This is a genomic window from Nocardioides sp. zg-1228 (assembly GCF_017086465.1).
In the GTDB taxonomy this organism is placed as follows: domain Bacteria; phylum Actinomycetota; class Actinomycetes; order Propionibacteriales; family Nocardioidaceae; genus Nocardioides.
The window spans coordinates 3,115,811-3,170,459 of record NZ_CP070961.1 but is presented as its reverse complement, the minus strand read 5'-3'; the positions used below and the strand labels follow the sequence as shown (position 1 = coordinate 3,170,459).

General features: G+C 72.4%; 62 protein-coding genes (2 of these 62 cut by a window edge). 39 read left to right on the top strand and 23 right to left on the bottom strand.

From position 1 onward, the window contains the following. The 4 genes in view from JX575_RS15255 to JX575_RS15240 are tightly spaced (at most 29 nt apart) and all read left to right on the top strand, a layout consistent with a single transcriptional unit that may run on beyond the window. On the top strand, positions 1-773 hold the 3' portion of the coding sequence (locus tag JX575_RS15255) for an SIS domain-containing protein (protein ID WP_241005195.1). The gene continues 268 nt to the left of window position 1, outside the view; 773 of the gene's 1,041 nt are visible here — the last part of the coding sequence; its start codon lies beyond the left edge, outside the window; the stop codon is at positions 771-773. A gap of 29 nt (positions 774-802) precedes the next feature. Next, positions 803-1,036: a PTS glucose/sucrose transporter subunit IIB gene (locus tag JX575_RS15250; RefSeq protein ID WP_186340483.1), complete on the top strand. Its 234-nt coding sequence runs from the start codon at positions 803-805 to the stop codon at positions 1,034-1,036. Next, positions 1,033-1,515 carry a PTS glucose transporter subunit IIA gene (locus JX575_RS15245; RefSeq protein WP_186340484.1) on the top strand — a complete coding sequence of 161 codons (483 nt, stop codon included), beginning with the start codon at positions 1,033-1,035 and terminating at the stop codon, positions 1,513-1,515. The genes JX575_RS15250 and JX575_RS15245 overlap by 4 nt, the downstream gene beginning before the upstream one ends. Further along, positions 1,512-2,183: an HAD family phosphatase gene (locus JX575_RS15240; protein ID WP_186340485.1), complete on the top strand. Its 672-nt coding sequence runs from the start codon at positions 1,512-1,514 to the stop codon at positions 2,181-2,183. Before JX575_RS15245 ends, JX575_RS15240 begins: the two co-directional genes overlap by 4 nt. A 22-nt stretch (positions 2,184-2,205) precedes the next feature. On the opposite strand, the gene JX575_RS15235 is transcribed toward JX575_RS15240, so the two are convergent. Continuing rightward, positions 2,206-3,195 carry a YihY/virulence factor BrkB family protein gene (locus JX575_RS15235; RefSeq protein ID WP_186340486.1) on the bottom strand — a complete coding sequence of 330 codons (990 nt, stop codon included), beginning with the start codon at positions 3,193-3,195 and terminating at the stop codon, positions 2,206-2,208. A 160-nt stretch (positions 3,196-3,355) separates the two neighbouring features. Between JX575_RS15235 and JX575_RS15230 the strand changes: the two genes are divergently transcribed. The 8 genes from JX575_RS15230 to JX575_RS15195 are packed head-to-tail and all read left to right on the top strand — an operon-like array spanning position 3,356 to position 12,830. After that, positions 3,356-4,636 carry an extracellular solute-binding protein gene (locus tag JX575_RS15230; RefSeq protein WP_186340487.1) on the top strand — a complete coding sequence of 427 codons (1,281 nt, stop codon included), beginning with the start codon at positions 3,356-3,358 and terminating at the stop codon, positions 4,634-4,636. Positions 4,637-4,661: 25 nt separating this feature from the next. Continuing rightward, positions 4,662-5,654, top strand: a complete 993-nt coding sequence (locus tag JX575_RS15225; protein WP_206054415.1) for a sugar ABC transporter permease — start codon at positions 4,662-4,664, stop codon at positions 5,652-5,654. Positions 5,655-5,659: 5 nt separating this feature from the next. Continuing rightward, complete coding sequence (locus JX575_RS15220; RefSeq protein WP_241005194.1) at positions 5,660-6,544, top strand: carbohydrate ABC transporter permease; 885 nt, start codon at positions 5,660-5,662, stop codon at positions 6,542-6,544. 14 nt (positions 6,545-6,558) lie between these two features. Next, positions 6,559-7,587, top strand: a complete 1,029-nt coding sequence (locus JX575_RS15215) for a LacI family DNA-binding transcriptional regulator (protein ID WP_186340489.1) — start codon at positions 6,559-6,561, stop codon at positions 7,585-7,587. Next, entirely contained in the window at positions 7,584-9,938 is a 2,355-nt protein-coding gene (locus tag JX575_RS15210; RefSeq protein WP_241005193.1) for a glycoside hydrolase family 3 N-terminal domain-containing protein, read from the top strand. The genes JX575_RS15215 and JX575_RS15210 overlap by 4 nt, the downstream gene beginning before the upstream one ends. Beyond that, on the top strand, positions 9,935-10,606 hold the full coding sequence (locus JX575_RS15205) for a polysaccharide deacetylase family protein (protein ID WP_186340490.1): 672 nt from the start codon (positions 9,935-9,937) through the stop codon (positions 10,604-10,606). Before JX575_RS15210 ends, JX575_RS15205 begins: the two co-directional genes overlap by 4 nt. After that, positions 10,603-11,874, top strand: a complete 1,272-nt coding sequence (locus JX575_RS15200; RefSeq protein ID WP_186340491.1) for an FAD-binding protein — start codon at positions 10,603-10,605, stop codon at positions 11,872-11,874. Before JX575_RS15205 ends, JX575_RS15200 begins: the two co-directional genes overlap by 4 nt. 32 nt (positions 11,875-11,906) lie before the next feature. Next, complete coding sequence (locus JX575_RS15195) at positions 11,907-12,830, top strand: DUF1353 domain-containing protein (RefSeq protein WP_186340492.1); 924 nt, start codon at positions 11,907-11,909, stop codon at positions 12,828-12,830. Between the two features lie 30 nt (positions 12,831-12,860). On the opposite strand, the gene JX575_RS15190 is transcribed toward JX575_RS15195, so the two are convergent. Continuing rightward, entirely contained in the window at positions 12,861-13,601 is a 741-nt protein-coding gene (locus tag JX575_RS15190; protein WP_206054414.1) for a hemolysin III family protein, read from the bottom strand. An 80-nt stretch (positions 13,602-13,681) separates the two neighbouring features. Between JX575_RS15190 and JX575_RS15185 the strand changes: the two genes are divergently transcribed. The 3 genes from JX575_RS15185 to JX575_RS15175 all read left to right on the top strand — a co-directional run bounded on the left by JX575_RS15185 (position 13,682) and on the right by JX575_RS15175 (position 16,986). Beyond that, positions 13,682-14,461, top strand: coding sequence for an isoprenyl transferase (locus JX575_RS15185; protein ID WP_186340493.1), 780 nt, complete (start codon positions 13,682-13,684; stop codon positions 14,459-14,461). Between the two features lie 217 nt (positions 14,462-14,678). Beyond that, positions 14,679-16,004, top strand: a complete 1,326-nt coding sequence (locus JX575_RS15180; protein ID WP_186340494.1) for a PhoH family protein — start codon at positions 14,679-14,681, stop codon at positions 16,002-16,004. A 244-nt stretch (positions 16,005-16,248) separates the two neighbouring features. After that, positions 16,249-16,986: a lytic transglycosylase domain-containing protein gene (locus JX575_RS15175; RefSeq protein WP_186340495.1), complete on the top strand. Its 738-nt coding sequence runs from the start codon at positions 16,249-16,251 to the stop codon at positions 16,984-16,986. Positions 16,987-17,183: 197 nt separating this feature from the next. Here the strand turns inward: JX575_RS15175 and JX575_RS15170 are convergent, their stop codons facing one another. Then, positions 17,184-17,516 carry a hypothetical protein gene (locus JX575_RS15170; protein ID WP_186340496.1) on the bottom strand — a complete coding sequence of 111 codons (333 nt, stop codon included), beginning with the start codon at positions 17,514-17,516 and terminating at the stop codon, positions 17,184-17,186. A 145-nt stretch (positions 17,517-17,661) separates the two neighbouring features. Here JX575_RS15170 and JX575_RS15165 point away from each other — a divergent pair, with 145 nt between their 5' ends. The 6 genes from JX575_RS15165 (at position 17,662) to JX575_RS15140 (ending at position 20,968) form a co-directional block, all read left to right on the top strand. Further along, the gene (locus tag JX575_RS15165; protein ID WP_186340497.1) at positions 17,662-17,928 is read left to right on the top strand and encodes a hypothetical protein; all 267 of its coding nucleotides are present in this window, start codon (positions 17,662-17,664) and stop codon (positions 17,926-17,928) included. 471 nt (positions 17,929-18,399) lie between these two features. Beyond that, positions 18,400-18,582, top strand: coding sequence for a hypothetical protein (locus JX575_RS15160; RefSeq protein ID WP_186340498.1), 183 nt, complete (start codon positions 18,400-18,402; stop codon positions 18,580-18,582). Between the two features lie 74 nt (positions 18,583-18,656). After that, on the top strand, positions 18,657-18,959 hold the full coding sequence (locus JX575_RS15155) for a hypothetical protein (protein WP_186340499.1): 303 nt from the start codon (positions 18,657-18,659) through the stop codon (positions 18,957-18,959). Positions 18,960-19,243: 284 nt separating this feature from the next. Continuing rightward, positions 19,244-19,474 (top strand): hypothetical protein, encoded by a 231-nt coding sequence (locus JX575_RS15150; protein ID WP_186340500.1) that lies wholly within the window; start codon positions 19,244-19,246, stop codon positions 19,472-19,474. After that, positions 19,471-20,508, top strand: coding sequence for a serine hydrolase domain-containing protein (locus JX575_RS15145; RefSeq protein ID WP_186340501.1), 1,038 nt, complete (start codon positions 19,471-19,473; stop codon positions 20,506-20,508). Before JX575_RS15150 ends, JX575_RS15145 begins: the two co-directional genes overlap by 4 nt. 115 nt (positions 20,509-20,623) lie before the next feature. Then, complete coding sequence (locus tag JX575_RS15140; RefSeq protein WP_186340502.1) at positions 20,624-20,968, top strand: hypothetical protein; 345 nt, start codon at positions 20,624-20,626, stop codon at positions 20,966-20,968. Between the two features lie 53 nt (positions 20,969-21,021). Here JX575_RS15140 and sigJ read toward each other — a convergent pair whose 3' ends face one another. Beyond that, a complete protein-coding gene (sigJ, locus tag JX575_RS15135) occupies positions 21,022-21,960 on the bottom strand; it encodes an RNA polymerase sigma factor SigJ (protein WP_186340503.1) in 939 nt (312 codons plus the stop codon). 191 nt (positions 21,961-22,151) lie between these two features. On the opposite strand from sigJ, the gene JX575_RS15130 reads away from it, so the two are divergent. The 3 genes from JX575_RS15130 (at position 22,152) to JX575_RS15120 (ending at position 23,373) form a co-directional block, all read left to right on the top strand. Further along, positions 22,152-22,532 carry a DoxX family protein gene (locus tag JX575_RS15130; protein ID WP_186340504.1) on the top strand — a complete coding sequence of 127 codons (381 nt, stop codon included), beginning with the start codon at positions 22,152-22,154 and terminating at the stop codon, positions 22,530-22,532. Next, a complete protein-coding gene (locus JX575_RS15125; RefSeq protein ID WP_186340505.1) occupies positions 22,529-22,900 on the top strand; it encodes a hypothetical protein in 372 nt (123 codons plus the stop codon). Before JX575_RS15130 ends, JX575_RS15125 begins: the two co-directional genes overlap by 4 nt. Positions 22,901-23,043: 143 nt before the next feature. Next, entirely contained in the window at positions 23,044-23,373 is a 330-nt protein-coding gene (locus tag JX575_RS15120; RefSeq protein ID WP_186340506.1) for a hypothetical protein, read from the top strand. A gap of 7 nt (positions 23,374-23,380) precedes the next feature. Here the strand turns inward: JX575_RS15120 and JX575_RS15115 are convergent, their stop codons facing one another. Continuing rightward, positions 23,381-23,971 carry a GNAT family N-acetyltransferase gene (locus JX575_RS15115; protein ID WP_186340507.1) on the bottom strand — a complete coding sequence of 197 codons (591 nt, stop codon included), beginning with the start codon at positions 23,969-23,971 and terminating at the stop codon, positions 23,381-23,383. A gap of 20 nt (positions 23,972-23,991) precedes the next feature. Beyond that, positions 23,992-25,383: a class II fumarate hydratase gene (locus JX575_RS15110; RefSeq protein ID WP_277395299.1), complete on the bottom strand. Its 1,392-nt coding sequence runs from the start codon at positions 25,381-25,383 to the stop codon at positions 23,992-23,994. A gap of 93 nt (positions 25,384-25,476) precedes the next feature. Here JX575_RS15110 and JX575_RS15105 point away from each other — a divergent pair, with 93 nt between their 5' ends. The 3 genes from JX575_RS15105 to JX575_RS15095 all read left to right on the top strand — a co-directional run bounded on the left by JX575_RS15105 (position 25,477) and on the right by JX575_RS15095 (position 28,437). After that, positions 25,477-25,863 carry a metalloregulator ArsR/SmtB family transcription factor gene (locus JX575_RS15105; RefSeq protein ID WP_186340508.1) on the top strand — a complete coding sequence of 129 codons (387 nt, stop codon included), beginning with the start codon at positions 25,477-25,479 and terminating at the stop codon, positions 25,861-25,863. Further along, entirely contained in the window at positions 25,860-26,402 is a 543-nt protein-coding gene (locus tag JX575_RS15100; RefSeq protein WP_186340509.1) for an SRPBCC family protein, read from the top strand. The genes JX575_RS15105 and JX575_RS15100 overlap by 4 nt, the downstream gene beginning before the upstream one ends. 109 nt (positions 26,403-26,511) lie before the next feature. After that, positions 26,512-28,437 carry a penicillin-binding transpeptidase domain-containing protein gene (locus JX575_RS15095; RefSeq protein ID WP_186340510.1) on the top strand — a complete coding sequence of 642 codons (1,926 nt, stop codon included), beginning with the start codon at positions 26,512-26,514 and terminating at the stop codon, positions 28,435-28,437. Between the two features lie 26 nt (positions 28,438-28,463). On the opposite strand, the gene JX575_RS15090 is transcribed toward JX575_RS15095, so the two are convergent. Beyond that, positions 28,464-29,192, bottom strand: a complete 729-nt coding sequence (locus JX575_RS15090) for a hypothetical protein (protein WP_186340511.1) — start codon at positions 29,190-29,192, stop codon at positions 28,464-28,466. Positions 29,193-29,332: 140 nt separating this feature from the next. Here JX575_RS15090 and JX575_RS15085 point away from each other — a divergent pair, with 140 nt between their 5' ends. After that, complete coding sequence (locus JX575_RS15085) at positions 29,333-30,202, top strand: MerR family transcriptional regulator (protein ID WP_186340512.1); 870 nt, start codon at positions 29,333-29,335, stop codon at positions 30,200-30,202. A gap of 4 nt (positions 30,203-30,206) precedes the next feature. Here the strand turns inward: JX575_RS15085 and JX575_RS15080 are convergent, their stop codons facing one another. Then, positions 30,207-30,455, bottom strand: a complete 249-nt coding sequence (locus JX575_RS15080; RefSeq protein ID WP_186340513.1) for a hypothetical protein — start codon at positions 30,453-30,455, stop codon at positions 30,207-30,209. A gap of 113 nt (positions 30,456-30,568) precedes the next feature. On the opposite strand from JX575_RS15080, the gene JX575_RS15075 reads away from it, so the two are divergent. Further along, entirely contained in the window at positions 30,569-31,447 is an 879-nt protein-coding gene (locus tag JX575_RS15075) for a MerR family transcriptional regulator (RefSeq protein WP_186340514.1), read from the top strand. A gap of 21 nt (positions 31,448-31,468) precedes the next feature. Here JX575_RS15075 and JX575_RS15070 read toward each other — a convergent pair whose 3' ends face one another. Together JX575_RS15070 and JX575_RS15065 are read right to left on the bottom strand one after the other, a co-directional pair. Further along, positions 31,469-33,163: a fumarate hydratase gene (locus JX575_RS15070; RefSeq protein ID WP_186340515.1), complete on the bottom strand. Its 1,695-nt coding sequence runs from the start codon at positions 33,161-33,163 to the stop codon at positions 31,469-31,471. A gap of 11 nt (positions 33,164-33,174) precedes the next feature. Beyond that, positions 33,175-33,615 (bottom strand): PLD nuclease N-terminal domain-containing protein, encoded by a 441-nt coding sequence (locus tag JX575_RS15065; RefSeq protein ID WP_186340516.1) that lies wholly within the window; start codon positions 33,613-33,615, stop codon positions 33,175-33,177. A gap of 251 nt (positions 33,616-33,866) precedes the next feature. Here JX575_RS15065 and JX575_RS15060 point away from each other — a divergent pair, with 251 nt between their 5' ends. The 4 genes from JX575_RS15060 to JX575_RS15045 all read left to right on the top strand — a co-directional run bounded on the left by JX575_RS15060 (position 33,867) and on the right by JX575_RS15045 (position 37,703). After that, entirely contained in the window at positions 33,867-34,991 is a 1,125-nt protein-coding gene (locus JX575_RS15060) for an ABC transporter substrate-binding protein (RefSeq protein WP_186340517.1), read from the top strand. Positions 34,992-35,110: 119 nt separating this feature from the next. Then, positions 35,111-35,872 carry an ABC transporter permease subunit gene (locus JX575_RS15055; RefSeq protein WP_222129515.1) on the top strand — a complete coding sequence of 254 codons (762 nt, stop codon included), beginning with the start codon at positions 35,111-35,113 and terminating at the stop codon, positions 35,870-35,872. Then, positions 35,869-36,657, top strand: coding sequence for an ABC transporter permease subunit (locus JX575_RS15050; RefSeq protein WP_186340518.1), 789 nt, complete (start codon positions 35,869-35,871; stop codon positions 36,655-36,657). The genes JX575_RS15055 and JX575_RS15050 overlap by 4 nt, the downstream gene beginning before the upstream one ends. Then, positions 36,654-37,703 carry an ABC transporter ATP-binding protein gene (locus JX575_RS15045; RefSeq protein WP_186340519.1) on the top strand — a complete coding sequence of 350 codons (1,050 nt, stop codon included), beginning with the start codon at positions 36,654-36,656 and terminating at the stop codon, positions 37,701-37,703. Before JX575_RS15050 ends, JX575_RS15045 begins: the two co-directional genes overlap by 4 nt. A 4-nt stretch (positions 37,704-37,707) precedes the next feature. Here JX575_RS15045 and JX575_RS15040 read toward each other — a convergent pair whose 3' ends face one another. Then, positions 37,708-38,478 carry an isocitrate lyase/phosphoenolpyruvate mutase family protein gene (locus JX575_RS15040; protein WP_186340520.1) on the bottom strand — a complete coding sequence of 257 codons (771 nt, stop codon included), beginning with the start codon at positions 38,476-38,478 and terminating at the stop codon, positions 37,708-37,710. 79 nt (positions 38,479-38,557) lie between these two features. On the opposite strand from JX575_RS15040, the gene JX575_RS15035 reads away from it, so the two are divergent. The 3 genes from JX575_RS15035 to ugpC (JX575_RS15025) all read left to right on the top strand — a co-directional run bounded on the left by JX575_RS15035 (position 38,558) and on the right by ugpC (JX575_RS15025) (position 41,604). Then, on the top strand, positions 38,558-39,682 hold the full coding sequence (locus JX575_RS15035; RefSeq protein WP_186340521.1) for an NAD(P)-binding domain-containing protein: 1,125 nt from the start codon (positions 38,558-38,560) through the stop codon (positions 39,680-39,682). 45 nt (positions 39,683-39,727) lie between these two features. Further along, the gene (locus JX575_RS15030; protein WP_186340522.1) at positions 39,728-40,375 is read left to right on the top strand and encodes a DUF1707 domain-containing protein; all 648 of its coding nucleotides are present in this window, start codon (positions 39,728-39,730) and stop codon (positions 40,373-40,375) included. Between the two features lie 146 nt (positions 40,376-40,521). Continuing rightward, positions 40,522-41,604, top strand: coding sequence for a sn-glycerol-3-phosphate ABC transporter ATP-binding protein UgpC (gene ugpC, locus JX575_RS15025; RefSeq protein ID WP_186340523.1), 1,083 nt, complete (start codon positions 40,522-40,524; stop codon positions 41,602-41,604). A gap of 85 nt (positions 41,605-41,689) precedes the next feature. Here ugpC (JX575_RS15025) and ugpC (JX575_RS15020) read toward each other — a convergent pair whose 3' ends face one another. The 4 genes from ugpC (JX575_RS15020) to JX575_RS15005 are packed head-to-tail and all read right to left on the bottom strand — an operon-like array spanning position 41,690 to position 46,034. Beyond that, a complete protein-coding gene (gene ugpC, locus JX575_RS15020) occupies positions 41,690-42,952 on the bottom strand; it encodes a sn-glycerol-3-phosphate ABC transporter ATP-binding protein UgpC (RefSeq protein ID WP_186340524.1) in 1,263 nt (420 codons plus the stop codon). Between the two features lie 7 nt (positions 42,953-42,959). Further along, positions 42,960-43,799: a carbohydrate ABC transporter permease gene (locus tag JX575_RS15015; RefSeq protein ID WP_186340525.1), complete on the bottom strand. Its 840-nt coding sequence runs from the start codon at positions 43,797-43,799 to the stop codon at positions 42,960-42,962. A gap of 1 nt (position 43,800) precedes the next feature. Continuing rightward, positions 43,801-44,751 (bottom strand): sugar ABC transporter permease, encoded by a 951-nt coding sequence (locus tag JX575_RS15010; protein WP_241005192.1) that lies wholly within the window; start codon positions 44,749-44,751, stop codon positions 43,801-43,803. Continuing rightward, positions 44,748-46,034, bottom strand: coding sequence for an extracellular solute-binding protein (locus tag JX575_RS15005; protein ID WP_186340526.1), 1,287 nt, complete (start codon positions 46,032-46,034; stop codon positions 44,748-44,750). Before JX575_RS15005 ends, JX575_RS15010 begins: the two co-directional genes overlap by 4 nt. Before the next feature lie 157 nt (positions 46,035-46,191). On the opposite strand from JX575_RS15005, the gene galK reads away from it, so the two are divergent. Continuing rightward, positions 46,192-47,328: a galactokinase gene (gene galK / locus JX575_RS15000; RefSeq protein ID WP_186340527.1), complete on the top strand. Its 1,137-nt coding sequence runs from the start codon at positions 46,192-46,194 to the stop codon at positions 47,326-47,328. Positions 47,329-47,502: 174 nt separating this feature from the next. On the opposite strand, the gene JX575_RS14995 is transcribed toward galK, so the two are convergent. Further along, positions 47,503-48,432: an alpha/beta fold hydrolase gene (locus JX575_RS14995; RefSeq protein ID WP_186340528.1), complete on the bottom strand. Its 930-nt coding sequence runs from the start codon at positions 48,430-48,432 to the stop codon at positions 47,503-47,505. An 87-nt stretch (positions 48,433-48,519) separates the two neighbouring features. Here JX575_RS14995 and JX575_RS14990 point away from each other — a divergent pair, with 87 nt between their 5' ends. Further along, positions 48,520-49,356: an alpha/beta fold hydrolase gene (locus JX575_RS14990; protein WP_186340529.1), complete on the top strand. Its 837-nt coding sequence runs from the start codon at positions 48,520-48,522 to the stop codon at positions 49,354-49,356. On the opposite strand, the gene glpX is transcribed toward JX575_RS14990, so the two are convergent. From glpX to JX575_RS14965, 5 genes are read right to left on the bottom strand one after another with little or no spacing between them, the layout of a single operon-like run. After that, positions 49,321-50,325 (bottom strand): class II fructose-bisphosphatase, encoded by a 1,005-nt coding sequence (gene glpX, locus JX575_RS14985; RefSeq protein WP_186340530.1) that lies wholly within the window; start codon positions 50,323-50,325, stop codon positions 49,321-49,323. The genes JX575_RS14990 and glpX overlap by 36 nt on opposite strands. A 10-nt stretch (positions 50,326-50,335) precedes the next feature. After that, positions 50,336-51,313, bottom strand: coding sequence for an ATP-binding cassette domain-containing protein (locus JX575_RS14980; protein WP_241005190.1), 978 nt, complete (start codon positions 51,311-51,313; stop codon positions 50,336-50,338). After that, complete coding sequence (modB, locus tag JX575_RS14975) at positions 51,310-52,101, bottom strand: molybdate ABC transporter permease subunit (RefSeq protein WP_241005189.1); 792 nt, start codon at positions 52,099-52,101, stop codon at positions 51,310-51,312. Before modB ends, JX575_RS14980 begins: the two co-directional genes overlap by 4 nt. After that, entirely contained in the window at positions 52,098-52,838 is a 741-nt protein-coding gene (gene modA / locus JX575_RS14970) for a molybdate ABC transporter substrate-binding protein (RefSeq protein ID WP_206054413.1), read from the bottom strand. The genes modB and modA overlap by 4 nt, the downstream gene beginning before the upstream one ends. Continuing rightward, positions 52,835-53,242: a helix-turn-helix transcriptional regulator gene (locus tag JX575_RS14965; protein WP_206054412.1), complete on the bottom strand. Its 408-nt coding sequence runs from the start codon at positions 53,240-53,242 to the stop codon at positions 52,835-52,837. Before JX575_RS14965 ends, modA begins: the two co-directional genes overlap by 4 nt. Before the next feature lie 141 nt (positions 53,243-53,383). On the opposite strand from JX575_RS14965, the gene JX575_RS14960 reads away from it, so the two are divergent. Beyond that, complete coding sequence (locus JX575_RS14960) at positions 53,384-53,920, top strand: DUF4245 domain-containing protein (RefSeq protein WP_186340532.1); 537 nt, start codon at positions 53,384-53,386, stop codon at positions 53,918-53,920. 43 nt (positions 53,921-53,963) lie between these two features. Here the strand turns inward: JX575_RS14960 and JX575_RS14955 are convergent, their stop codons facing one another. Together JX575_RS14955 and xseA are read right to left on the bottom strand one after the other, a co-directional pair. Then, positions 53,964-54,164, bottom strand: coding sequence for an exodeoxyribonuclease VII small subunit (locus tag JX575_RS14955; protein ID WP_186340533.1), 201 nt, complete (start codon positions 54,162-54,164; stop codon positions 53,964-53,966). Beyond that, positions 54,157-54,649, bottom strand: partial view of an exodeoxyribonuclease VII large subunit gene (gene xseA / locus JX575_RS14950; protein WP_241005188.1) — the end only. It continues 761 nt past the right edge of the window; only the last 493 of its 1,254 coding nucleotides appear in the window; the start codon falls outside the window, past its right edge — the gene reads right to left on this strand; it ends in the stop codon at positions 54,157-54,159. The genes JX575_RS14955 and xseA overlap by 8 nt, the downstream gene beginning before the upstream one ends.

Genomic DNA, 54,649 nt, shown 5'->3' with positions numbered 1-54,649 from the left:
GCCTGGTCGTCTCGGTCTCGCAGTCGGGCGCCACCGCCGAGATCGTCGAGACCCAGGACTGGGCCCGGTCGTGCGGGGCCGCGACCGTCGCCATCACCAACGTCGACGGGTCACCGCTCGCCGACGCCGCCGACCTCAGCCTGGTCACCCGCGCCGGCCCCGAGACGGCGGTGCCCGCCACCAAGACCTACCTGACCCAGCTCGTGGCGCTCGCCCTGCTGGCCGACGCCCTCGCACCGGACCACGCGCTGGCCGACGGCCTGGCCCACGTCCCCGCAGCGGTGGCCCGGCTGCTCGAGTCCGACGTGGCCGCGGCCGCCGAGGCTCTCGCCGCCGCCGAGCAGGTCGTCGTCTCCGGTCGCGGGCTCCTGCTGGGCACCGCCCTGGAGACGGCGTTGAAGATGGAGGAGACCTGCCTGCGGCCGGTGCGGGGCTACTCCTACGCCGACCTGCGCCACGGTCCCATCTCGGTGGTGCGGGAGGGGCTGCTGGCCGTGCTGGTGGGCTCGGCGAGCGGCCCGCTGGCCGAGCCGATGGCCGACCTCGTCCGCGATCTCCGCGAGCGGGGCGCGCGTGTCCTGGGCATCGGCGGGACGCCGACGTTCGCCGACCTGTGCGACCTGCACCTCGCCGGGCCCGACCTGCCCGAGACGCTCGAGCCGATCGCGTCCATCGTCCCGGCGCAGATGATGGTCGAGCAGACGGCCCGCCGGCTCGGCCTCGACCCCGACAATCCCCGCGGACTCCGCAAGCTCACCCGGACCGACCGCTGACCCCGACCCACCCACCGAAGGACATCCACATGAGCAGCAAGGCAGAGAAGATCCTGGCCGGCCTCGGCGGCGCCGACAACGTCGTCGAGATCGAGGCGTGCATCACCCGGCTCCGCACCGAGGTCAAGGACGGGTCGCTCGTCGACCAGCCCGCCCTCAAGGCCGCCGGAGCCCACGGTGTGATGGCCAGCGGCACCGTCGTCCAGGTCGTCGTCGGGCCCGAGGCCGACAACCTCGCCGACGACATCGAGGACCTGATGTGAGCGGTGGGTCCGTGCAGGTGCTGGCCCCCTGTCCGGGGCGGGTGGTCGCGATCGCCGAGGTGCCCGACGCGGTGTTCGCCGAGGAGATGGTCGGCCCCGGGATCGCCATCGAGCCGGCCATCGAGCCCGACGGCGGACCCACGACGGTCGTCTCGCCGATCGCCGGGACCGCCGTGAAGGTGCTCCCGCACGCGTTCGTCGTGCTCGGCGACGGCGTCGGCGTGCTGGTGCACCTCGGCATCAACACCGTCCGTCTCGAGGGCGAGGGCTTCGACGTCCTCGCCGCGCAGGGGAGCGAGGTGGCCGCGGGCGACCCGATGATCGCCTGGGACCCCTCGTCGCTCCCCGCCAGCGCGGGAGGGCAGGACGTCTCGCCGGTCGTGCCGGTCGTCCTGATGGACGCGGCGAAGGGCTCGGTCACCAGTGAGGCGATCGGCACCTCGGTCGCGGCGGGCGACCTCCTCTTCGTGGCTCCATGACCGGCTCCACGACCGGCTCCACGACCGGCTCCGCCCTCTCGGGCTTCCTGCTCGACCTCGACGGGACCCTCGTCGACTCCGAGTCGCTGCACCGGGCGTCGTACGAGGCGTGGTTCGCCCACCGCGGCTGGGAGCTGCCCGACCTGGCCATGTTCACGGGGCGGCGCGCCGAGGACGTCTTCGCCGTCGAGCCCGGTCCCTGGTCGGGGCACGACCCCGTGGCGCTGGCCCGGGAGGTGGTGCCGTTCGTGCCGGACGAGCCGCCCACGCCGGTGCTCGGTGCCCGCGACCTGCTCCTGGGCGCCCGCGCCACCGGTGTGCCGCTGGCGATCGTCACCTCGGCCGGTCCGGACTGGGTCGAGCGCTCGCTGCGCGCGATGGCGCTGGACCTCGACAGCGTCGACGTCGTCGTCACCTCCCGCGACGTCGCCGACGGCAAGCCGCACCCGGCCGGCTACGCCCTGGCCTGCGAGCGGCTCCACATCGATCCGGCCCACGCCCTCGCAGCCGAGGACTCGCCGGCCGGGGTGCGCGCGGCGCGCGGCGCCGGCGTACGCCGCGTGGTGGGCGTCGCGACCACCCACCTCGCGGCCCGGCTCGAGGATGCGGGCGCCACCGAGGTGCACGACGACCTGCGTCCACTGCTGGGGCTCGTCGCCCGCGGCTGAGGCACCCGCGCCCGGCCGCGGTTCAGCGGTCGCCCCGGTCGCCCACGGTCCGCGCGTGCGGGCGGCCCGGGTCGTCGAGGGCGGGCGCGACCTCTCCCGCGCGCAGCGCCTCGAGCTGCGCGCAGACGGCCGTGCCGTAGAAGAACGCGACCGACGACAGCAGCGCCCACAGCAGCAGGGCGAAGACGCCGGCGAGCGGGCCGTAGACGCTGCCGAAGGACCCGCTCAGCGAGACGTACGCCGCCAGCCCGGCCGTGGCGACCGCGCTCAGCACGACCGCGATGCCCGACCCCAGCGCGAGCCAGGTGAGGCCCGGCTGCCGGCGGCGCGGCGCGTGGTCGAGGAGCACGGCGATCGCGACCACGAGCAGTGCGATGCCGACCGGCCAGCGCAGCACGTTCCACCAGTCGACCGTGCGATCGGACCAGCCGTAGCTGTCGGCCATCGCGTCGCCGAAGGCGCCACCGCCGACGAGCATCACGAAGCCGATGCCGACCGGTGCGGCGAGCACGGCCGTCAGCACCGCCGCGCGGCCGTACTTGGCGAGCGCCGGGCGGTCGCGCCGGATGCCGTAGATGCGGTTGGCGCCGCGCTCGACCTGGGCCATCGCCGTGGTCATCGACACGAGCGCGAACCCCAGGCCGAGGAACAGCGCGATCTCGCCGGCCAGCTCGGAGGCGTCCGACCCGTCCACCGCCGAGGCGAGCGCGTCGCCCTCGCCGGCGCCGGGGGAGATCGAGTCGACGACGTGGGCCACGACCGCAGCGGGCCGCTCCTCGTCGAGGTCGGCGGCCAGGCCGGTCAGGGCCAGCAGGAAGGGAACGACGGCGAGGCACGCCTGCAGCGCGAGGGCCCGGGAGTTGGTGAACCCGTCGCCGTAGCGGAACCGCACGAACGACTCCACCGCGATCCGGCGCAGCCCGTGCTCGCGCGCGAGGTGCCACGCGTCGAGGGCGTCGAGCTCGTCACCGTCCATCTCCGTGGTGACGGGCACGGTGCGCGCGGTGGTCATGCGCCGCACCCTAGGTGGCCACCCGCGGGGCGGCCCTGTCGGCCCGGAACAGGTCGAAGAAATCGTTATCGACAACGATTGACACCACGGACGCGCCTCGGGCACGCTGCTCGGGTGTGATCCACGTCATAGGCGGCGGGGTCGGAGAGGATCGATCGAGATGCGGAAGCAGACACGAGTCGCAGCGCTGGCCCTGCTGTGCGCCGGGACCACCCTGACGGCCTGCGGCGCCGACGACAGCACCGCAGACGGGGACGACAACACCATCACGTGGTGGCACAACTCCAACAACGAGCCGGGCAAGGGCTTCTACGAGAAGGTCGCGTCCGACTTCGAGGACGACAACCCGGGCGTCACCGTCGAGGTCACGGCGATGGCCCACGAGGACATGGTCGACAAGCTCGCCGCCGCCTTCCAGAGCGGCGACCTCCCCGACGTCTACATGGAGCGCGGCGGCGGGGAGCTCGCCGCCCACGTCGACGCGGGCCTGACCCGTGACCTGACCGAGGACGCCGCCGAGGAGATCGAGGCCATCGGCGGCTCGGTCGCCGGGTGGCAGGTCGACGGCCGCACCTACGCGCTTCCCTTCTCCCTCGGCGTGGTCGGCGTCTGGTACGACACCGAGCAGTTCAAGGAGGCCGGCGTCACGCCGCCCACCACCATGGCGGAGTGGGAGCAGGCCAATGACGACCTCAAGGCCGCCGGCATGACGCCCCTCTCCCTCGGCGCCGGCGACAAGTGGCCGGCCGCCCACTACTGGTACTACGCAGCCGTGCGCACCTGCAGCGAGGACGTCCTGACCCAGGCGGTCGCCGACCTCGACTTCTCCGACCCCTGCTTCGTCGAGGCCGGCGAGGTGGTCGAGGACATCGTCGCCACCGAGCCGTTCAACAAGGGCTTCCTGGCGACGCCGGCGCAGGAGGGGGCCAACTCGGCGTCCGGCCTGCTCGCCACCGGCAAGGTCGCCAGCGAGATGCAGGGCCACTGGGAGCCCGGCGTCATGCAGGGCCTCACCGACAGCGGCGAGGGGCTCGGCGACCGGACCGGCTGGTTCCCGTTCCCCGCGGTCGAGGGTGGTGCCGGCGACCCGGCCGCGGCCCTCGGCGGCGGTGACGCGTGGGCCGTCGCGGAGGGGGCGCCCGACACGGCCGTCGACCTGGTCACCCACCTGCTCAGCGAGGACGTGCAGCGTGAGTTCGCCGAGAACGACATGGGCCTGCCGACGGTGCCCTCCGCGACCGACGCGGTCAGCGACCCGGTCCTCGCGGACCTGATCGAGGTCCGCGACAGCGCGCCCTACGTCCAGCTCTACTTCGACACGGCGTTCGGCGAGTCCGTGGGCGGTGCGATGAACGACGCGATCGCGCTCATGTTCGCCGGAAAGGCCACGCCGCAGGACGTCGTCGACGCCATGCAGCAGGCCGCCGACGACCAGGGCTGAGCGGGAAGCCGGCCAGGAAGATTCCGTGACCCTGCCTCCACTGACCGCCGCCCCCGATCTGGGGACCGGCGACCCCGCCCCGGGGGATCGGGCCGAGATGGTGCGGTCGGCCCGCCCCCGGGGCGGGACCCGACCCACCGCGCGCCAGCGGCTGGAGATCGTGGTCTTCGTCCTGCCCGCCCTGGTGCTGCTCGGCCTGTTCGTCGCGTGGCCGGTGCTCTCGGCGGTGCGCATGTCGCTCTACCGGTGGCGCGGGTTCGGGCCGATGGACGACTTCGTCGGCCTGGCCAACTACCGCCGGGTGCTGACCGACGACGTGTTCACCCAGGCGGTGACCCACAACCTGGTGATCGTCGTGCTCAGCATCGCCATCCAGCTGCCGCTGGGCCTCGGCGTCGCGCTGCTGCTCAACCGGCGGATGCGAGGGCGCGGGGTGGTGCGCACGCTCATCTTCGTCCCCTACGTCGTCGCCGAGGTCATCGCCGGCGTCATCTGGTTCCAGCTGATGATCCCCGACACCGGGGTCGTCGACGGACTGCTCGGCGGGGTCGGCGTCGTCCCGCCGGAGCAGGGCTTCCTCGGCACCCCGGGGCTGGCGTTGTGGGCCGTCATGGCCGTGCTCACGTGGAAGTACCTCGGGCTGGCGATCCTGCTCCTCCTCGCCGGGCTCCAGTCGGTGCCGGAGGAGGTCTACGAGGCGGCGCAGCTCGACGGCGCGTCGTGGTGGCAGACCCAGTGGCGCGTGGTCGTTCCGCTGCTCGGCCCGACCATCCGCACCTGGTGCTTCCTGTCGATGATCGGCTCCCTCCAGCTCTTCGACATGGTCTGGGTGCTGACCGGCGGCGGCCCGGCCAACGCCACCACGACCATGGCGACCTACCTCGTCACCCAGGGCACCCAGCGCGGCAACTACGGCATCGCCGGGGCCGCCTCCGTCGTCCTCTTCGTCATCGGCGTGGCCATGGCCGCGCTCTACCAGCGTCTCGTGCTGCGGCGCGACACCCGAGACCTGAGGTGAGCACCGTGACGTCTCCCAGCGCAGCCCCTCGTGCTGCCCCTCGTGCTGCTGCCCCCCGGGCGGCTCCCCGGTCCATCGGCCGCGCCAACCCCGCCGTCTACGTGATCGCGCTCGCCGTCGTGGCGGTGAGCGTCGGCCCGGTCGTCTACGGCGCGCTCAACGGCTTCCGGTCCAACGAGCAGATCGCCAGCGACCCCGCCGGGCTGCCGAGCCCGTGGCGCCTCGACAACTACACCGCGGTGCTCACCAACCCCGACTTCTGGCGCTACGCCACCAACTCGCTGGTGGTGGCGGCCCTGACCACCCTCGTCGCGGTCGGGGCGGGAGTGATGGCGGCCTACCCGCTGGCGCGCTACGAGTTCCGGCTGCGCGAGCCGCTGTTCATGGTGTTCGTGCTCGGCCTGCTCTTCCCCCTCGCCACCGCGATCATCCCGCTCTCGATCCTGATCAGCCGCGACCTCCAGCTGTCCAACACCTGGTGGGGCGTGGCCCTGCCGCAGGCGGCGTTCGCGCTTCCGGTGACCGTCGTGATCCTGCGCCCCTTCCTGATGGCGCTGCCGCGCGAGCTCGAGGAGGCGGCCCTGATCGACGGCGCCTCACGGGTCGGCGTGTTCTGGCGGATCGCGCTGCCGCTCAGCCTGCCCGCCCTGGTCACCGTCGGCGTGCTGGCCTTCGTCGGGTCCTGGAACTCCTACCTGCTGCCGCTGCTCCTGCTGCAGGGCGAGATGCGTACGCTCCCGCTCGGCGTCGCCGACTACTCCACCCAGTACTCCGCCGACACGGCCGGCGTGCTCGCGTTCACGACCGTGGCGACCCTGCCCGCACTCATACTCTTCCTGGCCCTCCAGGGTCGGATCGTCAACGGGCTGCAGGGTGCGGTGAAGGGCTGATGAGGATGGTGGAGATGACCGGGCAGCGGACCGCCCGCCGGGTGACCATGCAGCAGGTCGCCGCCGAGGCCGGGGTGTCGGTCTCGACCGTGTCGAAGGTGATCAACGGCCGCTACGGCATCTCCGCGGTGACCGCCGCCCACGTGAGCGGCGTGATCGAGCGGCTCGGCTACGAGACCAGCCTCGTCGCGCGCAGCCTGCGCAACCAGCGCACCCACGTGGTCGGCGTGCTGGTCGCCGACTTCGAGCCCTTCAGCACCGAGGTCCTCAAGGGAGCGGCCGACGCCATCCGGGGCTCCGGCTTCGAGCTCGTCGCCTACTCCGCCGGTGGTCGGGTCGACGAGCACGTCGGGTGGGAGCGTCGCTACCTCTCCCGGCTGATGGGCACCCTGGTCGACGGGGCGGTGCTGGTGACGCCGACGGTCACCGACGTCGACGCCGACGGGCCCGTCGTCGCCATCGACCCGCACACCGGCAGCACCACCATCCCGACGGTGACCGCCCACAACCTGCAGGGCGCCAGCGCGGGCGTACGCCACCTCCTCGAGCTCGGGCACACCCGCATCGGCATGGTCACGGGCCGCGCCGACCTGGTCTCGGCACAGCTGCGCGAGCAGGGCTTCCGCGACGCGCTCGGCGAGGCAGGCGTCCCGGTCGACGAGTCGCTGGTCGTGCGCGGCGCGTTCGAGACCGACGTGGCCCGCGAGGTCGCGCACCAGCTGCTCGGGCGCAGCGACCGGCCCACGGCGGTCTTCGCCGCCAACGACCAGATGGCCCTCGCGGTGCTCGACGTCGCCCGCGAGCTCGGCATCGACGTGCCCGGCGACCTGTCGCTCGTGGGCTTCGACAACATCCCCGAGTCGGCGCTGTCGGAGCCGCCGCTGACCACGGTCGCCCAGCCCATCCGCGAGATGGGACGCGACGCCGTCTCCATGCTCCTCGGGCTGATCGAGGGCCGCGAGCCCGCAGACGTCCACCACACGCTGGGCACCGAGCTGGTGCTGCGGCGTTCCACCCGAGCCCTCGGAGGTGTCGCCCCGTGACCGCCCCGCTCTCCCCGACCGACCCGCACGAGCCATGGCGCGACCCGACCGTGGGCATCGACGACCGGGTCGACGACCTGGTGGCCCGGATGACGCCCGCCGAGAAGGTCGCCCAGCTCTCCGGGGTGTGGCTCCTCGCCGCCGACGCCGGCGAGATGGCGCCGATGCTGCACGAGTCGGGGCCCGACCTGGCGTGGGAGGACATCGTCGCCGACGGCCTCGGCCAGCTGACCCGGCCGTTCGGGACCGCGCCCGTCGAGGTCGAGCACGGGCTCCGCACGCTCGCCGAGCGGCAGGACCAGGTGCGGGCGGCCAACCGCTTCGCCATCCCGGCGCAGGTGCACGAGGAGTGCCTGACCGGGCTCAACGCCTGGGGCGCCACGATCTACCCGACGCCGCTCAGCTGGGCGGCGGCGTTCGACCCCGACCTCGTCGAGCGGATGGGGGCGCAGATCGGCACGCTGATGGCGCGGCTGGGCATCCACCAGGGCCTGGCGCCGGTGCTCGACGTCACCCGCGACCTCCGTTGGGGCCGCGTCGAGGAGACGATGGGGGAGGACCCCTACCTCGTCGGGACGATGGCCTCGGCCTACGTGCGCGGCGTGCAGTCCGCCGGCGTGGTGGCCACCCTCAAGCACTTCCTCGGCTACTCCGCGTCCCGCGGCGGGCGCAACCTCGCCCCCGTCGGCATGGGCACCCGCGAGCTCCACGACGTGATGCTGCCGCCGTTCGAGATGGCCCTGCGCGCGGGCGCCCGCTCGGTGATGAACGCCTACACCGACATCGACGGCATCCCGTCGGCCGCCGACCCGGCCCTGCTCACCACGCTGCTGCGCGACCAGCTCGGCTTCGAGGGCACGCTGGCCGCCGACTACTTCTCCGTGGCGTTCCTGCACACCCTGCACCGGATGGCCGCCGACCTCGGAGAGGCGGCCGGCCTCGCGCTGGACGCCGGCATCGACGTCGAGCTGCCGACGGTCGACGCCTACGGCGCCCCGCTGCTGGAGGCGCTCGCCGACGGCCGCGTCGACGAGAAGGTCGTCGACCGCGCCCTGCGGCGCGTGCTGCGGCAGAAGTGCGAGCTCGGGCTCCTCGACGCCGACTGGGAGCCGGCCCCGGCGCGTCCGGTCGACCTCGACCCCCCGGAGGCCCGCGCTCTCGCGCGCGACATGGCGCGGCGCTCTGTCGTGCTGCTGGCCAACGACGGCACGCTCCCGCTCGCCGAGGGCACCCGGGTCGCGCTGGTCGGGCCCAACGCCGACACCGGCGAGGCGATGCTGGGCTGCTACTCCTTCCCGATGCACGTGCTGGCCCACCACCCGGGCACCGAGGTGGGCCTTGCGATCCCGACCCTGCGCGACGTGCTCGCCGGGTCCTACGACGTCGTGCACGTGCGCGGCTGCGCGGTGGGGGTGGCGCGCCTCGTCGACGACGAGCCGGACGACCCCGAGGCCGCCCTCGAGGCGGCGGTGGCCGCGGCGCGCGACGCCGACGTGTGCGTCGCGGTGCTCGGCGACCGGGCCGGGCTCTTCGGCAACGGCACCTCGGGCGAGGGCTGCGACGCGGCCGACCTGCACCTGCCCGGGCGGCAGGAGGAGCTGCTGGGCCGGCTGCTGGAGACCGGCACGCCCGTCGTCGCCGTCCTGCTCGTCGGGCGGCCCTACGACCTCAGCGCGTATGCCGACCGGCTCGCCGGCGTCGTGTGCGGGTTCTTCCTGGGCGAGGAGGGCGCGACGGCGGTCGCCGAGGTGCTCTCGGGCCGCACCAACCCGTCCGGGCGGCTGCCCGTGAGCTTCCCCGGCGCCGGCTCCGTCCAGCCGTCGACCTACCTCGGCTCGCCCCTCGCGCACCGCACCGAGGTCACCACCCTCGACCCGACGCCCCTGTTCCCCTTCGGGCACGGCCTCGCCTACGCGCGGGCGACCTGGCGCGGCGTGGAGCTGCTGTCGGGGCCGACCTGGCCCACCGACGGCGTGGCCGAGGTGCGCGTCGAGCTGGCCAACGAGACCGACCGCGAGGTCTCGGAGGTCGTGCAGGTCTACCTCCACGACTGCGCCGCCTCCGTGGTGCGCCCGGTCCAGCGCCTGGTGGCGGCGGTCCGGGTCGACCTGGCACCCGGCGCACGTCGCCGACTCGACCTGCGGCTGCACGCCGACCTCACGTCGTTCACCGGCCGTGACCACGTCCGGCTCGTCGAGCCCGGAGCGGTCGAGCTGCGGGTCGGTCGCTCCAGCGCCGACCACGAGGCGGTCCTGGCGCTGAGCCTGGTCGGCTCCGAGCGGACGGTCGGTCCCGACCGCGTGCTCGAGCCCGAGGTCGTCGAGGTCGACGAGGTCGACGAGGCACCGTGAGCGACGGCTTCGTGCCGGGCGGGGCCACCGCGCCGACGGCCGTCCCGATCGAGGCGGCGCGGGGCACCGGCCGGGTGGCCGCGCTGACCTTTGACGACGGCCCGGACCCCCGCCAGACCGGCCGCCTGCTCGACGTGCTCGCCGAGCTGGGCGTCACGGCCACCTTCTGTGTCGTCGGGCAGCGCGTTCGTGCCCCCGGAGGGGCCGAGCTGCTGCGCCGCATCGTGGCCGAGGGACACGCGCTGGGCAACCACTCGCTCGACTACGCCGACCTCGGGTCGGCCACCGAGGAGGAGGCCGCCGCCGTGCTGCTGGCCACCCTCCGCATCATCCGTGAGGCGCTGGGCGACCCGGACGCGGCGGTGCCCTGGTATCGCGCGCCCAACGGCTCGTTCGGCCGCACCGGGCAGGTGGCTGCGTCGCTCGGGATGCAGCCGCTCGGGCTGGGCAACGTCATCCACGACTGGGACGACTGCGACGATCGCAGCGTGGCCACCCTGGCGGACCACCTGCGCGCCGCGATCGCCCCGGGCGCCGTCGTCCTGGCCCACGACGGCGGTGGCGACCGGGCCACGACCGTCGACGCCGTCGCCCTCGTCGTCGCCGAGAAGGTCGCCGACGGATTCCACTTCACCCTGCCGCGTGGCGGCGCCGAGGAGCACCCGTGACCACCTCCGACCCCGCCCGCATCAACTGGGCGGGCAACGTCACCTACCGCGCCCGCGAGCTGGTCGCGCCCGGCAGCACCTCCGAGCTGCAGGAGGTGGTCGCGGCGGCCGCGGCCGATGGGATGCGGGTGCGTGCCCTGGGCTCGCGCCACTCGTTCTCGACGGTCGCCGACACCGACGGACTCCACGTCAGCGCCCGCGACCTCGGGCTGCCGGTGGAGGTCGAGGACGGCCCCGACGGGCCGGTCGCGGTGGTGCCGGCGGCGGCGACCTACGCCGAGGTCGCGCCGGTGCTGCACGCCGCGGGCCGCGCGCTCCACACCATGGGGTCGCTGCCCCACATCAGCGTGGCCGGCGCCTGCGCCACCAGCACCCACGGGTCCGGCGACGACAACGGCTCCCTGGCGACCGCGGTCACCGCGCTCGAGCTGGTCACGTCCGCCGGCGAGCTCGTCCGCATCGGGGCCGACGACCCCGACCTGCGCGGGGCCGTGGTCTCGCTCGGCGCGCTCGGCGTGGTGACCCGGCTGTGGCTGCGGACCGAGCCCACCTACGACGTCCGTCAGCGGGTCTGGGCCGACCTTCCCGCAGCCGAGGTGGCCGAGCAGCTGCCGGCCGTGCTGGCCAGCGGCGACAGCGTCAGCGTGTTCACCGACCTGTCCGACCCGGAGCGGGTCACCTCGGTGTGGGTCAAGGAGCGCCTCGACAGCCCTCGCGCGCTCGCGCCGTGCCTGGCCTCGCGCGCCCCGGCCGACCGTGAGCTGCACCCGGTGCCGGGGGTCGACCCGCTCGCGACGTCGCCGCAGCAGGGCGTGCCCGGTCCGTGGCACGAGCGGCTGCCGCACTTCCGGGCCGCGCACCTGCCGAGCGTGGGGGAGGAGCTGCAGAGCGAGCTCTTCCTGCCGAGGGCCGCTGCACCCCACCTGCTGCCGACGATGACGGCCATCGCCCCGCTGGTCGCCCCGGCCCTCCTCGTCCACGAGATCCGCTCGATCGCCGCCGACGACCTGTGGCTGAGCCCGTTCCGTGGCCGCGACACGGTCGCCGCGCACTTCACGTGGCGTCCCGACGCGGCGCTGGTGCGCCCCGCACTGCGTGCGGTGGAGGACGCGCTCGCGCCGTGGGAGCCGCGCGCCCACTGGGGCAAGATCACGGCCACCCCGGCGCTGCGCGACCCCGGCGGCGCCTACGACCGCGCTGGGTTCGAGGCGCTGCGTGCGCGCCTCGACCCCGCCGGAGCGTTCCGCAACGACCTGCTCGACCCCTGACGCCTGTCGGTCGGCAGCGCCACACTGGGGCCATGGGCACTCGGGAGCGCTGGGGACAGGTCGCGGTGCAGCCGCGCAGGTTCTACGACGGCGGCACCCTGCCGACGCCGACCGGGCCCGGCGAGCCGCCCGATCCGGGCTCCGACCCCCGCATCGTGCTCGAGCGCCACTCCGACGAGGGGGTCGAGACGTTCGCGCTGGCGCGACGCCTGGCCTACCGCGACCGCCACCTCGGCGAGCTGCTCGTGCCGGCGCGCCCCGACTTCCGCACCGACCTGACGTCCGTGCCCGCCCTCTTCACCTGGCTGGTGCCCAAGACGGGCGCCCACCTGCCGGCCGCGCTGCTCCACGACGCCCTCGTGGCGGGTCGCGACGACCCGACGTCCTACGTCTCAACGGAGGGCCACGTGGTCGACCGGGTCGAGGCCGACCGGGTCTTCCGCGACGCGATGGCCGACACCGGCACGGGCGTCGTCCGGCGCTGGATCGTGTGGTCGGCGGTGACCGTGGCCACCGTCTTCATGGGCCGCGCGGTGCCCTGGTCGACGGCTCGGCACTGGTCCTACCGGGTGGCCGCCGCCCTCACGATCGCCGTCATCGTCTCCCTCGGCTACAGCGCCACGAGCGACCTGCTCGACCGCTCGTGGTGGGGCGCGGTCGACCTGCCGTGGATGGGGGAGCGGCCGTGGTGGGTCGAGCTCGCGGGCGGTTTCGCCGGGGCCGTGGTGCTGCCGCTGGCGCTGAGCCTGCTCTGGGGACGGCTGCGGACGGCGGGCGCGATCGCCGGGGTGATGCTGGCGGTGCTGCTCCACGTCACCGTCGCCCTGGCCGCCATCGCGGCGACCTACCAGACGGCGGAGTGGCTGGCGCGCCGCTCGCCGGTGGCGGCCTGGGCCCTGGCGGGGGCCGTCACCGGCGCCGCGCTGGTGCTGTTCGCGCTGCTCAACCTCGGCTGAGCACGACCCGGGACTCGGCCTGGGTCGCGCTCAGCGCAGCGAGTAGGTGGCGAGCGCCACACCGATGTAGTGCGCGGCGAACGCCAGGACGGTGAACGAGTGGAACACCTCGTGGAACCCGAACCAGTGCGGCGAGGGGTTGGGCCGCTTGAGGCCGTAGACCAGGCCGCCCAGCGTGTAGAGGACGCCGCCGACGGCCACCAGCACGAGCGTCGCGACCGCGACGCCGCTGCTGAACCGGTCGGCGCCCTCCATGAACTGGGGGATGAAGAAGACCGCGGCCCAGCCGAGCGCGATGTACATCGGCGTGTAGAGCCAGCGGGGCGCGTCGGTCCAGAACACGCGGAACACCACGCCGGCCACGGCCGCGCACCACACCACGACGAGCAGTGTCGTGCGGGCGGTGCCGTCGAGGAACAGCAGCGCGTAGGGCGTGTAGGTGCCGGCGATGAGCACGAAGATGTTGGCGTGGTCGAAGCGCCGCAGGAAGGCCCACGTGCGCGGCGACCAGGTGCCGCGGTGGTAGATCGCGGAGACGGTGAAGACGAGGAGGGCGGACAGGGCGAACGCCGCCGATCCGATGCGGGTCGAGGCGGTCGGAGACATCGCCACGAGCACGATGCCGGCGGCGCCGGCGATCGGAGCGGTCGCGGCGTGCAGCCAGCCGCGCAGGCGCGGCTTGATCTCGGCCATCTTGTCGGCCATCACCTCGCCGGCACGGTCCACGGCGTGCTCGACGCGGTCGCGGGGGGTCATGGCGGGGTGGTCCATACGGAAAAACTACCCCGTAGGGCGAGAGGCGCGCAGTCGTCGACGACAAGTGCCGGCACACCCGGCGTTACGATCGGTTCGTGATCAACGTGAAGGACGTCGTGCGACGGGTGCTCTACCCGGCCTACGAGTCCCGGGTGGTGAAGCGCCTGCCCCACGACCAGATCCCGCAGCACGTCGGCGTGATGCTCGACGGCAACCGGCGATGGGCCAAGGCGGTCGGTCTCGACACGGCCGAGGGCTACCAGGCCGGCGCCGACAACATCCGTCCCCTCCTGGTCTGGTGCGAGGAGGTCGGGGTGAAGGTGGTCACGCTCTGGCTGCTCTCGAGCGACAACCTCACCAACCGTCCCGCCGAGCAGCTCACCGGCCTGCTCACGATCATCGAGGGCGCGGTCGAGTCGCTGGCCGAGGCACGCCGTTGGCGGATCCACCCGGTCGGTGCCCTCGACCTGCTGCCGCCCGAGACAGCCGCGAAGCTCAAGGCGGCGGAGGAGGCGACCCGCGACATCGACGGGCTGCTGGTCAACGTCGCCGTGGGCTACGGCGGGCGCCGCGAGATCGCCGACGCGGTCCGCGCGCTGCTCTCCGACCACGCCACGAAGGGCACCTCGCTCGAGGAGCTGGCCGACAGCATCGACGTCGAGCACATCGCCGAGCACCTCTACACCAAGGGCCAGCCCGACCCCGACCTGGTGATCCGCACCTCGGGCGAGCAGCGCCTCGGCGGCTTCCTGCTCTGGCAGTCGGCCAACTCGGAGTTCTACTTCTGCGAGGCGCTCTGGCCCGACTTCCGCCGGGTCGACTTCCTGCGCGCGATCCGCGCGTACGCCGCCCGCGAGCGCCGCTTCGGCGGCTGACCGCGGCCCCCGGCCGTTGCCTCGTCGTGACCTCGCGTTCGGGCGTGTCGAACCGGATCGCGGTGTGACCAAGCGTACTTTCGCGATATCGGCAGGTGGGGAAGCCTGCTGTACCGGGAGGCACACCGTGGGCACTCAGAGGGGAGCTCTCCGGTCCGTTGAATGACATCGGGCCGGGCGAGGAGTGCGCGCGCCGACCCGCAGCAAGGGGTTAGTCGTGGCCAGCAGCAAGACCTCACCCAGCACCACCCGCCGCACCTACGTCCTGGACACGAGCGTCCTTCTCGCCGACCCGGCCGCGACCAAGCGCTTCGCTGAGCACGAGGTGGTGCTGCCAGTGGTCGTCATCACCGAGCTGGAGGGCAAGCGCCACCACCCGGAGCTGGGGTTCTTCGCCCGCTCCGCGCTGCGGGCCCTCGACGAGCTGCGCATCGTCAACGGGCGCCTCGACCAGCCGGTGCCCGTCGGCACCGAGGGCGGCACGCTCCGCGTCGAGCTCAACCACACCGACGCCGACTCGCTGCCGTCCGGGTTCAGGCTCGGCGACAACGACACCCGCATCCTCGCCGTCGCGCGCAACCTCGCCGACGAGGGGCACCGGGTCACCCTGGTCAGCAAGGACCTCCCGCTGCGGATCAAGGCCTCGGCCGTCGGGCTCGACGCCGAGGAGTACCGCGCCGAGGCCGTCAGCAGCTCCGACACCGGCTACACCGGCATGGCCGAGCTCGAGGTGCCCGCGGGCGACCTCGACGAGCTCTACGAGGACGGGGTGATCGACCTCGCCGAGGCGCGCGACCTGCCCTGCCACAACGGCCTCGTCCTGCTCTCCGAGCGCGGCACGGCGCTGGGCCGCGTCGGTGCGGACAAGCGCGTGCACCTCGTGCGCGGCGACCGCGACGCCTTCGGGATCCACGGGCGTTCGGCCGAGCAGCGGGTGGCGCTGGAGATGCTGCTCGACCCCGAGGTCGGCATCGTCTCCCTCGGCGGGCGCGCCGGCACGGGCAAGTCCGCGATGGCGCTGTGCGCGGGCCTCGAGGCCGTGATGGAGCGTCGCCAGCACACCAAGGTCGTCGTCTTCCGGCCGCTGTTCGCCGTCGGCGGCCAGGAGCTCGGCTACCTGCCGGGCTCGGAGGGGGAGAAGATGTCGCCCTGGGCGCAGGCCGTCTTCGACACCCTCGGCGCGCTGGTCTCGCGCGAGGTCGTCGACGAGGTGATGGACCGCGGGATGCTCGAGGTGCTCCCGCTGACCCACATCCGCGGCCGTTCGCTCCACGACGCCTTCGTCATCGTCGACGAGGCCCAGTCGCTCGAGCGCAACGTGCTGCTCACCGTGCTCTCGCGCATCGGCGCCAACTCCAAGGTCGTGCTCACCCACGACGTGGCCCAGCGCGACAACCTGCGGGTGGGGCGCCACGACGGCATCGTGGCGGTCGTGGAGAAGCTCAAGGGCCACCCGCTGTTCGCCCACGTCACGCTGACCCGATCGGAGCGTTCGCCCATCGCCGCCCTGGTCACCGAGATGCTGGAGGACGTCACCCTCTGACCTCGCGCTGTGGCGGAGAAGACACCGGCGTGCCGGTGCTGGTGTGACCCCTGAGGTCAGGCGTATCTCATGTGACGAAAGGGACAGCACCGGATGTGGCGTTTGGTTTGCACGGCTCCTGAGGCTCCTGCATGGTGGCTCGTGACCGCTTCGTGACCTGGGCCGTTCGGCCCGGGTCCGCGCGGTCGCTCCACGCCCGGCTCCACCGGGGCGTGGCACCCCGTCGTCTACCCCGTGAGCCCCCGTGTCGAAGTCCGACAAGCACGTCCCGAAGCACCGCGCGCCCGGCCGGCACAAGTCCGTGCGCGCCCCGCGTCGACCCCTGCGCACCAGCGTGGCGCTGACCGGCCTGGCCGTCGCCGTGACCGGCATGAGCGTCACCGGCGGTCTCGCGCTCGATGAGCCGCGCGTGCCCTCTCCGATCGCTGCCGACCCGGCGAGCTCGACGGCCGGCGCGTCCGGTGCCACCGGCACGACCGCCGGCACGGCTGCTGGCACCACCACCGCTGGCGGCACCACCGACGGTGCCGAGACGGTCGCCGACACCGAGTCGAGCGCCGGTGAGCTCGAGCGGCGCTCCTCGCGGGCCGTCGTCTCGCGCGCGGCCCGCCGCACCGACCGCGTCAAGGCCACCGCGCTCGAGATGTCCGGTGGTGCGGCGGTGACGCGCTCGGAGAAGCTGTCCGACGGCGACCCGCGCGACATCGCCCGCGCCCTGCTGCCGGCCTACGGCTTCTCCGCCGACCAGTTCTCGTGCCTGGACTCGCTCTACGTCAGCGAGTCCAACTGGCGCGTCGACGCCGACAACCCGACGTCCTCGGCCTACGGCATCCCGCAGGCCCTCACGCAGCTGCACGACCTGCCCGACGACTACATGACCTCCGCCGAGGCGCAGATCCGCTGGGGGCTCGACTACATCCGCGACACCTACGGCACCCCCTGCAGCGCGTGGAGCTTCAAGCAGGCCAACGGCTGGTACTGATCCCCCGTTCGATTGACTCCAGCCGCCGGTTCCACCATCCGGGGTGCTCTGCTGCCTGCTGCCGCAGCCTGGCGTACTCGCGAGGCGTGGCCCACCGCAGCACGGGCGCCACCGCGAGTGCCGTCACAGCGCCCCACCGCCACTTGCTGCGGTTCTCCAGAGTCCCGCGACCCCGGCGACAGCCGGCGCCTGGAGGATCACGTTGTAGGGCCGACGACCGGCCCCTCGAGCCCTTCGTGCTCGGTCGACCACGGCAGGCCGGCGCGCCACCTGCGAGGCCAGCTGCTGTAGTGCCCGACGACCGCTGCGAGGAAGAAGCCGTTCGCGATCGCGTACGTACGGTCACCGCGCGGGCTCACGAGCCGACCGGCGGGCACGTACGCGGCAGCGGCGGAGAGCGCGAACGTCCCGGCAGCCGCTCGTACGCCGACATGTGGCGCCAGCGGCACCGCGACGCCCGCCACGAGCTCGTAGCAGACGTGACCGGCGATCGCGACGATGCCGAGGCGGGTCCAGTGACGTTCAGCCATCCGGTCCCGTACCCCAAGACGCCGGCCGGCACGAGCACCTCACGGCCGGCGGCTGCACTCGACGTCCTGACGTGCCCTGGCCGGGGGCGGCTCATGCCGATGTGAGGACGCGTTCTCGCGGCGTCGGGCATGACAGTCTGCGGCCATGGCACACGAGACAGGGCGCGACACGATCGCCGACCCGTCCGTTGTGACGACGCGCGACGAGTTCGGATGGTTCGTGGAGGAGGTGCTCCGCGACTATGTCGATGCGGGACGCGTCGAGTGGGAGAACTCGACCGTCGAACGCCTTCTGGATGCGTTGACCGCCTTCTCAACCGCTCCGGTGGAGACCGATGTGGACTACGACCAAGAGGCACCCTCAGGGCGTCTGTTCGCCGAGATGGTCCGCGCGGCCACTGGCTACGAGTAGGCACCCGCATCTGCCGCGACCCGTGCGTCCGCTCACGTCGATGAGTCCGTCTCCCAGGCCGCTGTTGCAGTCGCGTGGTCACCGTTGACCTGCTGCGCGTGAAGTCCCCGGGCGCAGCCGTCTCGGGTCTCATGACGACGGGACTGCTGAGCGATGGCTGGCACTCGCTCCTTCACCGGCTGGCACTCCTCTTCCTGGCGGTTGCCTTCTTGGTCGCCGGTTGGTGGCAGCTGAGACCGGGCGTACGCGCTGAGTTCCTGCGGCGGCCCAAGTCCACGGACGACCCCGACTGGCTTCGTCGAACGTCCGCTCATGCCGCCTGAGCCCACACCGATGTCCTGACGCCGATGCGCCAGAATGTGACCATGGGTTGGCGGGGAGTAGTGCGGACTGACAACGGTCACCGCCTGACTCCGAGATGGGTCACGCGTAGCCGCTTGCCTGACATGCTTCCGGGCGTTCTGTGGCGCCGTGGAGTCGTTCTTTTCGGTGGTCGATTGCACTTCTGCGTGGGCAACCTTGAAGCCGCGCATCGAACCCATCGAGTGGAAGGGCTACGACTGGCTCGTCGGGCACCGGCCCTACGACGGGCCTCATCGCGAACGTGAGCCCAACCGCTTCGATGACCCTGACTCTTACGAAGACCTCGGCTGACGGAGAACGTCCGGGGTCTGCCGCTGACATGCGCGGATCTGCCGATGAGCGGTTGACGGTGCCATGCTGCGTCCATGGATGAGCCCTCAGGTCCCAAGCCGCTTATCAGTGGTCGCGGCATGTTGCGGATCGAGGACTTCTGCCGAAGCACCGGTCTCGCCCGGGCCACAGTGGAGGAACTAATGCGCGCCGGGCGTCTCGACGGGGTGCTGTGGACGCCTGAGGAACCGAGCCACCCGGTCGGGATCTTTGACGATGTACTGCCCTCGTCGGAGGCACTCGCCGCCCTGGGGCTGCAGGCAAGTGATGACTACGATCCCGATGCCCTCCGATCGTTCGAGATGACCGACGACGAAGATGCTGAGGGCGGCGCGTAGTCACTACATCACTTGCCCAGACGCCCGGATCTGCCGCGATGAGCGTGCGGATCTGCCGAGATGAGGGCGCCGGGCGAGCGGGGTGGCCGCCAGCGTTCGCGTCCCCAGGTGCAGTGGGGCGCGTTCGACGCGCCAAGAGCTCGGCACGATCCCGTCGGGGCTGCGCTCGCGTCGTAGAACGGCTTGCCGACCTAGAGTTCGACGCATGACCGCTGCCCTGAGTTGGCGTCTGTTGCGTCAACATGAGTTGACTATCACGGGAGAAGTCAACTACGGTTGACCGCATGACAGAGGTCGATCTTGCCCGCATCACCGAGAACGCTGATCCGCTCCAAGCCCTGCGCGATACAACCGCGCTGCGCCGCCGACTGGAGGGACAGGAGGAAGTCCTGGTGCACCGCGCTCGGGTGTCAGGGACCACGTGGACGCAGATCGCTGAAGCGCTCGGTGTGACGAAGCAGGCCGTTCACAAGAAGTACGGCGGCCGACGCCTGTTCGGGCGGACGGAGGCATGACGGTGACGAACTCGCTCCTCGATGATCTGGCGGGACGATCAGCGGAACGCCTCGGCGCCACACAGCGGGGGGTCGTCATGGTGGGGGCGTTACACCACGGGCAGTCGGCAGTGCACGGCGCAGATCCCGGCACGCAGTTCGAGATCGGTTCCGTCACCAAGACGTTCACCGCCCTTGCGTTGGCCCGGCTCGTCGTGCGCGGTGTCGTGGAACTTGACCAACCGCTGAACGACCTTCTGCCGCGCGACATCACGGCCCCAGAACGCGGCGGCGAGGTCATCAGGCTGGGGCACCTGGCCTCCCACACTTCTGGCCTTCCAGGCCTGCCCAAAGGACTCCTGGCGCGGGGGCTCTTCCGATCAGATCCCTACGCCGGATGCACCGGCGAGTTCCTGATGGACGGACTGCGGCGCACCCGTTTGCGATCGGTGCCCGGTGTCCGCGTTCACTACTCCAACCTCGGTGCCGGCTTACTGGGACTTGTTCTGGCACGCCACATCGGTACCGACTACGACACCCTCATTCAGGGCGAGATCTGCCGGCCCCTGGGCATGAGCGATACCCGCGTGGTGCTCGACGCCGAAGGGACGGCCCGACTGGCAACCGGCCACTCCCGCCTGGGACGCCCACGCCCACCTTGGCACCTTGGCGCCCTCGCCGGCGCCGGTGGTCTGCACTCCACTGTGCCCGATCTGCTCAAGTTCGCGCGTGCTCACCTCGGTTCAGCACCTGACGAGCTCGCGGAAGCCATCGCTCTCAACCGGGCCACTTCCCACCGCATCAACGCGAGAGCTGCGATCCATCCCGGCTGGATCGCAGCCACCCCGCCCCGCAGCGAGCATCGAGTCATGTTCCACAACGGCGGCACCGGCGGCTACCGCAGCCTGCTGGCCATCGCTCCTGAACACCACGCCGCGGTCGTCATCCTCAACGCCAACAACCGATCCGTGGACCGTCCCGGCCTTAATCTGCTCAAACAGATCATCGACTCCGGGCCAGGCCCCAACACCGTCCCGGTCGCCGCCGTCGCCTGATCGACCGGGCCCAGATGGTCAACGTCACACCGAGCCGAAAGTCCTGGCAGGTCGCCGCACTGGCGCAGGGGTGGTGGGTCGGACCGGCTACTTTGCTGCGGAGACTCCACCGGGGATGGACAAAGCCACACCTGCTGGCGAGGACTCACACGGTCTGGACATTGCGGTCGTCGGTGACGTGATCAGCATGATGTGGGATTACGGCATACGGGTCCCGCTGTGGGATGAGGGGGGAGCCCTGCCCGACGAACCTCAGTGGCTGCGGGAAGTGCTTGGACTGAGTGACTCGCTGATCGAAGACCTCACGAGGTGGGGCGACGACATGCTTGGTCTGGATGCAACCCCAAGTCTCAGGACAGAGGAAGCGTACGAGGCCCTAGACCTGCGCGCCCAGGCACTGGCGCAACGACTACAGCAGGAAGTCGGCTCCCGGTACACGATCAAGTACCGCGCCTGGTAACAGCGGCCGCCGAGCGCTACCCAGGGCGTGCGCATGCGTAGCGACGGCGGGTATCAGTTGCGCCACAGCCTGAGCTTGTCGGGGTTGCGCATTACCCAGAGCGAGAGGATCGCGCCGTCAGCGATGTCGAAAGCGACCACCGTGGACGCAACCCCGGCCTCGAGACCAACCAGTCCTGGCTGCCCGTTGACCGTCTGCTCGCTGAGAGTGAGGTGAGGGGACGCTGCGGCGACCTCGACCAGGGTTTGGGCGATCTTCTCGGCGCCTGTGACTGGGCGCAGCTCGGCTGTAGCGCGACCTCCGCCGTCGGCGACCGCGGTGGCTTTCGGGTCCAGAAGCCCTATCAGGGCTTGGATGTCGTGTGACTCCCAGGCGTCCTTGAAGGCGCGGATGACGGCGGACTGCTCCCGGGTCGGAGCAGGTGGGGTCCGGGCCACGCCAATGCGCCGTCGTGCCGAGGTCGCCAGCTGGCGACAGGCCTCGGGTGTGCGGCCCACGATCTCGGCGACCTCGGCAAAGGGGTAGCGGTAGACGTCGTGCAAGACGAACGAGACCCGCTCGGCCGGCGTCAACGAGTCGAGGACCACCAGGAGAGCCATGTGGACCGACTCATCCAGGCTCACGCGCTCGGCAGGGTCTAGCGCTGTGGTGGAGGGTCCGTAGAGGGCCTTGGTGTGTCCAGGCAGCGGGTCCGGCAGCCATTCCCCGATGTACCGCTCTCGCCGTGCGCGTGCCGAACCGAGCATGTCGAGGCAGATGCGACTGGCCACGGTCGTCAGCCAAGCCCCCGGGGACTTGACAGCCTCTCTGGCAGAGGGGGCCAGCGAGTACCAGCGCACGTAGGTTTCCTGCAGGACGTCCTCGGCGTCAGCGGTGGACCCAAGGAGTCGGTAGGCCAAGCGAAGCAGCTGCCGCCGTTCGCTGGTGATGTCGGCCAGGTCGGAGTCTCCTGGCAGCGCCCTGGCCTCCGGGTCGTCGGGTCGCTCAGTCATCGCCACTCCTTGTTGCTGTTCGTCGCACTCAAGTCTCCGACGAAATAGTGGTGGCGTTCGTGAGCCGGCCTCACCTCACAACTGTCGAGGCTGCCTCGTCGGGTGTTGCAGGAGGGGGCACGACGCCGAGCAGTGGGGCTGAGTCCGCGCTGGCACGTGGCCGTCGGGCCGCCTTGAACGAGGAGATGTGGATGAATATCGCGCTGTGGATCCTGACGGGTGGCCTCGCCCTCGTCTTCCTCGCCAGCGGGGCGCAGAAGCTGACCCGGTCGCGAGAAGAGCTGATTGCCTCCGGGCTCACGTTCGCCGAAGACTTCAGTGACGGTGCGGTCCGCGCGATCGGGGTCCTGGAGATCATGGCTGCTGCAGGCCTGATCCTCCCCGCCGCCGTCGGCCTGGTGCCCGTCCTGGTGCCCCTGGCTGCAGTCGGCCTGGTTCTGCTCATGATCGGTGCCGCTGTTGTCCACCTGCGCCGAGGGGAGAGCAAGGCTGTCCTCGTCAATCTGGGGTTCCTCATGCTCGCCGCGTTGGTTGCGGCGGGTCGGTTCGGCCCGGAGTCCTTCGCGTCATGAAGAACCGCGCGGTCCTCGTTGCTGGACTCGTGATCGGCGCAGCCGGCATCGCAATCTTGTGGGCTGCCGGAGTGGAGTTCCCGGTGGCTGTGCCACCCGGCCTGGTCATCTTGCTGGTTGGTGCCGGCCTGGTCGCAGGCGTCCGCAGGCGTTGGTCGGACGGGGTCGGCGGGTTCCTCGGATTGTTCGTTGTCGTGGGCTTCGTGTTGAGCGGCATCAATGGCGAAGGTTTCGACAATCTGCTCGGCCGCAACGGTGCCGATGTGGCCTTGGGCCAGATCGTGCAGCTGATCGGGGTAGTCACAGCTGCGATCAGCGGGGCGCTCCTGCTGCGGGGCAATGACCAACCGACGAACCCGGGTCCCTGAGAGTCGTCCTGGTGGCGACAGAACGCCGTGGGCTCGGCTTGTGTGCGCAGCCTCGCCGCCGCACCGCCTGATCCGCACCGCCTGCCCGCGGCCACAGGCCCGTCGCTCGTGCGACCAAGGCCACAGCCGCTGCCGTTGGCGGCGTGCAGACCACCTGCATCCAGCTCGGAGGCGCACTGGGCACCGCCGTGCTGTCGGCCGTCGTGGCCGGCAAGGTGTCGACCTCGCTGCACGGCACCGCCGCGCCCGCCGGGACGGAGGAGGCCGCGTCGGCCGGAGTCCCGATCCCCGGCCTGCCGCAGGCGGCCGAGGCGTTCATGAGCGGCCTGCACACCGGCCTCGTGGTCTCCGCCGTGCTGGTCTGGGCGGCGGCGCTGCTGGCGCTGCTGGCGCTGCGGCTGCGCGAGCAGCCGCCCCGCGACCTCGCCACGGTGCTCGAGGAGACCGTCGGGGGCGAGGCCGGACACCCCTGAGCACGCGTCAGACGGGGCGCACCACGGTCGACATCACGCAGTTCTTGAGTCCCTTGGGCCGGTCGTAGGCGAACCCGAGCCGTTCGTAGAGTCGCCGGGTGCCGTTGTAGAGGAACGACGACGACATCTTCTTGGTCTGCTCGGTGAGGTCGTGGGGGTACGCCTCCACGACCCCGCCGCCCGCCTCGGCGATGAGGTCCAGCGCCCCACGGATCGCGACCTCGCTGACGCCGAGCCGGCGGTGGCGGCGGTCGACGAAGACGCAGGTGATGCGCCAGTCGGGGTCGGCGGTCTTCTCGGCGTCGTACTGCTTGCGGTGGTGGAGGCTGGGCAGCTCGAGCGGCGTGCCGTACTCCGCCCACGCGATCGCCTCGTCGCCGTCGAGGACCAGAGCGGCGTGCGCCTCGCCCCGTTCGACGTAGGACCTCTTGAGCGCGCGATTGGCCTCGGCCCCCTGGCCGCGCTCGGGGGCGTCGGGATGGAACCAGATGCACCAGCAGCCGCCGAAGATGCCGTTGTGCCGCTCGACCAGCGCCTCGAAGGCGGGCCAGGTCTCCGGCGTGAGGGGACGGACCTCGTACGTCGTGTCGTCGCTCATCCGGTGACGGTAGGACGAGATCAGGACGATCGGCGTCCGGTCATCGACTCGACGTCGAGGGCGGCATCGAGCTGCTCCTCGGTCAGGTCGCCGCGCTCGATGTAGCCCATCGCGATGACCGTCTCCCGGATGGTCGCCCCGTCGGCGAGCGCCTTCTTGGCGACCTTGGCCGCCTGCTCGTAGCCGAGGTGGGCGTTGAGTGGGGTCACCACCGAGGGTGACGACTCGGCGTAGCGCCGCATCCGCTCGGTGTCGGCGGTGATGCCGTCGACGCACCGCTCGGCGAGCAGGACCGTCGAGGTGGACAGCACGTGGATCGACTCGAGCAGCGCGTGCGCCATGACGGGCATCATCACGTTGAGCTCGAAGCTGCCCGACGCCCCGGCCCAGGCGATGGTCGCGTCGTTGCCGACGACCCGCGCGCAGACCATCAGCGTCGCCTCGGGCAGCACCGGGTTGACCTTGCCCGGCATGATGCTCGACCCGGGTTGGAGGTCGGGGAGGCGGATCTCCGCGAGGCCCGTGGTGGGGCCGGACGACATCCAGCGCAGGTCGTTGCAGATCTTGGTCAGGCCCACGGCGACGGTGCGCAGCACGCCGGACAGCTCGACCAGCGAGTCGCGCGTGCCCTGCGCCTCGAAGTGGTCGCGCGCCTCGGTGAACTCCTGCCCGGTCCGGTCGCTGAGCGCGGCGATCGCGCGCTCGGCGAAGGCGGCGGGGGTATTGATGCCGGTGCCGACGGCGGTGCCGCCGAGGGGTAGCTCGCGCACCCGGGGGAGCACCGCCTCGAGGCGCTCGACGCCCAGGCGCAGGGTGGCGGCGTAGGCCCCCATCTCCTGCCCGAGGGTGACGGGCGTGGCGTCCATCAGGTGGGTGCGCCCGGACTTCACCGCGTCGGCGAACTCCTCGGCCTTGCCCTCGAACGACGTCGCCAGCCGGTCGAGCGCGGGGAGCAGGTCGTCGACGACGGCGAGGGTCGCCGCGACGTGGATGCTGGTCGGGAACGTGTCGTTGCTGCTCTGCGAGGCGTTGACGTGGTCGTTGGGGTGCACGTCGACGCCCGCGCGGGAGGCCAGGGTCGCGATCACCTCGTTGGCGTTCATGTTGGAGCTGGTGCCCGACCCGGTCTGGAAGACGTCGATGGGGAACTCGGCGTCGTGCGTGCCGGCGACGATGGCGTCGGCGGCCGCGACGATGGCCTCTGCCTGCTCGGGGCGTACGACGCTGAGCGCGGCGTTGGCCGTGGCGGCGGCGGCCTTCACGTGGGCCAGCGCCTGCACGTGCCGGGGCTGGAGCGTCAGGCCGCTGATCGGGAAGTTCTCGATCGCGCGCTGCGTCTGGGCCCGCCACAGGGCGTCGCGAGGCACTTCGACCTCGCCCATGGAGTCGTGCTCGGTGCGTGTCTCGCTCACGGCCCGACCGTACCCAGTTCGCCGGGTTCTCGCGACGGGCGAGGGGTGGGGGGTCCTTGACAAATTGGTAACGCCGCAGTTACCAATAGAGGCATGGACCCGTTCGTCGCCCTCGCCGACCCCCTGCGCCGCGACCTCGTGGCCCGGTTGTCGCACGGGCCGTCGCGGGTGGTCGACCTGGCTGCCGGCCGCGACGTCAGCCGGCCGGCCATCAGCCGCCACCTCCGGGTGCTCGGCGAGGCGGGCCTGGTGGAGGCCGAGGACCGGGGGCGCGAGCGGCACTACCGCCTCCGGCCCGACGGGCTGGCCGCCGTCACCGAGTGGCTGGCGGCGCTCGACCCCACCGGCGCGCCGCCGCCGCGGTTCGCCCAGTCGGCGTTCGACGGGCTCGACCTCGAGGTCCGCCGCGCCGGACGCGACCGCCGGGCGGGCGATGCCGCGACCGGCACATCCACCCCACAGCAGGAGGACACCGCATGAGCAGCACCGTGATGACCGGCCGGCGCGAGGAGCGCGACGGGAGCACCCTGCTCGTGATCGAGCGGGAGTTCCGGGCCCCCGTCGACGACGTGTGGGCGGCCTGCACCGACCCGACCCGCATGGAGCGGTGGATCGGGACGTGGCGCGGCGACCCGGCTGCCGGTCCGGTGACGTTCTGGATGACCGCGGAGGGCGACGACGTCGCGGGCGAGGAGTGGGACGTGCTGGTGTGCGAGCCGCCGCGCCGCTTCGTGGCACGGGGCCGGGACCCGCAGCCCTTCAGCGAGGACGGCTCGGGGGACACGGCCCACTGGGAGCTCGAGCTCGAGCTGACGGAGGCCGACGGCGTCACGTCCCTCCGGTTCGTCCAGGTGCTGGATCCCGGAGGGCCGCGCGTCGACATGGCCGCGAGCGTGGGCCCGGGCTGGGAGTACTACCTCGACCGGCTGGGGGCCGCGCTGTCCGGCGACCCGGTGGGCGCCGTCGACTGGGAGGCCTACGTCGGCGGGTCCTCGCACTACCGGCGGCTCTTCACCTGAGCGTGCCTGATCCCGCTTGAGCGGGCCTGACCCCGCTTGAGCGGGCTTGGTCCCGCCCGACCCGGCGTTGCGGCTTGGCTCCGGCGCCCCGGCTCGCCAGCATGGTCCGATGCGTCCACTGCGCCTCGGGTCCGTCTGCGCGACGGCCGTCGTGCTCCTCGCCGCCTCGGCCTGCTCCGTGCTCGGCGGCGACGACGCCGATCCCCCGGAGGGCGTGGCCGCCGACCTCGCCGCCGCCCTCGCCGCACACTCGCTGGGGGAGGTGCCGCTGACCGACGAGGCCGACCGGGCGACGTTCGCCGAGCTGGTGGCCCCGCTCGACGAGGTGCCCGTCGCGGTGCGGGTCGCCGCCGTCGAGCAGGACGAGCAGGTCGAGGGCGACGCCGCCTCCGGCGAGGACCGCGTCACCGCCACCGCCACCGCCACCCTGGCGTGGCGGTGGGAGCTCACCGACGCCGAGTCGTGGGAGTACGACACCACCGCCACGCTCGTACGCGAGGGGAGCGGGTGGGTGGTCGACTGGTCGCCGGGGGCGCTCGCCCCCGACCTCGCCGACGGCGACACCCTCGGGTTGCGGACCCTGCCGCCGAGCCGGGGCGACATCACCGGCGCCGAGGGTCAGGTGCTGGTCACCGAGCGACCGGTCCTGCGCTACGGGCTCGACAAGACCAAGGTCAGCGGACCGCAGGTCGCTCGCAGTGCGCGCCGGATCGCCCGCGTGCTCGACGTCGACGCGGCCTCGTTCGTCGAGCGGGCGGAGGCGATGGGGCCGGAGGCCTTCGTCGAGGCGGTGGTGCTGCGCGAGGACGACGCCCTCGACGTGCTGCCCGCCTTCGCCGACATCCGCGGTGCGCTCGCCGTGCGCGACACGCTGCCGCTCGCCCCGACCCGCGAGTTCGCCGCGGCCCTGCTGGGGCGGGTCGGTCCGGCCACCGCCGAGCTCGTCGAGGAGTCCGGCGGCCGCATCGCCGCCGGCGACGAGGTCGGCCTGTCCGGGCTCCAGGCCCGCTACGACGAGCAGCTGCGGGGCGTCCCCGGCACGGCCGTCGTGGCCCGCGACGCCGACGACCGGCTGCGCACCCTCGTCGAGGTCGCGCCCACCGACGGGGCCGACCTCGCGACCACCCTCGACCCCGCGCTGCAACAGAAGGCGGAGGACGTCCTCGGCGACCTCGGCGACCAGGCCCCGGCGACGGCGCTCGTCGCGATCCGTCCCTCGGACGGCGCGGTGCTCGCGAGCGCCAACGGGGCCGGGGCGGGCGGCGCCGACCTGGCCATGACGGGGCAGTACGCGCCCGGCTCCACCTTCAAGGTGGTCACCGCGCTCGCCCTGCTGCGCAGCGGGATGGGTGTGGGCGACGTGGTCTCGTGCCCGGCCTCGACCGTCGTCGACGGCCGCTCGTTCACCAACTACGACGACTACCCGGCCGCCGCGCTGGGCGACATCACCCTCACTCAGGCGATCGCCCAGTCGTGCAACACCGCGCTGATCGGCAACGCCGACCGGGTGGCCGAGGGTGAGCTGGCGGCTGCGGCCGGAGCGCTCGGCCTCGGCACCGACCACGACCTCGGCTTCCCGGTCTACTTCGGCCAGGTGCCGCCGCCCGAGACCGAGACCGGGGCCGCCGCCGACATGATCGGCCAGGGGACGGTCCTGGCCAGTCCCTTCGCCATGGCCACCGTCGCCGCGTCGGTGCAGGCCGGACGGGCGGTGCTGCCGGTCCTGCTGCCCGACCACGAGGTCGACCAGGTCGCCCCCGAGCGGCCGCTCACCGGCGGCGAGGCGGGGGCCCTGCGCGGACTGATGCGCAGCGTGGTGACCGCCGGGTCGGGGCGCTTCCTCCAGGACGTGCCGGGCCGGGTGGGTGCCAAGACCGGCACGGCCGAGCACGGCGAGCCGGACGCGTCGGGCGAGCTGCCGACGCACGCGTGGATGATCGCGACGCGCGGTGACCTCGCCGTCGCGGTGTTCGTCGAGACCGGCGTCTCCGGCTCCCAGACCGCGGGTCCGCTGCTCGAGGCGTTCCTGCGCTGAGCCTGCCCGCCGCGCGGCGCGCCGGCTCAGCGGTGCGCGAGGTAGAGGAAGTACTCCTCGGGCCGGTCCTGGAGCAGCACGTCGTGGGCCTGCTCCTCGGCGGCGCCGAACACCGTGCGCAGCGCGGCGAGCAGCTCGGGGGCGGCGCTCGCCGACCACACGACCAGCACGCCTCCGGGCGACAGCACGGCGCGACACCGCTGGAGGAACTCCTCCTCGTAGACCGCCTCGTTGCGCTCGTGCACGAGGTAGCCGGGCCCGTTGTCGACGTCGAGCAGCACCAGGTCGTAGGTCGAGCGGGCCTCGGCGATCGCCATCGCGATGTCGGCGTTGACCACGGTCGCGCGGGTGTCGGCGAGCAGCGCGGGCCCGTGCGGCACCGTCCCGTCGCGCATCCACCGGATCAGCGACTCCTCGATCTCCACCACCACCGCGCGCTCGACCCGCGTGTCGGCGAGCACCCGCTGGAGCGTGAAGCCCAGCCCGAGCCCGCCCACCAGCACCGAGGCCGGCTGCTCGACGAGGTCGAGGGCCTGGGCGGCGAGCTCGATCTCGCTGGTCGTCTCCAGCGTGTCCATCACGAAGACGCCGTTGACCCGCAGCTCGATGACGTCGGCCCCGGCGCCGGAGCTGCGCCGCCGCAGCACGACCTCCCCGCGGGCCGACTCCGCCCGGGCGATCTCGGGGCTCTCGGAGCTCTCGGGGCTCTCGGGGCTCCCGGTGCTCGTGCTCTCGGGACTGAGGGGGCCGGCCATGGCGCCATCCTGCCAACCGTGCCCGCGCCGATGGAAGTGGGCCACCGGTCGGCCGCGGAGGCAGGGCCCCGGAAGGTCGCTGCGGCGAGACGCTGGGTGAAATGACGCCCGGCCGCCCGGTCCGCGTCTACGGTGGCTCCGTGTACACCGTGGGGCGCACCGCAGAGCTGACGGGGGTGTCGACCGGCACCCTCCGCAAGTGGGAGCAGCGCTACGGGGTGGTCGTGCCCCTGCGATCGCCGAGCAACTACCGCCTCTACGACGACGAGGCGGTGCGTCGGCTCAGCGTCATGCGCAGCCTCGTCGACGCCGGGTGGAGCGCGCAGGAGGCCGCCCGCCACGTGGTGGAGAGCGCGAGCGCGGCCGAGGCGGAGGTCGTACGACCGCAGGAGCCGCCGTACGAGGAGCGCTTCGAGACGCTCCTCGGCTGCGCCCAGGACTTCGACGAGCCCCGGCTCGAGCGCCTGCTCGAGGAGAGCTTCGGTGACAACGACGTGGTGTCGGTGGTCGACGACTGGCTGCTGCCGTCGCTGGTCCACCTCGGCAAGGCGTGGCAGCGCGGCTTCGTCTCGGTCGCGGGGGAGCACTTCGTGACCGGTGCCGTGCACCGCCGCCTCGCGCTCGCCTTCCAGTCGGTGGCCCCCGCGCCCAGCGGTGGCCCGCGCGTCGTCGTCGGCCTCGCGCGCGGGTCGCGCCACGAGATCGGCGTCCTCGCGTTCGCCACGGTGCTCCGCTCGCGCGGCGTCGCGGTGACCTACCTCGGCGCCGACCTCCCGCTCGAGGCGTGGGTGAGCGCCGTCAGCCTCGTCCGGCCCGCGGCGGCCGTGCTGGCGGCGCCGACGCTCGAGGACCTCCCGGCCGTCCGCGAGGCGGTCCGCGCCCTCGCGCCCCTCACCGACGTGCTGCTCGGCGGCGCCTTCCAGGACCGGGTCGCGGGCGGCGAGCACCTCGGCCACGCCGCCGGCGCGGCCGCGGCGGCGCTCGCCACCCGCCTCGGCGCGGTGAGCTGACGCGTCAGCGCGCCGTGCGCCCCGACTCGTCCGCGCACCCGCTGCTGAACCAGTAGCTGCCCACGATGTCCATCCGGCACGCGGTGTCGGTCGCCGGGGCGTCGGTCGCCGCCGGCGAGGCGCTGAGGACGGAGCCGAGGGCCGCCGCGGCAAGGACCGTGACCCCGATGACGCGCAGGCGCCGTCCGGTGCGGTCGCGGCGACGCAGGCCGGGCCGGGGGGAGGGCCGTGCAGTGATCGCCATCGTCGTCATCGGGTCCTCCTGGGGCACCCCTGCGGCTTGTCCACAGTTTGTCCACTGTTGGTGGGTGATGCCGAGACTAGAACCTTGTCCACAGTTTGTCCAAAGTTCGCTACCCTCGGGGTGTGTACACCGTCGGACGCACCGCCCAGCTCACCGGAGTGCCACGCGAGACCCTGCGCAAGTGGGAGCAGAGATACGGCGTGGTGGCACCGGCACGCACCGAGGGCAACTACCGCCTCTACGACGACGAGGCGGTCCGCCGCCTGTCGGTGATGCGCGACCTCGTGGACTCCGGGTGGTCGCCGCGGGAGGCGGCGGGACGCGTGCTCGCCGAGCCGGACCGCTCGACGACCCCGGCCGGGCCGGAGGCATCGCCGCTCACGCGGATCGACGACCTCGCCTCGTGCGGCGAGGACTTCGACGTGGTGCGGCTCGAGGGCATGCTCGACAAGGCGTTCGCCGAGGCCGACCTCGCCGTCGCGGTCGACGAGTGGCTGATGCCGTCCCTCGTGCGCCTCGGCGAGGCGTGGCAGCGGGGCACGGTCGGCGTCGCCGGTGAGCACTTCGTCAGCGGGGCCGTGCTGCGCCGGCTCGCGCAGGCCTTCCACCAGTTCCCGCACCCCGCTCCCGACGCACCCCACGTGATGGTCGGCCTGGCCCGCGGCTCGCGCCACGAGCTCGGCATCATGGCCTTCGCGATGGTGCTGCGCAGCCGGGGCGTCCACGTCACCTACCTCGGTGCCGACCTGCCGGTGGAGAGCTGGATCGACACGGTCCGCGCGCTGCTGCCCGACGCCGTGGTGCTGGCCGTGCCGACCGTGGAGGACCTCCCGGCGGTCCGCGAGGCGGCGCAGGCGATCCGCCCGATCGCCCCGGTGCTGCTCGGCGGTGCCCACCAGTCGCGCGTCGAGGGCGCCGACGCCCTCGGGCACCGGATCGGGGAGGCGGCCGCCCGCCTCGCCGACCGGCTCACCGGCTCACCGGCTGAGCTCGCCGACTGAGCTCGCCGGTGCTGCTCGCGCCTACTGGGCGGAGCGGACGCGGATCCCCGAGACGGGCACGGTCACCGTCCCGGACGGGTCGGTGAAGAAGTCGTTGCCCTTGTCGTCGACGACGATGAACGCGGGGAAGTCCTCGACCTCGATCTTCCACACCGCCTCCATGCCGAGCTCCTCGTACTCCACGACCTCGACCGACCGGATGCAGTCCTGCGCGAGCCGCGCGGCCGGACCGCCGATCGAGCCGAGGTAGAAGCCGCCGTGGGTGCCGCAGGCGTCGGTGACCTGCTTGGACCGGTTGCCCTTCGCCAGCATCACCATCGAGCCGCCCGCCGCCTGGAACTGCTCGACGTAGGAGTCCATCCGCCCCGCGGTGGTCGGGCCGAAGGAGCCCGACGGCATCCCCTCGGGCGTCTTGGCCGGTCCGGCGTAGTAGACGGGGTGGTCCTTGAGGTAGGCCGGCATCTCCTCGCCGGCGTCGAGGCGCTCCTTGATCTTGGCGTGCGCGATGTCGCGCGCCACGACGAGCGGCCCGGTCAGCGAGAGCCGCGTCTTCACCGGGTGCTTCGTCAGCTCGGCGAGGATGTCGGGCATCGGCCGGTTGAGGTCGATCGGGACGACCGCCCCGCCCTCGATGTCGTGGGCCATCCCGGCGTCCGGCATGTACTGCGCCGGGTCGGTCTCGAGCTGCTCGAGGAAGACGCCCGCGGGCGTGATCTTGCCGAGTGCCTGCCGGTCGGCCGAGCACGACACGGCGATCGCGACCGGGCACGAGGCGCCGTGGCGCGGCAGCCGCACCACGCGCACGTCGTGGCAGAAGTACTTCCCGCCGAACTGGGCGCCGATGCCGAAGGACTGCGTGAGCTCGAAGACCTTCTCCTCGAGCTCGACGTCGCGGATGCCGTGGGCGCTCATCGAGCCCTCGGTCGGCAGGTCGTCGAGGTAGTGCGCGGACGCGTACTTGGCGGTCTTGAGGGCGAACTCCGCGCTGGTGCCGCCGATGACGACGGCGAGGTGGTAGGGCGGGCACGCGGCGGTGCCGAGCGAGCGGATCTTCTCGTCGAGGAACTCCATCAGGCGCGTCGGGTTGAGGACTGCCTTGGTCTCCTGGAACAGGAACGACTTGTTGGCCGACCCGCCGCCCTTGGCCATGAAGAGGAACTTGTACTCCGGCACGTCCTGCGCGGGGGTGGAGTAGAGCTCGATCTGCGCCGGCAGGTTGGTGCCGGTGTTCTTCTCCTCGAACGTCGTCAGCGGCGCGAGCTGGGAGTAGCGGAGGTTGAGCCGGGTGTAGGCGTCGTACACGCCCCGACTGATCGCCTCGCCGTCGTCGGCACCGGTGAGCACGCCCTCGGACTTCTTGCCCATCACGATCGCGGTGCCGGTGTCCTGGCACATCGGCAGCACGCCGCCGGCGGAGATGTTGACGTTCTTGAGCAGGTCGAGGGCGACGAAGCGGTCGTTGCCCGAGGCCTCCGGGTCGTCGATGATCCTGCGCAGCTGGGCGAGGTGGCCGGGCCGGAGGTAGTGGCTGATGTCGTGCATCGCCTCCTCGGTGAGCCGCCGGATCGCCTCGGGCTCGACCTGGAGGAACGTCCGCCCCCCGACCTCGACCGTCGACACGCCCTCGGTGGTCACCAGCCGGTAGGGAGTGGCCGGCGCGCCGTTGGACCCGGCGGTGGGGAGGAGGTCGGAGTAGTGGAAGTCGGCGGCGCTCACGGCCGCAGATGCTACGCCCGGTCGGGCTCCTCGCCCGATCCGGCCTCGGCGTCCGGCGGCGTCACCGGTCGCGCCGCCTCCTCCGCCGCCTCCTCTGCCGCCGCCTCCCGCTCCTTCTGCTCCCGCGCGATCCGGCGCTGGTCCTCCGCGCGCTCTCGCACCCGCTTGAGGAAGGCCTCGTCGGCAGCGGGGTCGGACGCGGCGTAGCGCCCGGGCCGGTCGTACTCCGGGAACGCGCGTGCGCTCCCCTCGTGGGGGCCCCGTGGTCGCGGCCGGCGCTGGGGCCGTCCCGCGACGAGCCAGGCGATCGAGCCCACGAAGGGGAAGAACAGCACGAGGAGGATCCACCCCAGCTTGGGGAGGTGGCGCACCTCGTCGTCGCGGCTCGAGATCGCCTCGATGAGGCAGTAGACGGTCAGCACCACAGGCACGAGGTACAGCACGATCCGCACGTCAGGACCCCCGCAGGTGGGCCCTGCCGGGGCCGCGGACGACGGGACGCGACCCGGCGTGTCGGGAGAGTAGCGCGAGGGCACGCGCGGGCATGCAGATCGCCTGCCGCACCGGCGCGGCGTCCCGACAGGTGCTCACCCCCCGGACGCGCCCCGTCCATTCGGGGGTAGCCTCCGAATGGACGGGATCGACGAGGCTTCGCGCGCGAGACATCCCCCCGACCCGCAGCAGTCGCTCCCCTGGAGGTCAGATGAACACCCGCACGATGCTCGCCTCGCTCACCGCGACGGCCACCCTCGTCTCGCTCGCGGCCTGCGCCGCGCCGGAGAAGGACAACGACACCACCACCGAGAGCGGGGTCGACGCGTCGTCGGCCACCACCGCCGAGGACTTCGGTGGGATGGAGGAGCTCGTCAAGGCCGCCCAGGACGAGGGCGAGCTCAACGTGATCGCGCTGCCGCCCGACTGGGCCAACTACGGCGAGATCATCTCGACGTTCGAGGACAAGTACGACATCGACGTCAACTCCGCCCAGCCCGACGCGGCCTCGCAGGACGAGATCAACGCGGCCAACGACCTCAAGGGCACCGAGCGCGCGCCCGACGTCTTCGACCTCGGCCAGTCCGTCGCCCTGGCCAACACCGACATGTTCGCGCCCTACAAGGTGGACACCTGGGACGACATCCCCGACGAGTTCAAGGACCCGGACGGGGCGTGGGTCAACGACTACGGCGGCTACATGTCGATCGGCTACGACTCGGCGGTCGTCCCCGACGTGACGTCGGTGGCCGACCTGCTCAAGCCCGAGTTCAAGGGCAAGGTCGCGCTCAACGGCGACCCGACGCAGGCCGGCGCCGCGTTCAGCGGCGTGATGATGGCGGCCGTCGCCAACGGCGGGTCCGCCGACGACATCGCACCGGGTGTCGACTTCTTCGCCGACCTCAAGAAGGCCGGCAACTTCCTCACCGTCGACCCCGACTCGACCACCATCGAGCAGGGCACGACGCCGGTCGTCATCGACTGGGACTACCTCGGTGCGGCCGCGGCGGCCAACGTCGACACCTGGAAGACCGTCGTCCCGTCGGAGGCGGTCATCGCGGGCTACTACTTCCAGGCCATCAACGCCGACGCGCCCCACCCGGCCGCAGCCCGCCTGTGGCAGGAGTTCCTCTACAGCGACGAGGGCCAGAACCTGTGGCTCGCGGGGGGTGCCCGCCCGGTGCGCGGTGAGCAGATGGCCGAGGACGGCACGATCGACGCCGAGCTGTGGGACGCCCTGCCGGAGGTCACCGGCGACCCGGTGATCCCCACCAACGCCCAGACGGAGGCCGCCGGCGAGTACCTCGCAGCGAACTGGTCCAAGGCCATCCGCTGAGCACGGCGGCGGTCACCGGAGCAGGCCGGGCCCGACGGTTCTCCGTCGGCCCGGCCCTCGCGCTGCTGCCGTTCCTCGTCTTCGTCCTGATCTTCCTGGTCATCCCGACGCTGACCGTGGTGGTCGGCGCCTTCCAGGACGGGGACGGCCGCCCGACGCTGGGCAACCTGGACGCGCTGACCAGCGACGCCGCGCTCACCGCGCTGCGGGGATCGCTGATCCTCGCGGCGTCCACGGCGCTGATCGGCGCCGTGCTCGGCGCGCTGCTGGCCTACCTCGTGGTCTCGATGCCCCCGCAGAGTCTGCTGCGCCGCGCCACGCTCGCGGTCAGCGGTGTCCTCGCGCAGTTCGGCGGGGTGGTCCTCGCGTTCGCCTGGATCGCGACCATCGGACCCGTGGGCGTGGTGACCAAGGCGGTGCTCGAGCTCGCCGGCGCCAACCTCTACGGCTCGGGCTGGCTCTTCGCACTGCCCGGCCTGGTCGTCGTCTACGCCTACTTCCAGATCCCGCTCATGGTGATCGTCTTCGCCCCCGCCTTCGAGGGGCTGCGTCCCCAGTGGCGTGAGGCGGCTGTCAACCTCGGCGCGAGCACCTGGGACTACTGGCGCCACGTCGCGCTCCCGCTGCTCACCCCGGCCTTCCTCGGCGCGCTGCTGCTGCTGTTCGCCAACGCCTTCGCGGCCTACGCCACGGCGGCCGTGCTGGTCAGCCAGGGCCAGCCGATCCTGCCGCTGCTCATCCGCCAGGCGATCACGAGCGAGGTGCTCCTCGGCCAGGCCAACGTCGGGTTCGCGCTGGCGCTGGAGATGATCGTCGTGGTGACCCTGGTGATGGGGGCCTACAACCTCCTGCTGCGCCGGACGTCGAGGTGGATGCGATGACCCCCACCCGGAGCTTCCGGATCGCCCGCGCCGTCCTGCTGGTGGCGTTCGCGGCCTACTTCCTCGTCCCGCTGCTCGCGATGTTCGACTTCTCCACCCAGGTGCGCGGCAGCGCGCCGGGGCGCACGTGGGACAACTGGCGCTTCATGGTCACCGACGAGGACCTGCGCTCCTCGATCATCGCCTCGCTGCTGCTGGCGCTGTTCACCGTGGTGCTGATGGTCGCCATCCTGGTCCCCACGATGGTGTGGGTGCGCCTGCGCGTGCCGCGCGCCCGCCGGTTGATCGAGTTCCTGTGCCTGCTGCCGCTGACCATCCCGGCGCTGGTCATCGTGGTCGGCATCAGCAACGTCTACTCGTGGGTGACCTACCTGCTGGGCGACTCCCCGCTGGTGCTGACGTTCGCCTACGTGGTGCTCGTGCTGCCCTACTCCTACCGGGCGATCGACGCCGCCCTGTCGGCGATCGACGTCGCCACCCTCGCCGAGGCGGCGCGCTCGCTGGGCGCGGGGTGGTTCACCGTCATCGTGCGCATCGTGCTGCCCAACATCACCGGCGGCGTCCTGGGGGCGGCGTTCATCTCCGTGGCCCTCGTGCTCGGCGAGTACGTCTTCGCCTCGCTGCTGCACTTCGACACCCTGCCGGTCGCGATGGCCGCGCTCTACAAGAACAACGGGCCGGCCGCGATGGCCGCCGCGCTCGCCTCCATGATCCTCGTGGCCCTGCTCCTCGTCGGGCTCACGTTCCTCGGCCGCGACCGGCACAAGCAAGGAGCCTCTTCATGAGCGACCACCCGGGCGAGCGGGGTCTCGCCGTCGAGCTGTCCGACCTGACCCGCGTCTACGGCGCGGTGCGGGCGCTCGACGGGCTGACCCTGCACCTCGCGCCGGGGGAGCTGGTCGCGCTCCTCGGCCCGTCGGGGTGCGGCAAGACCACGGCCCTGCGGATCCTCGCCGGGCTCGACCAGCCGACGTCCGGCACCGTGTCGGTCGGCGGTCGCGACCTGACCCGGGTGCCGGCCAACAAGCGCGACATGGGGATGGTGTTCCAGGCCTACAGCCTGTTCCCCCACATGACGGTCATGGACAACGTGGCCTTCGGGCTCAAGCTCCGCGGTCGCGACAGCGCGACGCGGCGGGCGCGGGCCGGGGAGATGCTCGAGCTCGTCGGGCTCTCCGAGCACGCCGACCGCTACGCCCACCAGCTCTCCGGCGGCCAGCAGCAGCGCGTCGCCCTGGCCCGCGCCCTGGCCGTCGAGCCGTCCGTGCTGCTCCTCGACGAGCCGCTCTCGGCCCTCGACGCCAAGGTGCGCGTGCAGCTGCGCGACGAGATCCGGCGCGTGCAGATCGAGGTCGGCACCACCACCCTGTTCGTCACCCACGACCAGGAGGAGGCGCTCGCCGTCGCCGACCGGGTCGGGGTCATCAACGCCGGCCGGCTCGAGCAGATCGCGCCCCCGGCCGAGCTCTACGAGGCGCCGGCGACCCCGTTCGTCGGCGAGTTCGTCGGCCTCAGCAACCGCCTCCCCGCCGAGGTGCGCGCCGGGGTCGCCTCGGTGCTGGGCCACGACGTGCCGGTGCTGCCGGGATCGGCCACCGACCGCGGCCTCGCCCTGGTGCGGCCCGAGTCGGTCTCGGTGGTCGCCGACGCGGACGGTCACGCCCGGGTCGCGACCGTGATGTTCCTCGGGGCCACGTCGCGGGTCACCTGCACCCTGGCCGACGGCACCGACGTGGTCGCCCAGCTCGCCAGCTCCGACGCCCTGCGGCTCTCGCCGGGCGACGCGGTGCGCCTCGACATCGCGCCCACCGCGGTGCTCGTGGTGGCCTGAGCCGTCAGCGCTGCTTCCAGGGGGTCACCAGCGCGGCGAGGTCGGGGGCCAGTGCCTTCTGCAGCAGCGGTCCGAACGTCACCCGGTGCACGCCCATCGCCTGCAGGTCCTCCAGCGAGCCCGCGGCAGAGCCCTGTCGTGGGTCGGCGATCACGTTGACCGGGCCGGACAGCGCGTCGAGGATGCGACGCAGCGAGTCGGCGTCGGGCGCGGCGACCGGATAGCTGCAGCGCGCGCCGGCCTCCTCGCACGCCAGCAGCCGGGTGATCGCCTCGGCGACCGGGTCGTCGAACCGGCCCTTGGCGACGAACGCGTCGGTGCGTGCGTTGATGACGAGGTCGACGCCCGCGGCGTCGGCGGCCTGGCCCAGGCCGCCGATGTAGTCGGCGTGCTCGGCGACCGACCGCATCCGCCCGCCCTCGGAGTGGACGGTGTCCTCGATGTTGAGCCCGACCGCTCCGGCCTCGAGCAGCCGCTCGACCAGCTCGGAGGGCTCGGCGCCGTAGCCGGCCTCCATGTCGGCGGTGACCGGCACGTCGGGCACGGCCGCGCAGATGCGGCGTACGCCGTCGAGGGCGTCGTCGAGCGTCATGTCCTCGTTGTCGCCCTGGCCGCGCGAGTCGGCCAGCGGGTGGCTGCCGATGCTCAGCGCCTCGAAGCCGGCGCCGGCGACGACCGTCGCGGACCAGGCGTCCCAGACGTTGGGCAGGACCAGCGTCGTGCCGGTGTGGTGGAGCTCGAGGAGCCGGGTGGCGAGGGCGGGGACGGAGGCCATGCCCCGAGGTTGCCACGCGCGGGCCTCCCGGCACAGGCCTGCGGGGGCATAGGTTCGCGCCCGCGGGCGTTCACCCGGCATGCAGGCTCCTGACACCGCGCGCGTCCCCGAGCCCGTCCTGAAGGCCGGAGTCGAGCCCGGTCCGGTGCTCGACGCGGTCGTGATCGGCGCCGGCCAGGCCGGTCTCGCCACGTCCTACTTCCTGCGCGGGCGCGGCATCGACCACCTCGTCCTCGACGCCAACCCGCAGCCCGGCGGCGCCTGGCAGCACCGCTGGGCGTCGCTGACCATGCGCGACGTGCACGGGGTGTCCGACCTCCCCGGCTCGAGCGCGCCCGACGGCTCGGACCGCGCGGCCAACCTCGTCGTCCCCGACTACTTCGACGGCTACGAGCGCTGGCACCACCTGCCCGTCGTGCGTCCCGTCCGCGTCGACCGCGTCGACAGCGAGGGCGGGCTGCTGGTGGTGCACGCGGGGGAGCGCGTGTGGCGCACCCGCACCCTGGTCAACGCCACGGGCACCTGGACGCGTCCGTTCGTGCCCTACTACCCGGGCGCCGCCTCGTTCCGCGGCGAGCAGGTGCACACCGCCCGCTACCCCGCTGCCGAGCACTTCCGCGGCCGGCGCGTCCTGGTCGTCGGCGGCGGCGCGTCGGCGGTCCAGCACCTCGGCGAGCTGGCACCGGTGACCGACACGCTGTGGGTGACCCGTCGCCCGCCCGTGTGGCGCGAGGACGACTTCGACTCCGCTGCCGGGCTCGCGGCCGTGACCGCCGTCGAGGACCGCGTACGCCGCGGGCTGCCGCCGGCGAGCGTGGTCAGCGTGACCGGGCTGCTGGTGCGCCCCCAGGAGCAGGAGGCGGCCCGGCTCGGGGCCTACGACCGGCTGCCGATGTTCGAGCGGATCGAGCCCGACGGCGTGCGGTGGGCCGACGGGCGGTTCGAGCGCGTCGACGCGATCATCTGGGCGACCGGGTTCCGGCCCGCCGTCGACCACCTGGCACCGCTCGGCCTGCGCTCGTCGTCGGGCGGGATCGCGCTCGTCCCCGTGCCCGGCAACGTGCAGGCGGCGACCACGGCCGCACGTGACCCGCGCGTGCAGCTCGTCGGCTACGGGCCGTCCGCCAGCACGCTGGGCGTCTCGCGAGCCGGCCGGCAGGCGGCGCTCGCGGTGTCGCGGCACCTGGGCTCGGTCGCGGCCTGACGCCCGTCACGGGTCGGTGCGCCGCGATCTCGCTAGGCTGGCCCCATGGGGGAGCTAGAGAACCGCCCGCACGACCCGTCGCAGATGCGCATCTCCGACGCCGACCGCCAGCGCGTCGCCGACGTGCTGCGGGACGCGGCCGGCGACGGTCGCCTCGACCTCGACGAGCTCGAGGAGCGCCTGGAGCTGACCTGGCAGGCCAAGACCTACGGCGAGCTCGTGCCGATCACCCTCGACCTGCAGGCGCCCGGTCCGGCGCCGCACGCCGCCGCGTCCCCGGTGCGCCGACCGGATCCGGGGCTGCCCGCGGTCGGCCACAACTCCTCGGTCGCGATCATGAGCGAGACCGCGCGCAAGGGGGTCTGGGCGGTGCCCGAGCACCACAGCGCGTTCGCGCTGATGGGTGCCGTCGTCATCGACCTGCGGCAGGCCCAGCTCTCGGCCCACGAGACCCTCATCAACGCCAGCGCGATCATGGGGGAGGTCAAGGTGATCGTCCCCGCCGACATGCACGTCGTGCTCGACGGCACCCCGATCATGGGCGAGTTCAGCCAGGCCAAGGACAAGGTGCCCGCCGAGCTCGGCCCGGGCTCGCCGATCGTGCGGGTGCGCGGCATGGCGCTGATGGGCTCGGTCACCGTGCAGCGCCAGCCCGCCCCGGGCACGCCGAAGAAGTACCTCGGCACCTACTGAGCCGCCCGGCCGCGTCCCGGCCGCTCGACGCCCGCGGGCAGCGCCCGTGGACGCTCGATTGCCCCACCCTGCTCCGGCCCCTACTGTGACCCGGGTCACTTCACTACGGATCGTCCGGCACGTACCTGCCGGTGAAGGAGCAGAAAATGGCATCAGTGACGTTCGAGAAGGCGCAGCGCTGGTATCCCGGCACCGACGAGCCGGCCGTGCCCGGCATCGACCTCGAGATCAAGGACGGCGAGTTCATGGTGCTCGTCGGCCCCTCGGGCTGCGGCAAGTCCACCACCCTGCGGATGCTCGCCGGGCTGGAGGAGGTCAACGAGGGGCACATCTACATCGGCGACCGTGAGGTCACCACCGTCCCGCCCAAGGACCGTGACATCGCGATGGTCTTCCAGAACTACGCGCTCTACCCGCACATGTCGGTCGAGGAGAACATGGCGTTCTCGCTCAAGATGGCCAAGGTGCCCGCGGCCGAGCGCAAGGAGCGCGTGGCGAAGGCCGCGGAGCTCCTCGGCCTCACCGAGTTCCTCCAGCGCAAGCCCAAGGCGCTCTCCGGCGGTCAGCGCCAGCGCGTCGCCATGGGTCGCGCGATCGTCCGCGCACCGCAGGTCTTCTGCATGGACGAGCCGCTGTCCAACCTCGACGCGAAGATGCGCGTGCAGACCCGCACCGACATCGCCCGGCTGCAGCAGGACCTCGGCGTGACGACGGTCTACGTCACCCACGACCAGGTCGAGGCGATGACGATGGGCGACCGGGTCGCGGTGATGAAGCTGGGGGTGCTCCAGCAGGTCGACACCCCGCTCGCGCTCTACGACAAGCCGGTCAACCTGTTCGTCGCCGGCTTCATCGGCTCGCCCCAGATGAACCTGATGGAGGGCGTGGCGGTCGACGGCGACGTCAAGGTCGGCGGCTACACCGTCCCGGTCGACCCGGCCGCCGAGCGCAAGATGTCGGGCCGCGTCACCGTCGGGGTCCGCCCGGAGAGCTGGCGCCTGGTCGGCGCCGCCGACGGCGGCCTCCCCGTCAAGGTGACGGTCGTCGAGGAGCTCGGGGCCGACAGCTTCGTCTACGGCACCTGCGACGTGGAGGGCACGCCCTCCAACGTGATCGTCCGCCTGAGCGGGCGCCAGCACCCGCAGAAGGGGGAGATGCTCCACGTCACGACCGACCCCCAGCACGTGCACGTGTTCGACACCGAGTCGGGGGAGCGGCTCTCCGACTGACGGGCCAGTCCGACCAACGACGGAGGCCCCGGGAGCGCTGCTCCCGGGGCCTCTGTCGTGCTCTGTCGTGCTCGGTCCGACGTGCTCAGGTGGCGGGGTCGGCAGTGGGCTGCACGTCGTCCTGCGCTTCCCCGACCTGCTCCGCCTTCGCCATCGCGTTCTCGCCCGGGATGATGCCGGCGTGCTCGGCGTCCATGGTGAGGTTCTCGCCGGTGGCCGGGTCGAAGAGGTGGATCTTGCGGGCGTCGACCCAGATCGTCGCCTCGTCGCCCTCCTGGATCCGGCTCGAGCCGTCGAGGGAGACCACCAGCTGGGTGCGCAGCGACTCGCCGTCGAGGTCCTTCTCGAGCTGGGCGAGCTGCTCGCGCACCTCCGGCGGCGCCTCGAAGGGGATGTAGGCGTAGGCCTCGTTGCCGAGCCACTCCACCACGTCGACGGTGGCCTTGAACGTCGCCTCGTCGGTCACCTTGTCGCTGTCGACGACGCTGGCGTCCTCGAAGTGGTCGGGTCGGATGCCGGCGATCAGCAGGCCCTTGCCCTGCGCGCGGGCCACCCGCTCCTCGGGCATCGTCACGGTCCCGAAGGGCAGCTCCACCCTGTTGCCGTCGACCTTCGCCGGCAGGAAGTTCATCGGCGGCGAGCCGATGAACCCCGCGACGAAGAGGTTGGCGGGGTTCTCGTAGAGCTCGCGCGGCGTCGCGTGCTGCTGGAGCACGCCCCGCTTGAGCACCGCGACCCGGTCGCCCAGCGTCATCGCCTCGGTCTGGTCATGGGTGACGTAGACCGTGGTGATCCCCAGCCGCTTCTGCAGGCGCGAGATCTCCGTGCGCATCTGGCCGCGCAGCTTGGCGTCGAGGTTGGACAGCGGCTCATCGAAGAGGAACGCCTCCGCGTCGCGGACGATCGCGCGGCCCATGGCGACGCGCTGGCGCTGACCGCCCGACAGGTTGCCCGGCTTGCGCTCGAGGTGCTCGTCGAGCTCCAGCGTCTTGGACGCCGCGCGGACCTTCTCGTCGACCTCGGCGTCGGACTTCCCGGCCAGCCGCAGCGGGAACGCGATGTTCTCGTAGACGGTGAGGTGCGGGTAGAGGGCGTAGTTCTGGAACACCATCGCCAGGTTGCGCTCGCGCGGGGCGAGGTCGTTGACCCGCTTGTCGCCGATGATCATGTCGCCTGAGGTGATGTCCTCGAGTCCCACGATCATCCGGAGCAGGGTGGACTTGCCGCAGCCCGAGGGGCCGACGAGGATCAGGAACTCCCCGTCGTCCACGTCGATGCTCACGTCGTTGACGGCCGGGAAGCCGTCGCCGTACTCCTTGACGATGTTCTTCATCTGAATGCCAGCCATGAGCTGATCACCCCTTCACTGCGCCGGAGGTGAGGCCGGCGACGATCTTGCGCTGGAACAGCAGGACGATGACGATGATCGGGATCGTCGAGACGACGGCCCCCGCGGCCAGCAGCGACGCCGGCCGGTTGAACGGGTCGGACCCGACGAAGAACGACAGGGCCGCCGGGATCGGTCGTGCGGCTTCGGTCGAGGTGAGCGAGATCCCGAAGACGAAGTCGTTCCAGGCGAAGAAGAACGTCAGGATCGCCGCGGTGAACACACCGGGGGCGGCGAGCGGGACGATCACCTTGCGGAACGCCTGCCACGAGGTCGCGCCGTCGACCTGGGCGGCCTGCTCCATCTCCCACGGGATCTCGCGGAAGAAGGCCGACAGGGTCCAGATCGCCAGCGGCAGCGTGAACGACATGTAGGGGATGATCAGCCCCGGCCAGGTGTCGTAGATGCCGAAGGTGCGCCACATGTCGAACAGCGGCCCGACCAGCGACACCACCGGGAACATCGCGATCACCAGGGCGAGCGTCAGCACGAACTTCTTGCCGGTGAACTCCAGGCGGGCGATGGCGTAGGCGGCGAGCGTGGCGATGATGACCGACAGCAGCGTCGCGATCAGCGAGATGCCGACGGAGTTGAGGATGGCGCGCAGGAACTGGTCGTCGGCCAGCACGTCGCGGTAGTTCTGCCATCCCGCGCCGCCGCCCTCGGCGGGCAGGAAGCCCGGGCTGCCGTTGGTGATGGACGCCTGGCTCTTGAACGACAGCGAGATGATCCACGCGACCGGGAGCAGGCACCACACCAGGATGAGGATGGCGCCGACGACCACGCCGACCTTGTTCTTCGCGGACATGTCATCCCTCCTGTCGGGCCGCGGCGAGGTCGACGCGGAAGATCTTGACGATGAGGAAGGCGATCAGCAGCACCGAGAGGAACAGCAGCACCGACAACGCCGAGCCGATGCCCAGCTGGAACTGCTCGATCACCTGGCGGTAGGTGAGGAACGAGATCGACTCGGTGCCCTGCGCGCCCGCCGTCATGACGTAGATGTTGTCGAAGATGCGGTAGGCGTCGAGGGCGCGGAAGAGCACCGCGACCATGATCGCCGAGCGCATGTTGGGCAGGATCACCTTCCACAGCCGCTGCCACCAAGTGGCGCCGTCGACCTTGGCGGCCTCGAGCATGTCCTCCGACACCTGTGCCAGCCCGGCGAGCAGGAGCAGCGACATGAACGGCGTGGTCTTCCAGATCTCCGAGACCATGATCGCCGCCATCGCCGAGCCGTACTGGCCGAACCAGTTGAAGCCGTCCTCGACGAAGGGCAGCCACTCGTTGACGAAGCCGTTGTTGTTGCTGAACGCGAACTGCCACGCGAAGCCCGAGACGACGGTGATGATGCCGTAGGGGATGAGGATGGAGGTGCGGATGATGCCGCGCGCGAAGATCACGCGGTGCATCACCATGGCGAAGGCGAAGCCGATCACCAGCTCGAACGCGACGGTCACGACCATGATGAAGACGGTGTTGAGCGTCGTCTCCCAGAACAGCGAGTCGGTCAGGGCGGTCCAGTAGTTGGAGAGCCCGATGAACTCGCGGTCGTCGGGGGCGGTCAGGCTGTAGTTGAAGAGGCTGAGGTAGATCGCGCGCAGCATCGGGAACGCGGTCACCAGCAGCATCAGGACGATGGCCGGCGCGACCAGCTTCATCCCGAGGCTGTTCTCCGCCTTGGACCGGTCGCTGGCGGCGGCCTTCTCGGCCCGCCGCACGTCACGCTTGTCGTCGGGCGCCACGGTCGTGTGCGTCACAGCAGGCTCCTTCCGGCGAGGACGTCGGACAGGAACTTCTCCGACTCCCGGGGTGTCGAGTCAGGGTTGACCGACGTCGGTGAGTGCCAGACCGACTGCACGGCGCTGGAGATCTGGCTGTAGAAGGGACTCTTCGGCCTCGGCCCGCCCTCGTCCACGCTCGTGCGGTAGAGCTCGATGAGGCTCTCGGGGAACTCCCCGCTGGCCACCACCTCGTCGTAGGCCGTGTTGGTCGACGGCATCAGGCCGTCGTTGATGGCGAGATCGACCTGGACGTCGGTGGAGGTGATGCACTGCGCGGCCTCCATGGCCCAGTCGGGGTGCTCGGAGTAGGCGCCGACGCCGATGTCGATGCCACCGATCGGCGGCTTGGACGGCTCGCCCTCGACGGTCTCGGGGTAGCGCGCCCACCCGAGGTCCTCGAACTCCTGCTCGTCGGCGGGGCCGCCCGGCTTGCCGATCAGGCCCTTGTAGTTGGCGTAGACGAACGTCCAGTTGACCATGAACTCGCCCGGCCCGTCGGCCGGGAACATCTGGCCGAGGCTGGTGCCCTCGTTGGACACGGTGAGGTCCGGCTGCGCGGCGGAGCTCTTGGCGAGCTTCTCGATGATCGCCGCGGCCTCGCGCCCGGCATCGGTGTCGAGCTCGACGGTCGCGTCGCGGCCGGCCTCGGTGTCGGTGATGATGGCGCCGCCCGCGCCCTGCATGAGGGCGTTGATCCACACGACGTAGGCCTCGTAGCGGTTGGCCTGCACGCCGACGGTGCCGCCCTCCTTGGCGGCCGCGTCGATGATCTGGTCCCACGTGACCGGCTTGTCCATGTCGAGGCCGGCGGCCTCCGCCATCGACTTGCGGTACCAGAGGACCTGCGTGTTGGCCCAGAGCGGGATCGCGTAGACCGTGTCGTCCCACACCACCGTGTCGGCCGCGCCCTCGAGGTAGTCGCCGCCGTCGGTGATCTCGGTGGCGAGCTCCTCGGGAACCTCCTGCAGCCAGCCCGCGTTGGCGAACTCGGCGACGAAGACCGGGTCGAGGTTCATGATGTCGGTCGAGGAGTCCTCGGCCGCGAGGCGCCGCGCCAGCTGGGTGCGCTGGTCGGTCGCGCTGGAGGGCAGCTGCTGGACCTCGATGTCGTACTGGTCGGTGCTGCACTTCTCCGCCCAGGTGCGGAACGTGTCCACGCCGTCGGGGTTGACGTACCAATTGAGCGTCGCCTTCCCGCTGTCGCCGCCACAGGCGGACAGCAGCCCGCCCGCGAGAGCGAGGGCGGCGAGCGATGCCACTCTCCGTATCGGCCTGGGCCGACCTCGTTGCCGGATCGACGATGCTCGTGACATCCGCGCCCCTCCTCATGCCTAGTCTGAGTCTCTGGTCTAGTGGCCCACGACCCATTTGGCAACAGATCCCACTCCTTGGGGCAGGGTGGGGAAGGGGAACGACATGACGGCGGTGTGGCGCGCCCCGGGGCGCATCAACCTGGTCGGTGAGCACACCGACTACAACGACGGGTTCGTCCTACCCTTCGCCCTCGAGGTGGGCTGCACCGCGACGGTGACGGCGGGCGCGTCCGGCGACGACGGGTGGCGGGTGCGCTCGGCGCAGGAGGCGCAGCCCGTCACGGTGCCCCGCACCGGCCTGGGAGACGCCCCCGAGGTGCCGGACTGGTCGCGCTACGTCCTCGGCGCGCTGTGGCTGCTCACCGACCGCGGGGTCGACGTCCCCCCGCTCGCGATCGAGGTGGACTCCGACGTGCCGACCGGGGCGGGGCTGTCCTCGTCGGCGGCGCTGGTGTGCTCGGTCGCCCGGGCCGTCGACGACCAGCTCGGCCTCGGGCTCGACGACGACGCCCTCTTCGCGTTGACCCGCGACGTCGAGAACGACGCCGTGGGCGCGCCGACGGGCGGGATGGACCAGCTGGTGAGCCTGCGCGGGCAGGAGGGGCACGCCCTCTTCTGCGACATGCGCAGCCACGACACCCGCCCGGTGCCGCTGGACCTCGCCGGCCAGGGGCTGGCGGTCCTCGTGGCAGACACCCGCGCGCCCCACCGCCACTCCGACGGCGAGTACGGCGCCCGCCGGCGCGGCTGTGAGGAGGCCGCCCGCCGGCTCGGCGTGCCCGCGCTGCGCGACGTCGCCGTCGGCGACCTCGACGACGCGCTCGCCCGCCTCGACGACGCCGAGCTGCGCCGCTACGTGCGCCACGTCGTCACCGAGGACGACCGGGTGCTCTCGGTGGTGCGGCTGCTCGACGACGACCGCCTCGCCGACATCGGCCCCCTGCTGACCGCCTCGCACGCCTCGATGCGCGACGACTTCCAGATCACGGTGCCCGAGGTCGACACGGCGGTGGACGCGCTGCTCGACGCAGGCGCGCTGGGCGCCCGGATGACCGGCGGCGGGTTCGGCGGGTGTGTGATCGGGCTGGTGCCCGAGCCCGACGTCGAGCGCGCGGGCGACGCCGTACGCGCCGCGTTCGCCGACGCGGCGTTCACCGAGCCCGCCCTCTTCACCGCCCGGCCCGCCCGCGGCGCCCACCGCCTCCCCGGCGGTGTCCGCGGTGGGGCCCTTGGCAGCTGAGTCTCCGGGAGACTCACCCGACTTGGTGGGCGAGTCCGACACCTGGAGGCCGTTGCAACCCCCTCCAAGTGTCGGAGTCCCCGCTCGAGCGGGGACTCCGACGCCGGCCTCGAGCGGGGACTCCGACCCCGGGGGCGTGCGGGCGCCGGCCTCAGGCGGGGACTCCGGCGGCCGTCAGGCCGAGGCGCGGTCGGCGGTGCGGCGGATCGCCTCGACGAAGGTGGGAAAGAGGCCGGGGGGCAGGTCGTGGCCCATGCCGTCGATGGTGAGCAGCTCGGCGCCCGGGATCGCGGCGGCGGTCGAGCGGCCGCCGCTGACGTGGACCATCTTGTCGGCCGTGCCGTGGATGACGAGGGCCGGCACGCGTACGCGTCGCAGCCGCGGCGTGCGGTCGTCCTGGGTCAGGATGGCCAGCATCTGGCGGAGCGCGCCGGGGTTGCTCACGCCGCGGTCGAAGGTCTCGGCGGCGCGCGAGCGCAGCGCGTCGGGGTCGGTGGGATAGCCCGCCGACCCGATCAGCGACCACATGGCCAGGCTGCTCTCGATGTAGGCCTCCCGCCCGGCCCGGCGGGGCGCGATCAGCCGCGGCAGGAGCGAGGGGTGCTGCCAGCCGACCGTCCGCCGCCCGGTCGTGGAGCTGATGCTGGTCAGCGACCGGACCCGGGTGGGGTGCTCGACGGCGACGGTCTGGGCGATCATGCCGCCCATCGAGACGCCGACCAGGTGGGCCGAGTCGATCCCGAGGTGGTCGAGCAGCCCGACGGCGTCGCCGGCGAGGTCGGACATCGAGTACGGCGCGTCCGCGCGCCCGGTGACGAAGGCACGCACGAGCTGGCCGGGGTGCACCGGCGCGTCGACCCGCGTCGACCTCCCGGTGTCGCGGTTGTCGTAGCGCACCACGTGGAAGCCGGCCGCGGCGAGCTGCTCGCAGAGGGACTGGTCCCACCACGTCATCGGACCGCTCAGCCCCATCACCAGCAGCAGCGGCTCGTCGTCGGGGTCGCCGAAGGTCTGGTAGCAGAGCTCGACCTCGTTGCCGACCGGAGCGCGGAGCTCGTCGGACGCGACGGGCGGCTGGGTGCTGTCTGGACGGGGCTCGGACATGGCCCCAGTGAACACGACGGCCCGCGACGAGCAGGCGAGGCGCCGACGTCCCGCACGCGCAGGTCGGGGTGGGCTAGGTTCGACACTGTGACGCAGCGCACACTGGCCGCCTTCCTCACCCCGGAGGGCTTCTCGCAGCCCCCGGTGGTGGCGGTGCTGCGCGAGGGCTCCGCGCTCGCCGAGGCCGGCCGCTACGCCGCGTCGGCCTGGGGCGCCCGCGGTGCGCGACGTCGTACGCCGCTGGGTGCCCGACCCGAGCGGTCGGGGGAGCCGGTGGTGCTGGTGCCGGGGTTCCTGGCCGGCGACTCCTCGCTGGGCCCGATGAGCCGGACGCTGCGCCACCTGGGCTTCCGCACCTACCGCGCCGACGTGCGTGCCAACGTGGGCTGCACGCTGTCCGCCGCCGACCAGCTCGAGGAGCGGCTCGAGGAGGTCTCCCGGCGCCGCGGCGCGCGGGTGCGCGTCGTCGGCCACAGCCTCGGCGGGATGCTCGCCAGGGGAGTGGCCGCCCGGCGCCCCGACCTGGTCGCGGGCATCGTGACCATGGGCAGCCCGGTGCTGGCGCCCGGGGCCCACCACGTCTCGCTCGCGCGCAGCGTCGAGGTGCTCGTGCGGCTCCACCGCGCCGGGGTGCGCGGCCTGATGGCCGAGGACTGCGTCGCCGGGCCGTGCGCCCGCGAGAGCTTCGACCGGGCCCGCGCACCGATGCCGGAGGGCGTCGACTTCACCGCGATCTTCTCCCGGCGCGACGGCATCGTCGACTGGCGCGCCTGCCTCGATCCCACCGCGCAGGCGGTCGAGGTGCGCTCGTCCCACGTGGGGATGGCGTTCGACCCCGTCGTCATCGCCGCGGTGTCGGCCGCACTGCGACCGGGCGTCGCCGCCGCGTCAGCTGTCGAAGTTGATCGAGGACAGACCGCGTAGCTTGGAGAGCCGGTGCTCGGCGGTGATCGAACGCACCGTGCCGCTGCGCGAGCGCATCACCAGCGAGTGGGTGGTGACGCCGTCGCCGCGGTAGCGGACACCGCGCATCAGCTCGCCGTCGGTGATGCCGGTGGCCACGAAGAAGGCGTCGTCGCCGGTGACCAGGTCGTCGGTGCCGAGCACGAAGTCGGGGTCGAGGTCGTGCCCGGCGTCGAGGGCCCGCTGCCGCTCGTCGTCGTCCTGCGGCCACAGCTGGCCCTGGATCGTGCCGCCGATGGCCTTCATCGCGCAGGCCGTGATGATGCCCTCGGGGGTGCCACCCACACCCAGCATCAGGTCGACGCCGGTGTCGGGGCGGGCCGCCATGATCGCGCCCGCGACGTCGCCGTCGGTGATGTACTTGATGCGCGCGCCGGTCTCGCGGATGTCCTCCACCAGCCGCGCGTGGCGGGGCCGGTCGAGCAGGACGACGGTGACGTCGTGGACCGAGATGCCCTTGGCCTTGGCCACGCGGGCGATGTTCTCCTTCACCGGCAGCCGGATGTCGACCACGTCGGCCGCCTCGGGGCCGGTGGCGAGCTTGTCCATGTAGAACACGGCGCTCGGGTCGTACATCGTGCCGCGCGGCGACACCGCGAGCACGGACACCGCGTTGCTCATGCCCTTGGCGGTGAGGGTCGTGCCGTCGATCGGGTCGACCGCCACGTCGCACTCGGGACCGGTGCCGTCGCCGACCTCCTCGCCGTTGAAGAGCATCGGGGCGTTGTCCTTCTCGCCCTCGCCGATGACCACCGTGCCGCGCATCTCGACGGTGGAGATCATCACCCGCATGGCCTCGACCGCGACGCCGTCGGCGTCGTTCTTGTCGCCGCGGCCCACCCAGCGGCCCGCCGCCATGGCGGCCGCCTCGGTGACCCGCACCAGCTCGAGGGCGAGGTTGCGTTCGGGCTTCGGGGCACTGGTGCTCATGCCGGGAACTCTATCGACGGGCGGGGTAGCGGCTCACCGCGGTCGCCTTGGTCGAGAGCCACACGTCGAGTCCGGGCAGGAGGCCCAGCTCCGTCGCGGCGGCAGGCGTGAGGTCGGCCAGCAGGTCAGGTCCGGCGTGCACCAGCACGCGTACGGCGTCGCCGTGCGGGGCCAGGGTGCCGACCGGGCCGTGCCACCGCAGCCGCGTCGACCCCTCCGGCTCGTGCAGCGACACCACCACGGAGTCGGGGGGAAAGGCGATGAGCTCGTCGCCGTCGGCGACCAGGTTGAGGCCCACGAGGCGCGCGACGTGCGGGGTGCGCGGCTCGGCGGCCACCTCGGCCGGACGGCCCGCCTGGGCCACCCGCCCCCCGTCGAGCACGAGCACGCGGTCGGCGAGGGTCAGCGCGTCGATCGCGTCGTGCGTGACGAGCAGGGCGATGCCGGGGAAGTCGCGCAGGTGCCGGCCCAGCTCGATCCGCAGCGCCATCTGCACCGAGACGTCGAGGCCCGTGAACGGCTCGTCGAGGAGCAGCACGTCGGGATCGGTGGCCAGCGCGCGGGCGATCGCCACCCGCTGGGCCTGCCCGCCCGACAGCTCGCGCGGCCTGCGGCCGGCGAGTTCGGCGATGCCGAAGCGCTCGAGCCAGTCGCGCGCCACCGCCTCCGCGGTCGCCCGCCGCACCCCGCGCGAGCGCGGGCCGAAGGCCACGTTGTCGAGCGCGGACAGGTGCGGGAAGAGCAGCTGGCCCTGGAACACCAGACCGACCCGGCGCTCGCGCACGGGCAGGGCGAGCAGGTCGGTGCCGGCCAGGTGGGCGGTCCCCCCGACGTCGACGAGGCCCGCGAGCGCGTGGAGCAGCGAGCTCTTGCCCGCGCCGTTGGGCCCGATGACCGCGAGCACCTCGCCCGGCTCGGCGGTGAACGCGGCCTCGACCCGGTCGGCCACCCGCAGGTCGGCCACCAGCTGCTTCGGGGCCGCGCTCACGGCGTCCCCAGCCAGTGGTCGCGCAGCGCGACGAGCACGCCGATCGAGACGAGCAGCATCACCAGGCTCAGCGACAGGGCGGCGTCCTGGTCGGCCTGCCGGGTGACGTAGATCAGCGTCGGCATCGTCTGCGTGGTGCCGGGGTAGTTGCCGTTGAACGTGATGGTGGCGCCGAACTCGCCGAGCGAGCGCGCCCACCCCAGGACGGTCCCGGCCACCACGCCGGGCAGTGCCAGCGGCACGGTGACCCGCCGGAAGGTGGTCCACCGGGTCGCGCCCAGCGTGGCGGCCGCGTCGTCGTACCTCGGGTCCGCCGAGCGCAGCGCGCCCTCGATCGCGATCACCACGAACGGCATCGACACGAACACGTGGGCCAGCACCACGCCGTACGTCGTGAAGGGGAAGGCGAAGCCCGTCCAGTCGAGCAGCGGCTCGCCGACCAGCCCGGCGCGGCCGAACGCCGCCCGCAGCGCCACGCCGGCGACCACCGGGGGCAGCACCAGCGGCACGGTGACGAGCGCCCGGAGCGCGCCGCGGCCGCGGAAGTCGACCCGGGCGAGGAGCCAGGCGAGGGGGAGGCCCAGGAGCAGGCAGAACGCGATCGCGACCGTCGAGGTCACCAGCGACAGCCGCAGCGCGTCGACGGCGGTGCGGGAGGTCAGGTGCCCGGGCAGCGCCTGCCAGTCGGCACTGGCCACCATCGCCACGAGCGGGACGAGGAGCAGCAGCGTGGCGAGGGCCGCGGGTGCGACCAGCAGCGCCGGCGGCCGGCCGAGCCGGTCCCTCACGGGGTGCCGAAGCCGGCGTCGGTGAGGATCGCGCGGGCCTCGTCGGAGGTCACCCACGTCACCCAGTCGGCTGCCAGCGCAGGGTCCTGCGACTGGTCCAGCGTCGCCACCGAGTAGGACGTCAGCGCGTCGTCGGCGGCCGGGATCTCGACGCTGTCGACGTCGTCGGCCGCGGCGACGGCGTCGCTGGCGTAGACCAGTCCGGCGTCGGCCTCGCCCGAGGCGACCTTGTCGAGTGTGGCCCGCACGTCGTCCTCCAGGCTGACCGGGTCCGCCTCGACCCCGGCCGCGTCGAGCACGGCCGCCGCGACCTTGCCGCACGGCACCTCGTCGGCGCAGCGCACCCACGTGGCGTCGGCCAGGTCGTCGAGGGACGCGATGCCGGCGGGGTTGCCATCCGGCACGACGATGGTGAGGACGTTGGTCGCGAAGGTCTCCACGTCGCCGGTGACGCCCGCGTCCTGCGCCACGGCCATCGAGGCGTCGTCGGCCGTGGCCAGCACGTCGCCGGGCGCCCCGTCGGCGGCCTGGCCGGCGAGGTCGGTGCTCGAGCCGAAGGAGAAGCCCACCTCGGTGTCGTGCTCCTCCTCGAAGGGCACCGCGAGCTCGGCGAAGACGTCGGTGAGCGACGCGGCCGCGAGGACGGTCAGCTCGCCCCCGTCCGCGGCGTCCCCCTCGTCGCCACCCCCGCAGGCGGCGAGGGGGAGCAGCAGGGCGAGGGCGGCCAGCCGCCTCACCGGGGCACCTCGACCACCACGTTGGTCGACTTCACGCTGGCGATGGCACGCACTCCGGGCTCGAGGCCCAGCTCGTCGGCGGCGTCGCTGCTCATCAGGGACACGACGCGGTGGGGGCCGCAGATCATCTCCACCTGCGCCATCACGGTGTCGCGCCTGACCCGCGTGACGATGCCGCTCATCCGGTTGCGGGCGCTGACGCTGCCCGCCCGGGTGCGGTCGCGCTCGGCCAGCTCGCCCGACTCCGCCAGCTGCTCGGCGAGGTCGGCCAGGTCGCGGCCGGCGACCATGGCACGCCCACCGTCGCGCTGCACGGGCAGCCGACCGGCGTCCACCCAGCGGCGTACGGTGTCGTCGCTGACGCCCAGGATCTCGGCCGCCTCCGCGACTCGGTAGGTGGTCATGCGGGGAGTATGCCGCACCTGCGGACGTTCGGGACAGCATCGTCCGCACGCGCGGAACCGGTGCACCCGTCGTCGATGCGCGGCGTGACAGCTCGCGACCCGGCGACGCGGGGTGACCGGCGGGCTGGGAGAATGGTCGACGTGAGTGAGCAGCCGAGCCGTTACACCCGCTCCTTCAGCGGCATGACCGGCGCCCTCATCGTCACCGTCATCGCCGTGCTGGCGTTCGTGGCCTGGCGTGGGCTGTGGCGCGCCGACGTCGACGACACCGTCGACACGGTCGACTGGCAGGAGAGTGTCGAGATCGCCGACCGGGCCGACCTCGACGTGGTCCGCCCGCGCGAGCTGCCGGCGGGCTGGAAGGCGACGAGCACCGACCTGGTCGCCGGCGACGAGCCGCGCTGGGGCATGGGCGTGCTCACCGACGACGGCACGTTCGTCGGCCTCCGCCAGCAGGACGCCTCGGTGCGCGACCTGGTCGAGCGCTACATCGACGAGGACGCCGAGCCCGAGGGTGACGCCACCGTCGACTCGGAGGTCACCGACACGTGGCAGACGTGGTCGGACGAGGGCGGGGACCACGGCTACTCGACCGAGGTCGGCGACGACGCACTCCTGGTCTACGGCTCCGCGCCGGTCGAGGACATCGAGACCTTCATCGGCCTGCTCACCCGCTGACCGTCTCGCCGCCACCACCTCCCGCGGGGGCGACGACGCGGCGTCAGCCGTCGGTCTCGGCGCCCATGGCGTCGTCGAGCCGCTGGCGCGCCCCGTCGAGCCACTGCTGGCAGACCTTGGCGAGGGCCTCGCCGCGCTCCCACAGGGCGAGCGACTCCTCCAGGGTCGTGCCGCCGGCCTCGAGGGTGCGCACGACCTCGATGAGCTCCTCGCGGGCCTCTTCATAGCTGGGGGCGTCACTCATCGGGGTCCTCCTCGGACAGGGTGGCTGCCTCGACGCGGTCCGTCGTGGCGTGGATGCGGCCGTCGGCGACCCGCACCGACACGGTGGCGCCGACCGCGGCCTGCGTCACCGAGGTGACGACGTGGCCGTCGGCGTCCTGCAGGACGGCGTAGCCACGCTGCAGCGTCGCGAGCGGCGACAGCGCCCGGGCCCGGGCGCGTTGGTGGCCGATGTCGTCGGCGGCGCGGTCGAGGCGGTGCGACAGGGTGCGGCGGGCGCGGGCGAGCAGCTCGTCGAGCTCGTCGGAGCGGGCGGTCAGCAGGTTGCGCGGGTCGGCCATCGCCGGGCGCGAGCGCACCTGGGCCAGCCACTCCTGCTCGCGCGCGATGCGCTGGGTGACCAGCTGGCGCAGCCGCTCGCGGGCCCAGACGACGCCCTGCACCTCCTCGGCCATGTCGGGCACGACCAGCTTGGCGGCGTCGGTGGGCGTGGAGGCCCGCACGTCG

Coding starts and splice junctions, on each gene's coding strand:
- JX575_RS15165 (WP_186340497.1), top strand. CDS start 17,662: ATGGCACACGAGACAGGGCGCGACACGATCGCCGACCCGTCCGTTGTG.
- JX575_RS15190 (WP_206054414.1), bottom strand. CDS start 13,601: ATGGACCACCCCGCCATGACCCCCCGCGACCGCGTCGAGCACGCCGTG.
- glpX (WP_186340530.1), bottom strand. CDS start 50,325: ATGAGCACCAGTGCCCCGAAGCCCGAACGCAACCTCGCCCTCGAGCTG.
- JX575_RS15105 (WP_186340508.1), top strand. CDS start 25,477: ATGGACCCGTTCGTCGCCCTCGCCGACCCCCTGCGCCGCGACCTCGTG.
- JX575_RS15150 (WP_186340500.1), top strand. CDS start 19,244: ATGACAGAGGTCGATCTTGCCCGCATCACCGAGAACGCTGATCCGCTC.
- galK (WP_186340527.1), top strand. CDS start 46,192: ATGACGGCGGTGTGGCGCGCCCCGGGGCGCATCAACCTGGTCGGTGAG.
- JX575_RS15250 (WP_186340483.1), top strand. CDS start 803: ATGAGCAGCAAGGCAGAGAAGATCCTGGCCGGCCTCGGCGGCGCCGAC.
- JX575_RS15195 (WP_186340492.1), top strand. CDS start 11,907: ATGGGCACTCGGGAGCGCTGGGGACAGGTCGCGGTGCAGCCGCGCAGG.
- JX575_RS15215 (WP_186340489.1), top strand. CDS start 6,559: ATGACCGGGCAGCGGACCGCCCGCCGGGTGACCATGCAGCAGGTCGCC.
- sigJ (WP_186340503.1), bottom strand. CDS start 21,960: ATGACTGAGCGACCCGACGACCCGGAGGCCAGGGCGCTGCCAGGAGAC.
- JX575_RS15080 (WP_186340513.1), bottom strand. CDS start 30,455: ATGACGACGATGGCGATCACTGCACGGCCCTCCCCCCGGCCCGGCCTG.
- JX575_RS15145 (WP_186340501.1), top strand. CDS start 19,471: ATGACGGTGACGAACTCGCTCCTCGATGATCTGGCGGGACGATCAGCG.
- JX575_RS15050 (WP_186340518.1), top strand. CDS start 35,869: ATGACCCCCACCCGGAGCTTCCGGATCGCCCGCGCCGTCCTGCTGGTG.
- JX575_RS15235 (WP_186340486.1), bottom strand. CDS start 3,195: ATGACCACCGCGCGCACCGTGCCCGTCACCACGGAGATGGACGGTGAC.
- JX575_RS15040 (WP_186340520.1), bottom strand. CDS start 38,478: ATGGCCTCCGTCCCCGCCCTCGCCACCCGGCTCCTCGAGCTCCACCAC.
- JX575_RS15125 (WP_186340505.1), top strand. CDS start 22,529: ATGAAGAACCGCGCGGTCCTCGTTGCTGGACTCGTGATCGGCGCAGCC.
- JX575_RS15170 (WP_186340496.1), bottom strand. CDS start 17,516: ATGGCTGAACGTCACTGGACCCGCCTCGGCATCGTCGCGATCGCCGGT.
- JX575_RS14995 (WP_186340528.1), bottom strand. CDS start 48,432: ATGTCCGAGCCCCGTCCAGACAGCACCCAGCCGCCCGTCGCGTCCGAC.
- JX575_RS15060 (WP_186340517.1), top strand. CDS start 33,867: ATGAACACCCGCACGATGCTCGCCTCGCTCACCGCGACGGCCACCCTC.
- JX575_RS15240 (WP_186340485.1), top strand. CDS start 1,512: ATGACCGGCTCCACGACCGGCTCCACGACCGGCTCCGCCCTCTCGGGC.
- JX575_RS15045 (WP_186340519.1), top strand. CDS start 36,654: ATGAGCGACCACCCGGGCGAGCGGGGTCTCGCCGTCGAGCTGTCCGAC.
- ugpC (WP_186340523.1), top strand. CDS start 40,522: ATGGCATCAGTGACGTTCGAGAAGGCGCAGCGCTGGTATCCCGGCACC.
- ugpC (WP_186340524.1), bottom strand. CDS start 42,952: ATGGCTGGCATTCAGATGAAGAACATCGTCAAGGAGTACGGCGACGGC.
- JX575_RS15155 (WP_186340499.1), top strand. CDS start 18,657: ATGGATGAGCCCTCAGGTCCCAAGCCGCTTATCAGTGGTCGCGGCATG.
- JX575_RS15115 (WP_186340507.1), bottom strand. CDS start 23,971: ATGAGCGACGACACGACGTACGAGGTCCGTCCCCTCACGCCGGAGACC.
- JX575_RS14955 (WP_186340533.1), bottom strand. CDS start 54,164: ATGAGTGACGCCCCCAGCTATGAAGAGGCCCGCGAGGAGCTCATCGAG.
- JX575_RS15140 (WP_186340502.1), top strand. CDS start 20,624: ATGGACAAAGCCACACCTGCTGGCGAGGACTCACACGGTCTGGACATT.
- JX575_RS15100 (WP_186340509.1), top strand. CDS start 25,860: ATGAGCAGCACCGTGATGACCGGCCGGCGCGAGGAGCGCGACGGGAGC.
- JX575_RS15095 (WP_186340510.1), top strand. CDS start 26,512: ATGCGTCCACTGCGCCTCGGGTCCGTCTGCGCGACGGCCGTCGTGCTC.
- JX575_RS15035 (WP_186340521.1), top strand. CDS start 38,558: ATGCAGGCTCCTGACACCGCGCGCGTCCCCGAGCCCGTCCTGAAGGCC.
- JX575_RS15015 (WP_186340525.1), bottom strand. CDS start 43,799: ATGTCCGCGAAGAACAAGGTCGGCGTGGTCGTCGGCGCCATCCTCATC.
- JX575_RS15030 (WP_186340522.1), top strand. CDS start 39,728: ATGGGGGAGCTAGAGAACCGCCCGCACGACCCGTCGCAGATGCGCATC.
- JX575_RS15130 (WP_186340504.1), top strand. CDS start 22,152: ATGAATATCGCGCTGTGGATCCTGACGGGTGGCCTCGCCCTCGTCTTC.
- JX575_RS15230 (WP_186340487.1), top strand. CDS start 3,356: ATGCGGAAGCAGACACGAGTCGCAGCGCTGGCCCTGCTGTGCGCCGGG.
- JX575_RS14965 (WP_206054412.1), bottom strand. CDS start 53,242: ATGACCACCTACCGAGTCGCGGAGGCGGCCGAGATCCTGGGCGTCAGC.
- JX575_RS15090 (WP_186340511.1), bottom strand. CDS start 29,192: ATGGCCGGCCCCCTCAGTCCCGAGAGCACGAGCACCGGGAGCCCCGAG.